This window comes from uncultured Brachyspira sp., assembly GCF_910588665.1.
GTDB lineage: Bacteria > Spirochaetota > Brachyspiria > Brachyspirales > Brachyspiraceae > Brachyspira.
Map to the genome: position 1 here is coordinate 197,213 of NZ_CAJUPR010000003.1, position 45,599 is coordinate 242,811.

A 45,599-nucleotide genomic window follows, 5' to 3' on the forward strand; every position below is an offset into this window, starting at 1 on the left:
TCCCGCTATTCCTGCATGCTTGCTGAAAGCAGAATCTAAAGATTTAATAACTACCTGCTGCTGATCTAAAAGTTCATCAACAAATATAGCGCATTTTCTATAACCCGCTTCTACAACAACTACTATGCCGTCTTCTATATTTTCAACTTGAGTATCTATTTCAAAAACTTTATGAAGTCTAATCAAAGGAAGATATTCATCTCTGATTTTTATCATCTCTCCTTTTCCTTCAAAAGGCTTTACTTGATCATTTTTTACTTTTATCTGCTCTATAATAGAAATTAAAGGCATAATATATATTTGCTTACCCAAAGCAAAAGTAATACCTTCGATAATTGCTAATGTAAGAGGAAGTTTAATAATGAAAGTGCTTCCCTGTCCCTCAGTGGATTTAATTTCTATTTTGCCTTTCATTTTTTCTACATTAGCTCTCACAACATCCATACCAACACCTCTTCCTGATATATCCGTTATCTTTTCGGCTGTAGAAAGACCAGGACTAAATATTGTTCTGTATATTTCTATATCCGAATATTTACCGTCTTTAGAAAGAAGACCCTTTTCAACAGCCTTATTAAATATTCTTTCCTTATTTAATCCATTGCCGTCATCGGATACTTCTATAATAACATGACCTTCCTGATGAGCGGCAGACATTATGATAGTTCCGAATTCAGGCTTGCCTCTTGCGATTCTTTCTTCTTTAGTTTTTTCTATGCCATGATCCATAGAGTTTCTTATAATATGCTTAAGAGGATCCGATAACTGCTCAAGCATATTTTTATCTATTTCTGTTGTTTCTCCTTTTAATACTAATTTTACTTCTTTATTTAATTCTAAATTTAAATCTCTTACATATCTATGGAACTGGGTAAATATAGGTCCTATAGGCATCATTCTAATATTCATAACTTCTTCTTGTATTTGCCTAGAAGTTCTATCCATTGAGCTTACCGCCTCTTTCAATCCGTTATCTATATCTAAACTTTGAGTAAGCTGCATTATTCTGGATTGAGCTATAACAAGCTCTCCGATTAAATTCATTAAGCTATCCAGTTTTCTAGTATCAACTCTAACAGTGGAAGGTGCCTGTACTTTTGCTGCGGTCTTAGGAGCGGCGGCGGGTGGTTTATTAGCAGTAGCAGAAGTTTTTTCTTCAGGTTTTAATTCTTCTTTAACTTTTTTTTCTGCAGACTGATTATTAACTTGTTCATCATCATCTTTTATATCCGACTTCATATTTATGATATTAATATCATTATCATCTATTACAAATAAGAAAATGTTCTGTACCTGTTCTTCCTGAGCATTTGTTTCAAAATTCAGAGAAAACTGAGTGTAGCATACATAAGGATCTTCAAGATTTAAAATCGTAGGCAGGCTATGACATTCTATTTTTAAATTACTTATAGTACCTATAGCTTTAAGATCATTTAAAAACATAAGAGGGTCTATACCATTATCAAAAATTGTAGCTTTAAAACCCATCTCAATATGAAAAGAATTCTCACCTACTGAAGCGGCGGCTTCTTCTTGTTTTTCTTCTTCATCCTTTTTAGGTTCTTCTTTTTTAATTTCTGGTGCAGTTTTTTGAACTTGTGCAGCAGGTATTTCATTGCCGTCGGCTATAGCCTTTATTTTAGCTTTAAGCGAATCTATATTATCAACTCCTTCTGTTTCGCTTTTTCCATCAACTATATTTTGCAGCATTAACTTAACGGTATCTAAAAACTCAAGCAGCACAGTTATCATTTGCGGAGTTACATCCAGTTTTCCGCCTCTTACCTTTTCTAATAAGTTTTCGGCAACATGGTTTAATTCACTCATTATTGTAAAGCCTACAGTACCTGCCGAAGATTTAAGAGTATGAGCACTCCTAAATATTTTATTCAAAAGATCTTCATCGCTCTTATTATCTTCTAAAAGAACAAGATCGTTTTCAAGACCTTCTACAATTTCATTAGCCTCACTTAAAAATATCGAAATAAATTCATCACTATCAAACATATTGCACCTCTGCCTTTAATAAAATACTTATTATATAAATAATAAGATGGTTAGAAATCAGTTTAAAAAACGCTTTACCACGTCTAAAAGCTGAGTTGGGTTAAACGGCTTTACCAACCATCCGCTGGCTCCTGCAGCTTTACCCTCCATTTTTTTCTCATCCTGAGATTCTGTTGTAAGCATAAGAATAGGGGTATATTTATGCTGATCTACCTTTCTTACATGCTTAATGAATTCTATACCGTCCATTTTAGGCATGTTAAGATCGGTTATTATCATATCAACATTAGGAGTTTTTCCTAGAACCTCTAAACCTGTAGTGCCGTCATCTGCGGACACTACGGTATAGCTTCCTTTTTTTAAGGTATATTCAACAGACGCTCTAGCTGTATTTGAATCATCTACAATTAGTATTGTTTTAGCCATACATGTAACCTCTTATTCATTAATTATTTTTATCATTAATTATTTGTAAATAGTCTAGAAATAACTTATCCATACCCTCTACTATAAGTTTTTTTTGATTTTTAGCAAGTTCTTTTTTCATAGAATATAATATTTGAAGACCTGCCAAATCCACATGGGCATCTCCGTCGCAATTAAACTTCACAGTTATATCGTCATTATAATCAGCACCTTTTATGACATTCTTAAAATATTTACTCATAGTCCTTATATTAAGATTATCATTTATTTCTATAACCGACATAAATACATACCTCCATTTTTTATTAAAACATAGTAAAATCGCCGCTGTCAGCTCCTACATCTATATCTATATCGACATTCGGCGCATCTTCTCCAGATAAAATACTATTGGCAATAGCTCTTTCTTTTTTTATTGTATAAGAGTTAACTATATCTAAATATTTATCACTTTCTATTTTCCAATTATCTATGCCAAGCAAATGATAATATTCATTTTTCTTATCTCTTATAACATTTCTCATACTATTAAAAATCTCTATTATCTCATTAATCTTGGTAAGCAAAGTAGTTAATGAACTTAAATCCATTAAAGTTTTATCTATAAGATTGAATAATTCATCAGCATAACTGTCCAATCTTTTAATATTATTATTAATAATATATTTAGACTCATCTAAACGCCTGCTTACGCTATCCGTCATAGATTCTATAAAACTATGCTCACTTGACTGCTGATTTATATTAGATTTAAATTTATTAATGGAACTGAATATAGCAGATTTAATATTATGAAACTGTTCTAAGCAGGTATCCACAGTATCCGTTATATTTGTGGCTATAGATTCAACGCTTTCTATAGAAAAAGTCTGTGAATTATTAAATATATTGCTGTTTTTTTCCAATTCTATTTTAGCCAGAAAATTAATTGAATTAAATGTCTTTGCAATATTTTTAGTTTCTAAGAACATACTTTCAAGCTCTTCTATTGAATCTATTATAGCTATATTGCTGTCAGATATTCTGTATTTATTTGTTAAAAACAATTTAAAGTTTTCCAAATAAAGCTTTATAAATCCCATATACTCATTGAATAATGACTCGCATACTGTAAAAGGAAATTCAGATTTTCCAGTTTCTCCTCCTATCATATATTCAACTATTACAGTTCTGTCTGAAGTGATATCATTCAAAGAATCTTTTAATCCCTTTAGGCTTTTATATATGTCGGAATTAAGGGAACTTATTTCTTCATATATAGATTTGAAGTTTTCTATAATCAGCGTAAGAACAATATCATCAAAGGTAAGCAAATCCAAAAGCTTATGCTCTAAAGTACGGTTTTCTTCTTTTTCTAAATCATCTGCATCCATAATCTCAGCTTGTTTTCCGTAATAATCAATGAAATTCCTATTTTCATAAACTATAGAATTTATAGACTCTATAATATGCTCTGTCTGCTGTCTTACAATATCTTCGCGGGGAAGAATCATCATTACTTCAAATATAAAATCATAAGTATTATCAACCCTTGATATTATATCTGATATTATATTAGAAAATACTGAAAAAGAATTAACCATATTATTATGCTCTTTATCAAGCTGTTCTTTCATAATAGTAAAATTCTGTCTTTGAAGTTCATTAGTTTTAAGTATTTCGGTTTTAAATGATTCAAATCTTATAAAGAGTTCCTTTCCGATTCTATTCATTTGATCTGCCTGTTCATTTGATGTTTCAGACATTTTTATTATATTTTTTGATATCTCGCCGAAAGCTTTTCCGCCTGCTCCGTATTTTGAAGATATTATAATAGCATTAAGAGAATAAACTTTAATTTGGTCAGCCAGCATTCTTATTTGTTCTATAGAGTCCATTATATTGCTTGTTCTGCCTACATCTTCAACTAAAGAATCCGACAATTCATTATCCTGAGATATAAAACTCTGCATTCTGTCAAATGATCTGAAAAAATCTTCCTGATTCTCCTCAAGATCATTTGAGAAATTTTTTTCTCCATTTTCCTTATTGGTAAAGTATGATAAAAGACTATTGGCTTTTTCGTTTTCGTTTTTCATTTCCTGTTCTATAATAGGAAATTTTTCGCCTATAAAACTATATACTCTTCCAACTTCTTCTAAAAAAGAGGATATATCTTTTATGGTTGTTTCCAGTATTGCAGAATAATCAAGAATATCCTGCCTAATGCCGTTGTCTATAATATTAGCTGCCGCCACTTTGTATGACTTCCTAGAACTCATAAATTTTATAAATTACATTTTAAATATAACATTTATTAACGATTTTTGCAAGTAAAATATTTAATTATACAATGAAAAACCAATTTATATTTATAATATATATTTTAATCTGTATTTAAAATTTTATTTTTTAAATATAGATATTCGGCAGTATAATATACTCTGTTCTGAGATTCCCTGTTTCCAAATCCGAAACTTCTTCCGCTTACAGCGAGTATCGGAGGAGCCTGTATTCTTTTTGCTATGCCGATGCCCATATATTGTTTCCACCATTTTTCCAAATCATCTATAAACTCAGAGCCGTTTTTAAAATATTTGCTTAATACACCTTTTTTGCATCCTATCCTTTCCTCCAATTTTCCTTCTATATAGAGATTTAGAATATCCTCTAATATCATTCTATTAAAAGATTCTGTTAAAAACTTAAATAAATAATCATGATAATCATATTTTATAGGATCTCCTTTTCCTTCATCTACCGCCTGTTCCGAAGAAAGTTCAGCACTCGGTATAATATTTATAGTTCCTTCAGGTATTATCTTTTTGCCGAAAACTTTTTCATTAACATATTTTGATAATTCATATATTTGATGTTTCCATAAATCTGCCAAACATGCAAAAAAACCAGCCCCATCTCCGTACATAGTTGAATATCCTGCCATAGTTTCCGTTTTATTTGCATTGCAGGTAAATACTCCTCCGAAACAAGCCGCTACCGCAGATAATATTCTGGAAGATCTGTCTCTCGCCTGTATATTTTCTATAATAAAAGAAGATGTTTTAAAATGATTTTCTACGCCTTCTTTTATAATAGGGGAGTTTTCTAACTGCATTACAGTATAATCCACAGATTCCTGTATGGGTATTATCATATAAGCGCATTTCAAATTGTCAGACAATGTTTTTGCAAGATTTTTGGTAGTGTCTGAATTAAACTTACTAGGCATATTAACAAGCAATACATTATCCTTTCCAATAGCATTTACATACATTGCAGATGATAAAGCGGAATCAATACCTCCTGATACTCCTATTACAACTTTATTAATGCCTATAGATTTTAAAAATTTCCTTATACCGTAAATAACTGTATCATATATAAGTTTATATTCGTCTTCTTCTTTTAATTCTGGTATTTTCGGAAAAATCTTATTTTTAATATCAATATCAATAAAATATAAACTCTCTTCATACCTGTTTCCTATCAATAATAAATTACCTTTATTATCATAAACAGAGCTCACGCCGTCAAATGTATAAACAGTTTTCCCGTTATTCTGTATTCCTATATTATTAATATATACAAGCGGAGTATTATGTTTTTTAGCGGTTTCTTCATATATTTTTAAGTATTTAGTTTTTTTATCCAAAGTATAAGGAGAACTTGATATATTTATAAATAAATCCGTATCTTTATTTGAATTTATAATATCTATAGGAGAAAATGAATAGTTATGGCTGCAAATATCTTCGCATATAGTTAATCCCAATTTTATATTTACCCCGCCGCACTCTATTTCCAAAGGCTTTAAATAATCTTTTATATCTGCATTATTTTCAAATGCTAAATCTTTCAAACTAAAAAAGTGTCTTGCCTCTTCAAATTCTTCATAGTTTGGTAATAATGATTTTATTATAAAAGGATATTCGGTTGTATTATTATGTATTAATTTACCGTCTTTAGCAATAAACATGGCATTGTATTTTCTTATTCTTCCATCAAAATTCTTTTTATTTTTATCGGAAGCAATATTTCCGAATATTACATATATTCCGTCGGAAGATTTTATTATTTCTTCTCCAAGCTCTTCGCATTCTTTTATAAAGCCCGTACTTTCCCACATATCCCCAATCATATATCCTGATATGCATAATTCAGGAAATATTACAATATCCGCATTTTCTTTTTTTGCCCTGCTTATGAAACTAATAATCCTTACAGCATTATCGCAAGGCATAGAGGGTACTATTTCCAATTGAGAAAGTGCTATCTTCATAAATAAACCTCCAATATTTGCTATTATAAAATATAATAATATTAATAAAGAAAAAATACAATAAACCGTATATTAATTATAATAAAATAATTTATTATTTTTTATTGTTGCTAATAAAAATTGCTTTATTATTGCTATAAATACTCATTATTATTTTATTTCTTTAATCATGTTATTTTTTATCTGTATAAAAAATAACAATTAAATCAAATAATTAAATATAATACAAAAAATAAGTAATAATAAAAAATAAAAGCATAGCATAAATAATAATATTAATAATATAAAAGAGAGTCATATAAAATGAGAAGAAAAGATTTCATATTTGAAGACAGAGAAGAGATTGACAGAATATTAAACTCTATAGAATTTGCGGTTATAGCATTACCAGATATTATACCTTATGCCGTTCCTATAAGTTTCTGTTCAAAGAATAATGAAATATATATGCATGGAGCTATGTCCGGAAGAAAATATGAAATTTTAAAAAATAATCCAGAAGTTTCATTTACAGCATCAAAATTATATTCATATATACCATCAACATTTATGAATAATAATATGATTCCCACTCAATTTTTCTTTTCAATATTTGCTTACGGAAAATTTGAAAAGATAATAGATGTTGAAAAAAGAAGAGAAATATTATATGAATTGGTAAAAAAATATGAACCTGATAATAAAAACTTATCAATAGATAGTAAAATGTTTAACTATTCTCAGAATAACATGTTAACAGGAGTTATAAAAATATATAATATTACGGCAAAGGCTAAATTCGGGCAAAATATGACGGATAATGAAATTAAAATGATAATTGATGATTTAAAAATAAGAGGTGAAAAAACAGATATGGATACAATAGATATGATAAATAAAGTCAGAAAATGATAAAAATAACTTGAAAAAAGTATTATAAGTGATAGAATAAAAACAAAATGATCTTTTAATTTATTCTATGAAACTTTAGAATAATAAAATTAATTGAGGAAAAATTAATGCAGACAAGAGTATATAAAGCAGGTTCTATAGTATATTTCACAGGCGATACTTCAGACAGAGTTTATATTTTAAAGCAGGGTCAGGCTCAAAGTATATTTTTATCAGAGGAAACAGGTTATGAAACCAGAGAACTTATAAATATGGGTGAATTTTTTGGAGTAAAAAGCATACTAGGTACTTATCCTCAAGAAGATACTGTTCAATGCTTAACTGATTGTGTTGTTATTATTATTACATATGAAGAGTTTGAAAGCTTAATAGAAAAAAATAAACCAATTATAATAAAGATGTTAAAAGTATTTTCAAATCAGCTTAGAAGAATCAATAAAAGAGTAAGAGAGCTTGTTGACAATGATATCGGCGAAGACGGTCAGGATCCTCTGGAAGGTTTGTACGGCATAGGAGAGTTTTATTTTAAAAATAAAAAATACAGAAACGCACTTTATGCTTATAAAAGGTATATGCAGTATGCCGATGAAGATTCTGCATTTTACAACACGGCAAATGGAAAAATAGAAGAATGTAAAGAGGAATTAGATATTACAGATGACAGTGATATAGCCCCTCCCATATCAAATACTCCTGCTTCAAGCCTGAAGACTCAGAATCAGACAAAAATAGCTGATCCTGAATATAATAAAGCATTGGATCTATATAATAATAATGATTATGTTAATTCTCTGAAAACATTTAATAGTTTAATTAAAAATACAGATTCTGCAGTTGCTGAAAACTCCATATTTTATATGGGAAAATGTTATTATAATTTAAATAGATACGATAATGCTTCAACAGTATTGTTATCTGCAATAAAAAAATATCCTAAATCTTCAAATGTTAAAGAAGCCATTCTTTATTTGGCAAAAAACTGTGAAGCTAGCGGGGATAAAACTAAGGCAAAGGCTTATTATCAAAAGGTTATTTCAATGCCTCCTATGGATAATTTTTCAAAAGAGGCTAATGCAAATATTTCAAAATTATGATTTTAATTAAAAGGAATAGAGTATATGGATAATAATTTAGCTTCTCATACTAAAAAATATAATACCGATGATATCATATTTTTGGAATATGAAAAAGGAGATAAATTTTATATGGTTCAAAGCGGTTCAGTAAAAATTACTAAGGTTATTAAAGATGTTGAAAAATTATTAGACATAATTTATCCCGGAGAGTTTTTCGGAGAAATGGCTATATTGGAAGATACAGCAAGAAGCGCTTCTGCAATAGCAAATGAGGATACGGTATTGCTTGAACTGAGAAAAGAAAACTTTCAATCCATATTAGCTAATAATACGGTTATGGCATTAAAGCTATCTAAAACTTTTGCTAAAAGAATATTCGATTCCAAAAGAAGACTTTTAATACTGCAATTAAATGAAACCGATTTGAGAGTATATGACTGTCTTTTATTATTAGCAGAACTCCAGAATATACCAAGAGATCATTACTATGAACCTCAGGAATTAAATGCCACTATTAATGATATTGCAAACTGGTGCGGTATTAAATCGGCTGATGTTCAGAAAGTTTTAAATACTTTAGTAAAAACGGGTAAAATCGATATAAGAACAAATACAATATATGTGAAAAACTTAAAAGAAATTCAAAGACAAATTGATTTAAAGAGAAAGAAATCATGATTTTTTATTAATAATAAAATTACTTAAAAACTGATAACAATAAATTGCCATCAAAATTAAAAAAGAGGTTTATATGAAAAAAATTGTATTAATGGCTGATTGTATACTTTATTTAGTTTTAATGTTTTATACCCAGAAAAATCTGAAAATAAAATGCAATTCATATTATATATAATATCTGGTAATAGTGAAGAAGTTTTAAATTATATAAATGATAAAAAAGTTAATATAAGTGCCAAAGTAGAAGATGGTATGACACCATTAATGTTTTCTATTATTTATAAGCAAAAGGTATTAAATAATAATTTATTATTGTTGCTATGCTTTTATTTTTTATTATTACCTATTTTTTGTATTATATTTAATTATTTGATTTAATTGTTATTTTTTATACAGATAAAAAATAACATGATTAAAGAAATAAAATAATAATGATTATTTATAGAAATAATAAATATCAAAAAAGCGAGCAGCGAACCTATAACAACTTTAGTTGTTATAGTCTGTCAGTGAGCTGCGGATAGCAATAATAAAGAATAATAATTTTATACTTTTTCATTAATTTTTAATATCATTCTATGTATTAATATAATTAAAATATTATATATAAGTAATGCTGTAAAAAATATTTTCATTATAAGCATAAAATTTTCAAAAGTTCTCTCTCCGTTTCTTAATGAAAAGTAAACATAAGCAAATATAATTAAGTACCCATAGAATGGACGCCATAATTTATATGCAAGTCCGTAATTAAATATAAGCGATGTAAAAGCCAGAGAAAAACCAAAAATAACAGCCTCTGGAATTAATGGTATAATTGACTCATATCTTATTGTAAACTGTATTAATACTATTTGTTTTGCAAATACTATTAAAAATACTGATAAGCAAAGAGAAGCAAATATTAATAATAAAATAGAATAATAAACTGTCTTTTTTTCTTTGTTTTTATTATTATCTTTTTTAGCTATCAATATATATGAAAACATTACAGAAGCTATGGGAGTGCCTATATAGAAAAACATTTTTATTATTAAAGATATTGTAGAGTAATATCCTGCACTTATTTTATCAAGATATCTGTTAGCCATAAGTACATCGCTTAATGTTATCCAATTAAATATAAAATTAATAATAACAATATTAATCATATATGCAAAAAATACGGATAATTTTTTATATGAAAAATATATTTTTATATTTTTTAAAGATGCATAATAGGGGATATTAAGTTTTTTTAATTCTATTAAATTTATTATAAGATATAATACGCAGAATAATGTCACTGTAATAATTGATTTTTCTAAAGTAAGACCTGTTATTATGAAATAGGCTAATAAAACTATTTTTGATATAAATATTGCTGCTAAACTTGCGGTATAATCATAAGCTATATAATTATTAATTTTTAATACAGACTGAGAAACTATTCCTAAAATAGTTGCAAATATTCCTATTCCTATTATAAAAAGAGAAATATAGCTCTTTATATTAAAAATAATATCAATAATCGGTATAGATAATATATAAATAAAAAATACTGCAAACGCAATAATATATCCGTAAACCCAATAAGTCTTTGCATCCTCATTATCTTTATAATGATGCATTATATAATAACTGAAGCTTGATACTGTTAAAACTATGATGGAATATATATTTATGATGCAGTTATAATATGCAAAATCCGATATTGATAAACTTCTGTTTACATATATTGAAGATACATAATTTAATATGCTTGCGGCGGCATTTATAAAAACCAATACAGCATAATTAACATAGTATGAATATTTTTTATATAATGTTTTTACAGCTTTCATACTATACTGACTTTATAATATTTATCTTCTTCTTAAGAATAATATTAATATACCAAATATGCCGAATAAGCAAGGCAGACCTATCTGAGCCACATATCTTATAAAATTAGTCTGCGTAGTGGTGAGAGTAAGATTTTTTATATTTGCTTCTTTAGGCCTTATAGTAATTTTCTGTCTTGCTTCCAAAAGATAAGCTACCGTATTCATAAATAAATCTTTATTTCCAGCAAAAGCTATATCTACAGACTGACCCTGCTCAGGATTTATATACGCATTCAGAGCAAAGGTAGCATCGCCGAATACTATAATTCTCGCAGGATCTTTTCTGCCTTCTACTTTATAAGTACCGCTTATAGCTAAAGGCACAGGACCTGCAATATCAGTTCTGGGATTAAATCTCGCCCTTGACAAGTCAAATGTAGCCTCTTCTTTTCCATATCCCTGAGGCGTAGTTGTTATAATATTTTCAAAAACGCCGTTATATTTATTTTCTCCGCTTAATAGGCTTCTTGCAACAACTAAGCATGCAAATACATTTCCTTCTTTAAGAGTCTGAGTTATAGGATGAGATGTATATTTAGGAACTATATTAACAGGTATTACAACGCTTGAAGAAGGATCTATTATATAGTCATTTTTAGTTTTAAATCCCCAATCGGATAGAAAAACTCCTAAATTACTGTTAAACTTACCTCTGTCCATAAAACTGTCATAAAGTACAAAAAGCTTTCCTCCCGTTTTCACATAATTATTTAATTTTTCCATTTCAAAATCGCTGAATGATTCAATAGGAGATGCTATAATTATTAATGAAGCGTCTGTCGGTATATTTTCAAGTATGATATTTAATTCCTTTACTTTATAATTCTCATTCTCCAAATAAGTTTTAACATAAGAAAGACCTTCTCCGCCTCTGTCCTGTATCTGTCTTTCTCCATGACCTACAGTAAAATATATTACAAAAGATTCATTATCCAGCAATGTATATATTGCCTGAGTAAATTTTTCCTCTCCTACAAACAGAGGATCTGAAGTTACTTTAGACTGAGCCGTTAAATCTTTTCTGTATACTCTTACCTGTTTTCCATGACCATAAGTAAATACTATTTCTCCAACCTGTGTCATCTGATATTTGCTTTTGGCAGAAGGTTTTTCTATAGGATTAATATATTCAACATTTATATACTTATTTATCCGTTTATACTGCTCTAATAATAAATCGGCTCTCCAATCTGCAGAAGTAGGATCCGTGCTTAAAGATCTTAATACCACTATAGATAAAGGATTGTCTATTCTTGATAAAACATCCATAGTCTGCTGAGAAACTGTATATGATTTATTTTGAGTTAAATCAAATCTTATAGGAAAGTTTATGCTTATGATATAAAGCCCCACAAGTATTGCAAATATTATAACTAAAGAGAGTATTCCAAAGAAAGCCTTATGCACAAATCTCATTTTAAAAAGAGATATAATATTTTTTCTATCCACTATTACAGTTATAATAGTTATAACAGAGGAAACAGCAAGAACTATCCAAAAAATTAATGTAGGCGTCTGAGTAACCGCATAAAAGAATATCCAAGCAAAAAATAATAATACCCATGAAGCTATAGCAGCTATTTTTAAATTAAATTTCTTATTTGACATTTAGCAATAATCCATTTATTATAAATTTTTAAAATTAATTTAAATAAGCATTATATATAATTAATAATAAATTTCAATAGTTATGTTTAATTATACTTATTCTCAAAGATTATCGGTTACTTTTATAAAGTACATAAGAAATAATTTTTTTGTAATTATGATGTCATAATCTTTATTATTGCTATGCTTTTATTTCTATTTTATTATTCCATATTTCCATTAATGTTTTTATTGTTTGATTTCTTTCTCCTGTTCTTTTTTATCTGTATAAAAAAACGAATAAATCAGATAATAATTTATAACACTAGCAATACAGAATAATAAAAAATATTTTAAAGATAGAAAAAATAAGAGCATTAAATAATTTTGGTAAAGAAATAAAATAATAATAAAATAATTTTTATAATTTAATCTTAATAATATTTAAAAATAATAATTTTAGTATATAATAAGCAGTATTGAATATAATTTTAGGAAACGGCTGTATATGAAAAAAAGAATTCTTTTGTTGGGAGCTACAGGCTCTATCGGTACAAATACATGTTCGGTTGTAAGAGAGTTTAATGATGATTTTGAAATAGCAGGAATGTCTGCAAACAGCAAAATAGATGTATTAAGAACTTTATGCTTGGAGTTTAAACCGAAAACTGTTAATATATCAGATAAAAATGCAGAAAATATTTTTAAAGATTACGACTGTGCAAAAAATATAGATATTTATGAAGGAAGTATTGCCGATTTTGTAAAGCATACCGATTTTGATATATTAGTAAATGCACTTACAGGATATGCAGGATTTTTACCCACAATAGAGGCTGTAAAAAAAGGAAAAACCATTGCATTAGCCAATAAAGAAACTTTAGTTGTAGGAGGCGATATAATAAATCAATTATTAAAAGAGTATAATGCAGGCTTAATTCCAATAGACAGCGAACATTCGGCAATATTTCAAATGTTAAGGCATTTTCCTAAAAATTCATTATCAAAGGTTATAATAACAGCTTCAGGAGGACCATTCTTTAGAACCCCAAAAGAAGAGTTAAAAAATGTTGCAGTTGAAACGGCATTAAAGCACCCAACTTGGGCTATGGGAAGCAAAATCACTATAGACAGCGCCACTATGATGAATAAAGGTTTTGAAGTTATAGAAGCGCATCATTTATTTAATTTGGATTATGATAATATAGAAACTATAATTCACCCTCAAAGCTTAATACATTCTATGATTGAAATGAATGACGGAGAGATTTATGCGCAGATTGGTAAAAATGATATGCGGCTCCCTATACAGCATGCCCTCACATATCCTGAAATTAAAAATACTCCTTTTGAAAAATTAAAATTATATGAGCATTCAGAAATAAACTTTTATAAAATGGACTTTGATAAATTTATTATGCTCAGGCTGGCTTATGAATGCGGAAAAAAAGGCGGACTTTATCCCTGTGTTTTAAATGCGGCTAATGAAATATGCGTATACTCATTTTTAGAAAAGAAAATAGGATTTACCGATATATTTGATATTGTATCTGAAGTATGCAATAGAAAAATTAAAGATCCATTAACTATAGATAATATTATTAATACGGATAGACAGATAAGAGAAGAGACATTAAATAAAATAAACAATAGATTTTAAATATATAAGGATTATTGCGGTGAATATAGATGAAATTATCAGCTATTGCTTGAAAACTTTAAAAGATACTGTTTTAATAAAAAGCTTCGGAGAAAAATCATTATTTTATAATCCAAATAATAAACTTAAAAGAGGAATATATATTTTAACTATTAAGGATAATGACGGAGATAATGATAAATCTTCTCAATTAAACAGAGACGGAATATTCAGAGTTAATATAGGAATTAAAAAAAATACTTTTATAAGCTTATTCGGAGGAGTTCCTAAAAGACCTTTAAAAGGATATACTGTAAACATGCCGTATGATTTCACAGCCTTAAATAAAATTATGCCTCATCCGATATACGCTTGGATGTGCTGGATATGTGTATTAAATCCCTCAGATGAAATATTTGAAAAATTAAAACACTTAATTAATGAATCTTATGAATATGCTAAAGAAAAATTCAATAAAAAGAAGTTCTAAAAACTTAAATTATTATAGTTGATAATTTTAATTTTATAATATACCATTAATGCAGATTTAAAATAATTTTAAGGGAAATATTATGCGTTTATCAAAACTCTTTATGCCTACATTAAAAGAAGCTCCAAGCGATGCTTTAATAGCTTCCAATAAGTTAATGTTAAGAGCAGCACTTGCAAGAAAAATATCAAACGGACTTTATTCATATCTGCCTTTAGGCGTCAGAGTATTGAATAAAATATCAGATATTATACGAGAGGAAATGAACGCTATAGGCTCTAATGAATGCATAATGCCCATACTCATTTCAAAAGAACTGCTTACTCCTTCAGGAAGATGGGAAAGATTTAAAAAAGAACTGTTCAGATTAAAAGACAGAAATTATTCCGATATGGCTATAGGACCTACTCATGAAGAAGCATTTACCATAACAGCTCAAAATGAAATACAATCTTATAAAGATCTGCCTTTAACTTTATATCAGATACATACAAAATTCAGAGATGAAATACGCCCTAGGTTCGGTGTTATACGCTCAAGAGAATTTATAATGAAAGATGCATATTCATTTCATATTAACGAAGAAAGTCTTAATAAAACCTATAATGATATGAGTGCGGCTTATACTAAAATATTTAAAAGAATGGGGCTTGATACGGTTAGCGTAAAAGCCGACAGCGGCGCTATGGGAGGAGAAGGAAGCGAAGAGTTTATGGTATTAAGCGAAGTAGGGGAGGAGACTATAATTTTCTGTTCAAAATGCGGATACAGGGCTAATGTTGAAAAAGCCAATGTAAAAGAAGATGAAGAATGCAAATCCTATACGGATAAGCCTTTGGAAGAGATAAGCACTCCTAATATAAAAACTATAAATGACTTGGAAAGATTCTTTAATACTTCTTCAGAAAATTTCATTAAAAGCATAATTTATAAAACGGAAGATAATGAGATTATACTAACCGCTATAAGAGGAGATTTGGAAATTAATGAAATTAAACTTTCTAATGCATTAGGAGGGCTTGGTATAGAGCTTGCAGATGAGGATACTATAAAAGAAGCAACAGGGGCGAAAATAGGTTTTGCATCTCCTATAGGATTAAAAAAGAAAATAAGAATATTTGCCGACTACTCAATTAAATCGGTAGGAGATGCAATAGTTGGAGGCAATAAAGATGATACTCATATAAAAAATGTTAATATAAAAAGAGATTTTAATATTGATGTATGGGGAGATTTCAGAACAGCTAAAGAGGGAGATAAATGTCCTCAGTGTGCAGAAACATTGTGTCAGAAAAGAGGATTGGAATTGGGACATATATTTAAGCTTGGAAATAAATATACAGATGCTTTTAATTTCAAAGTATTAGATGAAAATAATAAAGAGAAAACTCCTATAATGGGCTGCTATGGCATAGGCGTTAATAGGGCTTTGGCTTCAGTTATTGAACAAAATTATGATGATAAAGGAATAATATTCCCTATAAGCATAGCTCCATATGAAGCTATAGTTATTGCAGTTGATAAAGAGGGAGAAGAATCTTTCCAAACGGCAGAAAATATATATAATGCCCTTAATAATATTAAAGTTGAAACTATGTTTGATGACAGAAAAGAAAGACTGGGGGTAAAGTTAAACGACTGCGATTTGATAGGTATTCCTATGAGAATAATTGTAGGCAGAAAATCTCTTCAAAAAGGAGTTGTTGAGTTTAAGCTCAGAAGCTCAGCAGAAAGCATTGAAATAAAATATGATGAAATAGTTGAATATGTAAAAAATAAAAAGCAGGAATTATTCAATGAAATAAACTCTGAATTATTATAGATACTTTTTTATATTTATGGAGAGTATAGAAATTATAAATAATGCCTGCGATTATATAATTAATTCTATTTTTTTTATAGCATCAAAAAGCGAATATGTAAATATACCGAAAGATAATATAAAGTATTATATAGAAGATAAATATCATAATACGATTATTATAAAAGATAATAATGAAATAAAAGGATTTTTAATATATTTTTTAATTTATGATGAGATAGATATAATATTTATAGCATCTTATCCAAATAATAACGGATACGGACAGAAATTATTATCATATTTGTTTAATGAAGCTGAAAATAAAAATGCAGGCTGTATAAAATTAGATTTGCATGAAAACAATATAAAAGCTGAAAACTTTTATTTGAAAAACGGATTTAAAAAAATAGCTTTAAGAAAAAAATATTATAATAATATATTTGATGCAGTTATTATGGAAAAAAAATTTATAATTAATAGTTATTATATTTCTAATGTAATTTCTTAAACGATAATATGCAGAGTATTGCAAATATAATATTGGGCATCCAAGCGGCTATAATCGGATTCATATTTCCTGCTTCTCCCATAGATCTGAATATCATAAGTACGGAATAGTACATTAAAGCGACTATTATAACCATTACTAAACTTACAACTAATACGCTTTGAGTTGAAAACTTTGAGAATAAAGAAGCCAATAAAACTATGATAAAACCTGAAAAGCAGTATGATATTCTGTAATGCAGATCCGTTTCTAATCTTGATGTGTTCATATTAACTTCTTTTTGCAGCTTTATTATATTCGCTTCTTCAGTAAGAGTCATAGAATCTAAAAGAGGTCTTCCGTAAAAATGTTCGGGACGCTCCAAAACATCTAACGGATAATGTTTTATTTCCTTTACATTTATTTCCTTATTATCGCTGAATGTACTTAATAATCCGCTCTCGGCATACCATTTTCTGTCATTATTATTCCATTGTATATAAGGGCTTGATATTCTGAATTTAATGCCGCCTTCTTTATCAAGTTTAAGCACTATTGTATTTGTCATATACTGTTCTTTATAAAAATATGTTTCTATGAAATATATATAATTATCTCCTCCGAAAAGCTGCCAAGGTCCGCTTTTAGAAGCTTTTTCATTTCCATGCATAGCATCGCTTGCTGCAAAAGACACTTTATTTAAAGGAGCAGCAATAAACTGCCAAAAAAATACAAGAAATAAGCATAATCCTATCACCATAATGAACATAGGCATAGAAAATCTGAATAAACTTATGCCTGAGTTTTCTATAGCCAGAATTTCCTTATTTTTTACAAAGGTACCAAGCACATAAGTGGAGGAAAACATTAAAGCCACAGGAAATATATAATAAGTATTATGCGGAGCTCTTGCCAAATGATATGTAATAAAATAACTCATAAGCTCGGGATGCTGAGTATAAAAAGACAGTCTGCTGCTTAAGTCTGCTATTGTAACTAATATTACAAAAAGCAGCAGAGAGCCGAAGAAAAAAGACATAAATTCTTTTAGTAAATATATATGCAGTTTTTTCATTAATTTATATCTAAACCGTATTCTTCATTAAGCTGATTTAATTCTTCTGTTATAGCTGTATAAAGCTCTTTAATTTTTTCAAGCAAAGCGGACGGTTTGGATTTGCTGCTCTTTCCAGAACCAAATACCTTGCTTATTTTTCTTTTAGCCTGCACTAATGTTTCAGCCTTTACTTTAGGATCTGGTATAAATTTAGATGCGTCCATTCCAAGAAGCGCCCCAATATAAAGCATTCCTTCATATCCGAAATTATTATCTATATCAGGACCGAATGATTTTAATTTTTCAAAATTTTCTTTGCCGTTTTGCATACATTCTATAGAAGCCGAATACAACTCGCTTGCTTTATACTGGAAGAAAGGTATAAGCCTGTCATAATTTTCATTAGGATAAGCATTTGCTAAATCCTCAAGTGTCCAGCTTAATCTCAGAGAAGATAAGGCTTTTTTCAATGTGGGGGCTGTATCTTTTCCATGATATCTGTATCCGTCCAAAGCTAAAAAATAACTCGCTGCCCCTTCAAATAAAGTTCTATTTTTAGTAAAATCTAAATTGCCGCCGAAAAACTCTTTTGCATATTCGCTCCTACGCTTTGAGGATTCAGCCGCCTCTTCTATTTTTCTATGATCTATTAAACTGAAATCTTCCTGAAAAGCAGCATATAAACAGTTGGGGCAAACTACCACAACATATATTAAAGGATAAACCGTACCGTATTTTTTACTTTTTTCATAAGTTCTTCTTAAATCGTCTCTTAACTTTCCTGCTATTAATCTTCCGCCTCCCGTAAGAAGCATTTCATGATAAAACTCTTCATTGCAAACGGGACAGGTTCTAGGGTTTTTTTCTATAAAAGATACTTTTGGCTGTTCATCACTCATAAAAAATCCTAATTTACAGTTATTATTATAAACATTTTAAATATTAAAATGTTAAATTATTATCGGATTATTTTAATTTTTCAATATCACTTATATTTAACTTTGTAATACGAAGTTCTTTAAATATGTCATTGTAATATAATATATAAAAATAAGGATATTGCGCAGGTTTTAATTTTGAGTTTCCAATGCTTTTACCTAAAACTGAAAAATCTATTATTCTATTATCAATAAGCATATATTTTTTTCCGTCTTTCTTAGTATATAAAACAATAATCTGAGAAGCATAATCCAAAGCGCTGTCTATAGAAATTATATCATCATCTTCCGATACTATGACTGCATTTGTAAAAACTCCGTCATAAAATCTTGTATAATTAATATTTCTTTTATTATCTTTGTTAATATATATTATATTAAATCTATTATGCTCTTCATGAACAACTGAATAAATATATGAATTAGTTACAATGGCCCTATTGTCAAAAAATCTGAAAGCCGTATTGGTTTTTCTAGATCCGTAAAGTATATTTCCAGTTTCATATTCATGCATATATAAAGCATATCCGTCATTTTCTGCAACAGCATAAACACTGTCTATTATTTTATTGGTATAGATAAAATCAGAAAAGAAATTATCTCTGTAAAATCTTGATACTGATAATATGCCTCTGCTGTCAACAAAAAATAATGTGGGATAATTAAATGCAGACATAACTAATTTCAAGTCCAAAATCTTTCCGTTTATATTTAAATCCATAGCATAATTATTAAAAGTTCCAGAATTATTATTAGCATATAATATATTATTTGCTTTATTATATGCGGCATGTATATGACTGTTATTTAAAGCTATTGTTATTAAATCCCCAAGATCTCTATTATCATCTAATATTGTCCTTGAAAATTTTCCGTCTTTTCCAGAAACATATACTGCAGTATTTAATAAATTATCATAATAAGCAAAATGCACATTATTATTTATATCAACAAACAGTTCGCTTATATAAGGCTCTTCTCTTAAAGAAGCTATAGACCAAGTATATATAGATTCAAAACTGCTCATTCTCACATAATGCTTTGTAATAGGGGGAGCATCTTTTTTTATTTCTTTTTGATACTGCGCATTTAAACTTGCAAATATTATTATAAAAACAATTAATACGCTATTTTTTCTTAGATTTTTTAACATCTTCTATTTTAGAAACTGATTCAGCTCCCTCTTCTTTAGGTCTTATAAATCTGCATTTTACTATATTGCCTTTACTGTCAGTCAAAGCTTTTATATGCGAGTAATAAAATATGCAGTGTTCTATATAGGCATTATCATCAACAATAGAACCGTATAAATAACTTACTCCTTTAATAAGCACATTAGAACCTATATTAATAGGGTGCTTATCGCTTCCTGTAACATTAACCCCTCTTTCCAATACTGTATTTTTTCCTATATAAACATTGCCCTTTATCTGATTTCCAGAATATATTTTTACATTATCATCTAATATTAATTTCTGTTTTTCTAAGCATGACAGAAGAACATTATCATCTATATAAGTATTTTCTCCAAGATGCACATTGCCCTCTATTTTTGCGCCATGCGATATTGTAACTCCGTAATTCAGAGTAACACCTTTTCCTATATACACTCCTTTTCCTATATAGATATCAAGAGGTTTTTCGTCTTTATCTCTTTCAAGTATCTGTTCAACTACGGTATCATCAATAAAAAAGTCCTCTCCGTCATATATTGTGATTATATTTTTAAGCTTATTATAAACATTAGATCTTGCTATATCTTCCATTTCTTTAAGAACCGTTTTATCATTGAAGCCCAAAACTACTATACTGTCTTTAGGCATATAAGTAGATATTGACAGATCATGATTAAAGAAAATCTCTATTAAATCTGTAAGATAAAACTCATTCTGTGCATTATTGGACTCCAATTTATTTATAAGCTCCTCTAAAGGCTTCATTTTAAATCCGTATATACCCGCAACATACTCATTAAAATTATCCAATAGCTCGTCTTTTTCATAAGAAAATTTTTCATCTTTATATATCTTATATAGTTTTTCATCATCTTTCATTTTGAGTATATCTTTATATTCAATAACTCCGAGAACATTTCCCTGAGATCCTTGTCTGTATCTGCTTATTTTTCCATCGCAGGTTAAGCCTCTGCTTCTAAGTATTCTTCCGTAATAATTACTTCCTTTAGGTCCGTTATACATAGATGTCATAACTATCATATCAGTTTTTGATTTTAAAAATTCTTCATGAAACTCTTTCATAGTATCGGAATCTATAAGTCCCATATCGGCATATATTACATAGCAGTATTTTATGTTTTTCAAATCGCTTTTTTCAAGACCTATTTTTACGGCATGACCTGTTCCTCTTTGATCTTCCTGATAGGCAAAATTTGTGCTGGCTTGCTTTCCAACTGCATTAGCAACATCTAAAGCTTTTATTCCTACTACTATGGTAATATTGCTTTTAGGCATACCGTTTCTGACTGCAAGTCTTACTCTCTCTATGCTAGGAACTCCCCATATAGTGTGAAGCATCTTGGATGTGGAACTTCTTATTCTTTTACCATGACCAGCGGCCAATATTATCACTAAAGTATCATTCTTTGAAAACTTTGATGATAATGAAGCAAGAGCATTCTCTATTTCAGCGACATTTTTTTCCATAAGATAACTCCTAATTATAATAATATATATGTTTTTATTTTTTATTTTGCTTATATGTGCTTATTTTTTCAAATACGGGTTTTTTGATATTTAAAGCTTTAGAATAAAAATTTTTGTCAATATTATTTTCTTTATCTGAAGCCTCATTATTTAATGAATTATTATATAACTTATATTTAGCCTTCATAATATCTTCTAAAGAATTCTTTTTATGTTCTTTCGGAAGAAAAGTATTTTTACTGTCAAGTTCTAATTTAGAATCTTTTTTACTGCTATGATTAAAATCTTCATCTTCTTTAAGCCATTTTCTTAAAACTTTTACCGCCGATTCTGAAAGCTTATCAAGCTTCTGCTTAGCTCTTATATTTCCGCCTAAATTGGAATCTTCTTTAATAATAAATCTATACAGCTGCATAGCTTTTATTATATTTTTTTTTTCAAAATTATAGTAATCTGCTATTTTTTCAATACCGCCGTAATAAGATGCTGTTATATAGCATCTGTATGCGCCTTCTATATCTTTAGCATTGAAAAGTTCATTTCCTTTTCTTATTAAAGCGCTTCTTGTAGAGTCTTTTATTTCCATGCTGTTCATTATATACCTATAATATAAAACTGCAAGCATAATATTATGTTAAATTAACTTTTCAATCTTTTAATTTCTGTAATTCAAGCTTCATTTATTTTATTATGCTGTATGAAAATTGCGGATATAAAAAATATGCCATGTTTAGCCGCCGACAAAATAGAAACTCTTACTGTCTTTCTTGCAGTATCATACAAATAGTATATAACTTTTTATTATAACTTCAATAAAGTTTTTTATTTGACTTTTTTATTTTCTAGTAGTATATTAAAGTAAACATAATATTTAGGATAAATTAAGTGAATAATAAAGTTGAAAATTTTATAAATAATTTTGCAAATAAAGATAAGTATACATTCACATTAGAAATATCCCCTCAGGCAAAATACGATTTAGGATATATAGAAGAAAAAATAAATAATTCTAAAATATACAATTACATAGATGCTTTTGTTGTTACAGATTCTCCTTTTGCAAATTTAAAAATATCATCAATACTTGCGGCATTGCAGCTTGAGCAAAGATTAAATATGATTAAGCCTTTCATAATTACTCATACTATGAGAGATAAAAACTCAATAGCAATTCAGAATGATTTAATAGGAGCAAATTATTTTGATATAAGAATGGTTCTTGCCGTTACAGGAGATAATGTGGAAAAGGGCAATCAAAAACAGGCTAAAGCCGTATTTGAAGGAAACTCTTCTCTATTAATAAATATAATAAGAGATTTAAATAAAGGTAAAAGCTTAGGGGAGTTTTCTTTTAAAGAACCTTTAAAGCCAATATATCCTTTCTGCGTTATAAATAGTTATGCAAAAAATAATGATATCTTAAAATTAAGACTGGCTAAAAAAGCAAATTCGGGAGTTAAAGCAATATTCACGCAGCCTATATACGAAACTGAAAGGCTTGAGCTTTTATTAAAATGGATAGATGAACTTCCATTAAAAGAAAAACCTATATTAGTGCCGGGTTTTTTTCCTGTACTTACATATAAAACAGCATACTTTATATATTATAATTTGGGAGGGGCTTATATACCTGAAACTTGGCTTAATAAATTAAAAGATGCAAGCAATAAGTCTCCAGAGGAAGAGAAAAAAACAGCCTTAGAATTATCTTCCAATCTATTTTACAGCATGATTAAGAAGCATAAAAAAATGCATATAATGAGTATGAATAATTATGATTTTGTTTTAGAATTATTAAAAAATATTTAGCATTATTTACAGTTTAATACTGGAGCATATATATTTTATATTTATAAAACATAATAAAGTTAATTTGCAAAATAATAAGAGTCTTCGCAAAATGAAATTACAGCGCAAGTGCTGAGCTCGGGGCAGAGCATATAGCTTTCCGTAATATCGATATTAAACTCCTCAGGCTTTAATTTATCAAATATTATTCTGTTGCCGTACATATTGGGAAGCGCTTTATATCCGAAAGAATATCTGCATCCAGCATGTTTTTTTCTGACGTTATTATTAATATTAAAAATACTTTCCATATAAGTTTGAAGTATATCTGCATAGTTTTCTATAATATGCGTTCCTATTGCATTATAAAAATAGTAATCTCTATAACAGTCATTTTCATATAATCCCTTTAAAAAGCTGTTAAACTTTATGCCTAGACTTACAAGACTAAATCCTATAGTATCTTCCTCTTTATTAAAAAAATCTGTTATGGAATTATAAGGCTCTCTTTCCATACGCTTAGTAGGAATTTCAATTTTTTCGTTTTTATTAAATTCATAAATATAAAGCTTATCATTTTCAGTTATTGTCTTATAAAAACCGTAAATCATTACAGCTTCAATTAAATTATTTTCTATTATGTTGTTTTTCATCTCTTCATATTTAGGCTCAACTTTTGTTTTAATCATTTCATTATATTTTTCAGTATCCTGATTTTTGGAGGAATATCCGAATCCTGTTCTAAAAAGCCTTACTTTATTAATCATATCAAAAGCTTCTTTTTCTGTCTGTTTATTAAACTTGAATATTTTTCTGCCGTAAAACGGAGGCTTATTTATACAATGCTTATGATTTTTATGATTTATCTCAGGCATAAGTATTCCTTATTATGAACTCACCAGCAATTAATTAAATATTATCATTTTTCATTATCTCGGTCAGCTATTATTTCTTTTAAGGCTGAAATATCATCAAAACCGTCTTTACAGTAAAATATTTTAGCCGTATCTCCATAAACTTTTTTACATGTATTTTCAACAAACTCTTTAGTAAGTGCTGCTCCTCCAAGAAGAATAGGTATTTTTAATCCTTTATTTTTTATATAAGCCAAATTATCTTTCATAACTTCAGTAGATTTTACTAAAAGACCAGACATGCCTATACAATCCGCTTTATGCTCATGATAGGCTTCTAAAAATTTTTCAATAGATACTTTTGTTCCTATATTAACGGTTTCAAATCCGTTATTTTTTATAATGATCTCTACTAAATTCTTTCCTACATCATGCACATCTCCTGCAACAGTACCAAGTATTATTTTAGCGGTTTTCTCCTGCTTATTTTTTTCTAAAAACTCGGATAAAAAATCAACGCTCTTTTTCATAACTTCCGCCGACCCCAATACAAAAGGAAGCTGTATAGTACCTTCTCCGAATTTTACTCCGATATCCGCCATAGCTGGAAGAAGTATTTCATCTATTACAGACTGTGCAAACTTTCTCAATCCTCCGAACTCTTCGCTGTTTTCTTTTGCTTCATTAAGCAGGTTCAGCATATCCTTCCATTCACCGTCAAGCATAGCATCTTTTATAGCTTCTCTTATATTTTTTTTGATATTCTTTTCTTTGCATATATATTTATTTTCCTTCTTATCCGAGAAATAATTTATATAGTTTATAAGAGGTTCTTTAGTATTATTTTTATTGCATATTAATTCTTTAGCCAATTCTATTTCATTTTTTCTTATTTTAGAGAGAGGCAGTATCTGAGCTGTATTAATAATTGCAGCGGTAAGCCCGTAATTAACAGCCTCGTACAAAAATACTGAGTTCATTATTTTTCTGGCATCTTCTTTAAGTCCGAAAGATATATTTGATATTCCCAAACTTATAGAACATTCAGGGTATTTTTTTGATAATTCTTTAATAGCATTTAAAGTTTCAACTCCTGCTGAAAAACTTTTTTCATCGCCGCTTGCAAGCGTAAATGTAAGAGGGTCAAATATTATATCATGAGGAAGTATTTTATGAACATTAACAGCTCTGTCATACATTCTCTCGGCAATTCTAAGTTTATCTCCGCATGTAAATGCCATAGATTTTTCATCTATTGTAAGAAGCATAATAGAAGCTCCGTATCTTTTAGCAAGATAGCATATAGCATCAAATTTTTCTTCTCCTTGTTCAAGATTGGCTGAATTTATTATAGGTTTGCCTCCGTATACTTTTAAAGCTGCTTCTATAACATCAGGTTTTATGGCATCAATGACCAAAGGCAATGAAATACGCTTAGAATAAACGGAAATAATTTTTGTAATATCTTCTATCTCATTTCGTCCAGCCCAAGCTGCATTTACATCTATGGCATGACTTCCCGCTTTTACCTGCTTTATTCCAATATCAAGCATGCCGTCCATATCGCCTGCAATCATAAGTTCTCTGAATATTCTGCTTCCGCTTGCATTGCTTCTCTCTCCTATCATTAAAGGGGAGGGGTTTTGTTTTATACTTACTGTATTAAAAAGACTAGCTATATAAGGCGGAGGATTTTCTAATCCTTGTTTTTTAGGCTTTATTCCTTTTGTTTTTTCTGCCAATGCCTCTATATGCAAAGGAGTTGTACCGCAGCATCCTCCTATAAATGCAAGTCCGTTTAAGTCAAAAAATCTGCTGTTGATATCTGCAAACTCTTCAGGCTCCATACTATAATATGCTTTTCCATCTCTGTTTTCAGGAAGTCCTGCATTGCTGTGTATAGATATAGGAAGGCATGATATTTCAGAAAGTTTTTTAATATGATAGGCTGCCATATCAGGACCTGTACCGCAATTCATACCTATGGAAAATATATCAAGATTTGAAAGTATAGTATATGCGGTTTCAATATCGGTTCCTAAAAGCATAGCACCTTCTTTTTCTATAGTAACGGAAATCATTATAGGAATTTCTTTATTTAATTTTTTAGCTGTATCGTTAACAGCTAGTATTGCAGCCTTTAATTGCAAAACATCTTGTGCTGTTTCAAGAAGTATTATATCCGCTCCCCCCTCTATTAAGCCTCTTGAAGATTCAGCATAGCCTTTATACATTTCATCAAAACTAATCTGTCCCAAACTGGGAAGCTTTACTCCAGGTCCTAAGCTGCCTGCAATAAAAATATTTCTATTTAAATCGCCTTCAGAGTTCTGATTTTTTAAATATTTCTCTTTGGCTTCATTTGCTATCAATGCTGATTTTTCTGCAAGCTCATAAGCTTTGTCTTTAATATTATATTCGCTTAAAACCCAAGATACTGCTCCGAAGCTGTTTGTTTTTATTATATCCGCATTGGCATTCAAATAATCCGTATGTATTTCTTTTATTATATTAGGTGCCGTTATATTCAATATTTCATTGCAGCCTTCAATATTATTTCCGTTTATAATCCAATACTCTTTTTTTATATCTTTTTTCTGAAGTTCAGTTCCTGTAGCACCGTCAATTATTAAGTATTTTTCTTTTATTAATTCCCTTAATATTTCTTTTGTATTTTTCATTACATAACTCCGATTTTATATCAAGACATTCATTTTAATATAAAATGCAAATATAACAAGTATAAAATATTATGAATGACAGATAAGGCAGCATATTATATATATTTTTTGTAATAAAGAATCTATGCCGCAATTTTATGCTGCATCATAGGTTGTAATGTATTAATTTTTATTGTAATATTACTATATATGTACCAATTACATATTAGGTCTGGTCTGCATTTAATATTTTATTTCTAAAATTATCTCTCCATTTTCTTATAGGTATCCACCAAGCTAGTTTATCTATATTTTTTTTAACTATTTCAAATTTTTTGTATTCATCAAGCACTTGGGTAGGATAATATATATCAATTGGTATCCTAATACCATTCCTAAAATATTTGCCAGTTGGAGGGTTTTCATTACCTAAAAAACATGCTTTTATAATACTATCAGCTCCGTCAGATGCTGTTAATGGGGCTTCTCCCCCCCCCATAGAAGTTTGACACCAGCCAGGACAAGCACAATTAACATAAATATTTCTATTCTTAACAGCAGCACTTAATTTTTTAGTTACCATCATAAGAGCAGATTTTGTAGCAGCATATCCGATTTGAAAGTCTTTTTCTGCATTTGGATCCCAAAATTCTCCGCTACCAGATACCACATTAACTATTCTGGAATTTTTTTCATAGGATTCCAAAAAATATCTAGTGGTCAATATAGGAGCAAAAACATTTATTCTATATATTCTATCTAACAGTTCTATGGGTATTTCTAAAGTTTTAATATGTTTTTTATTAGGTATCCAATCTAATTGGGCTGCGGCATTGTTAATGAATATATATAATTTTTCATCTCTGTCTTTCAATCTCAAATATTCTTCATAAGCATTTGATATGGATTTTTCAAACTCAACATCTATTTCTATTGGTATAATATTATTTGCAGTGCCTAGTATTTTAATGGCTTCTTTAGCCTTATCTAAATTTCTAGCGCCCATATAAACTTTAAAATTATATTCAAAAGCAAATTTTTTACACAGCTCTAAACCTATACCTCTATTTCCGCCTGTTATAAAAACTGATTTATTCATATCTATACTCCAAATTAATTAAAAATATATTTTAATATAACTCTATGCAGTAATTTTATACTGCAATATAGGTTGTAATTTATTAATTTTTATTGTAATATTACTATATATGTACCAATTGCATATTAGGTCTGGTCTGGTCTGGTCTGGTCTGGTCTGGTCTGCATTTAATATTTTATTTCTAAAATTATCTCTCCATTTTCTTATAGGTATCCACCAAGCTAATTTATTTATATTATTTTGTATATTATTCAATTTATTATAAAAATTAATATTTGACAAATCCTCATTGAACTTTACTATATTGTATAAGTCTTCTTCATAATTCATATTATCTTTTAATTCATTATATTTAGCTCTTATATCACCTGAATATTTAGCAAATTTCGGATCTCCTTTCATATCATCAGACTGTATGTACACAGTAGTGAAACCTTTACCATATTTTTCTAAAATAAGCCACATTCTAGCCCCAAATTCAACACTTTCATCTGGTATCTGCTTATCTCCATACGGAAAATCAGGACATATATAAACATGTGTAGGTCTTATTAACAGTATAGCAAATACAAAACCATATAAATCATCATTACTTCTATTTTCTTCGCATATAATATATTTAAGTACAAACATACTTTTAGTTCCGCTCATCTTATATCTAATCATATTTTCAATAACTTTTATATAACCATCCACTCTTTTCATTTTTTTGTATGTAGATGGAGTTCCTGCATCTATAGAAGTTGTTATAAAAATTTTATTTTCTTTTAGAGCATTATATACAGATTCACTATATTTTAATGAATTGCTGAACAGCATAACAGTTCCGCAATTATTTTTTGTAAGATAATCTAAAATTTCATCAAAGTCTTCAAGTATAGTTGGTTCGCCTCCATTAAATTCTATCCAATTACCGCCTATTAATTTTCCTCTGCTCCTAAATAATTCTATAAACTCTATTAAATTAGTATAAACAGGAGGTTTAAAATTATTTTCTGTAGTAAAACTGCAATACGAGCATCTTAAATTACAAGAAGTAAAATGCTGAATATTGAATCCTGAAGTATACCCATGCCCTCCCAAATAATCAAAATTGACGTCCTTATATTCTCTTTCCATCAAAAGATTACATTTTAAACAATCTCCTGTAGGACCTTCTGCTAATCCATTAAGCCTCTCAAATAATTCTATTCTTCTTTGTATAATTAATTCATAAGTAACTTTTCCGCTTTTCATTTCTTCTGCAGTTATTATGATAGGAGATTGAAATGTATTTGCACAGCAGCAAGTTATACCTCCGTAATAGAATCTAACTCCAGATTCTATATATTTGCATATTTTTACTTTATCATTAGGTTTGAAATTATTCATTTTATATATCCTTAAAACGTTTTATAATTATATTTATAAAAAATAAAAAATTAATTTTTATATATGATTTATTAATTTTTAATGAGAATATAGAATTTGCTTTAGCATCAATATCATTGTATTTGTTATACAATTTTGTAAATCCTAAAATACTAAAAATATATTCATTATGCGTATTACATAAGTATATAAAATGAAAATCTTTGATATTAATACTTGTTTTTATTTGCACAATATTTTTCATATATATTAATAATTCAATGAAAGATTTTTTCTGCATATCATTACAGGTATCATAAATAGGTAGAATATTATCATACATACCTGCTCTTATCCAATAATAAGGCAGATCATTCATTATATATCCTTGAAAATTTACGCCATTATAGCCTCTTACAATATCTAAGCATTTATGCTGTAATTCTTTATCATTAAAAAGTTTTAGACTTAATATAAAACCAATAGATAAATCCATATCTTTTAGAAAATGATGTACATTTTTTTTGTTGTTAGCACCTCTAAAATAATCAGCTTTATCAACTAATGCCTGTATAAGTATATTATTATTAGATTCAATATAATAAATATTTTTATTTTCATTTATTATTTTTGAAATTAATGCCATATGAGGAATCAATGCATATATATTAATATATGAATTTAACAGCACATAAGAATCTATGTTTATGCTTTTATATATAGCGCCCGGAAGAAATACAATTTCTAATATTAATTTTGCCAGTCTTGTTTTATCATCATATCCGTAAGCAACTTTAGCATCCGCAAAAGTCTGTATTAAATCATATTTGTCAGTTTTTAAAGCATCTTCTATATTTTTCCAATATGTAAAATCTAATCTGTCATCATCGCATAATATCCAAAAATATTTTTTATTAACATATTCAAAAGCTCTGACAATATTAGCATTTCCGCCTATATTAATTTTATGCCTGATATGTGTTATATTATTATATTTTATTGATAGTTCTTTTAAATATTCACTAGTACCATCGCTTGAACAATTGTCAAGAAAAGTTATTGAACAATTTCTTATAGGACTATCTTCATACAAAATATCAGATACTATTTTCTTTAATTTATCAGCTCTATTATAAGTTATTAAAATAATATCTAAATCTTTATTAATATCAAAACTCATATTATCACCTTTTAATATTTATTTTAAATCCTAAAATAAATAAAGTAATTATTTTTTCATCTATTTCTATGCCGAATAAAACAAATTTAAATGGAATAGTAATGCTTAATGAACCAAATACTATTGATTTAATTCTAGGATATTTTTTTATAATCTCTTTTTTTCTTATAATTGAAAAAGCTTTTCTTTTACTAACTATTTTACAAAGCTGGGCTGTATGCCAAATAACTATATTTGAAAATATTTTTTCAATTTTTATATCTATTTCATCTTTATAATTAGGATAAAACTGTTTAGCTTTAGATTTTAATTCAACTATTAATTCAGTCATATAATCTACATTTGATATGGTTTCTATGTTATATTTATCTTGTCCTAAATTATGTTCTGTATAACAGCCCATAATTTCATCAGATAAAAAATATACATCTCCGTATAAAAACAAATAAAGCCATAACCAAGTATCTCCTGAAGGCAATGCCCTTTGAAATACCTGAGTTTTATCTGCGGCAGATTTTCTAAACATAGCAAAAAAAGAGGTTATATTATCATATCCTTGATGATTAGCATAGTTTAGAAGATAATCAATCCCTTTTATATATTCTTTTGAATTATATGTATCTATAAAAATACTATTATTATTTTCATTAAAACATTTCGCAATTCCTCTGACAATAACAATATTTTCATTTTCTTCCATAGCTTTAACTGCATTCTCAAAAAATGTATTGCTTAAAAAATAGTCATCATCGCATAAAACAACAGCATATTTCCCTTTTAAATGATTATATGCCTCAGAACCATTGTAAATAGGTCCCATATTTTTTTCTCTTCTGCTGTAAATGATTCTTTTATCATTTTTCGAGTATTCCTGCATAAGTTCCAAAGTTCCGTCAGCTGATGCATTATCTGAAACATATATTTCTATATTTTTATATGTTTGTTTTAATACACTATCTAAAGCTCTTTTTAAAAGTTCTTTTCTATTATAAGTAGGTATTAATACAGAAATCAAAGGGGTATTATTCATGTTAAAACTCCATTGATTAAATTCCATTCAATAGTTCTTTTTATTGCATCATCTAAGGTATAATTTTCTTTAACATTAAGTTCTTTAATTATTTTAGTATTATCAGGTATATATTTGGGGGTAGGGTAGTTATAATTAGGTTCTGTCAATACTTCAATATTTCCTGTATAATTATTAATAGAATGAGAAACTTTTTTTGCCAAATCGTATATAGAAATTTCATTGGAAGAACCGACATTATATATACTTTTATCATTGGAATTTAACAGCATCGTAAAAAGCCATATTACCAAATCAGCAGTATATAAATAACTCCTTAAAGGTCTGCCATCTCCTTTTATTATTATGTTTTTATTTTGAATGACATCTCTGATAAAATTGCCTGCAGCAAAATGTATATTCAGATTCAAATACGGACCGACAAAAGCAAAGCATCTGGCTATACTTACATTTATACTAGAATCCAAAAATAATTCTTCCGATATTTTTTTAGCTTTACCATAATATGTAGCAGGGCAGCCGTCATAACTTTCTTTAAATGACTTTACCGATTCATATTGCTCTCCGTAAACAGCTCCCGAACTAGTAAACAATAATTTTTTCACATTCATTTTACTAGTAATATTAATAATATTTTTAGTACCGTCTAATATTATTGAATACATTTCCATTGGATTTGATTTTTCTAAATCGAGAGATGCAGGAGCTGCGGCATGTATTATATAATCATATTCCTTATCGCAAGTAAAATTTCTTATATCTCCATCTATAAAACTTATAAAATCAAGATTATAATTCGGATAATTAAATAAAAAATCATACCTATTTCTAGTTAATATTGTAATATTAAAATTATAATATTGCCTTATATATATTAAAAAATTAAGTATAGATTTTCCAAATAAACCTGTACCTCCTGTAATTAAAATATTTGTATTATTTAATTTATTTAAATTTGTTAAAATTTTCAATTGATTGAAAATAAACTTTCTATCTTCTAATAAAACATTATTAATCATAATTATTTCTTTAGTTTTTACTAAACTTTACGATAATTTAAACAAATACTATGCTGCTTCTTTACAGTAATTATTAAATCTCTGCTCTGCTCTGCTCTGCTCTGCTCTGCTCTGCTCTGCTCTGCTCTGCAATTCGTATATTTTGCCGTTAAAATTTATATCATTTAATAAATCTTGCTTAATAATTTCAGAATATAAAACAGAAGTTATTAAAACATTATCACTATTTTTAAGTATATCGGGAGTAAATACTTCTACTTTATTACCTTTATGATCAATAATTTTTTTGCCTGAAAATGATTCATTCTTATCTATTATTCCATCAATATTACAATTTGAAAAATATTTTTTATCCAATAATATTCTTCTTAAAAAAGCTCCAAATCCCCAGCAATAAGTTGATTTCGTATTATCTATATTATTAATACTGTATTCATCTATTTCATAACTATAATTTATATATTCTTTCATTTTATTTATAGCTTCATAATCTTTTGATTTATTTATAACTTGTTTAGTTCCTTTTTTAAATATACCATATATTATATATGATTTTATATTTGAAACATTATCAAAATAAAATGAATCTTTTTCTATTAATTTCAAATTATCAAATAAATATTCTAATGTAATCAATGAAAAGTGATTTATATGTTCTAAATCAAAATAATAATATGATGCTAACTTATTTTTCATATATGATGTGGCATCAGGAACATCAATATATAATATGCCGTTATCATTTAATATATTATCTAATATATACTTTACATTTTCTAAGTCATATATATGTTCTAATACCTGACTTAATATAACAACATCAAATTTTTTGTTAAAATTGATTATATCAGAAATACTTGATTTTTTACCTTCTATATTATATTGCTTCAAATTTTCTACAGCATCATATGAAGCTTCGATGCCGTATAAATTAGTGTATCCGTGCTCCTGAAAAGTTCTTAAAAGTCCGCCTTTAGCACAGCCGATATCAGCTATACTGCTGTCTTTATTAATAAATTTTTCTATTCTATCTATTATACCATTATATCTTATCTTATCTAACTCTGATAAGTTGCCAGCACCTGAAGTAAAAGAAGATGAATATTTTGCAGTATCTGAATAGTATTTGTCATAATCTGCTTGATTCCAATTTGTATTATTAAAAATAAATCCGCAATAATTACAGCATACTATATCATAATGTTCTGGTATAAATTCTTCCTCAGATTTAGCGAAATTTATTTTATATAATATTTCACCTTCTTTGCATCCGCATATCGGACATATTCTTTGCAATACCATAAATTATCCTTTGTAGATATTTTCATCTAATTCTTCTTTAGAAAGCAGGGGAGACATATCTTCTAATGAACGGCTAATCATTTTTCCATTTGGAAGTTTTTCAGATGAAATTTTAGGCAAAAATAAATAATTTTTTTCTAAAATAACATTACAAAATATAGGACCTTCAATATTTAAAATTTCATCTAATATACTATCTATATTTTCTTTTTTATCTAAGCAATAATATTTTAAATTAAATGCCTTTGCAATAAACTCCCAATTTGGAAATGATACTCCTGAGTTTAAATCGCATCCTGTTCTTCTTTTAAAGAAATTATCCTGCGTCTGTCTTATAGAAGCATATTCATTATTATTATATAAAAATAATTTAACATTCAAATTATAATGAGAAATAGTCTGAAGTTCCTGAATATTCATCATTAAACTTCCATCGCCCTCTAAACAAATAATATTCTTACCTTTAGAAGCCACTGCTGCCCCTATAGAAGCAGGCAAGCCAAACCCCATAGCTGCACATCCTGAATTACAAAACATTCTGCTATTCTCTTTTACCACTCCTACCTGAAATAAGGCTAGGCTAGGGGTGGCATTTGTGCAAGTTACTATAGCATCATTAGATAATTTATCAGTAAGTCTGTATGTAAAATAATATGGATTTACATTATTAGAAATAGTGTATTCATTTAAAAGTTTTGAATATTTATTCTTTATATTTAAAGCCCATTCTCTCCATTTTGTATGCTGTTTTATATTAATATTGTCTAATGAATCATTTAAAGTTTTAATAAATAAATTCACATCATTATTAATTTTTATAGTATAATTTATAGTAGGTTTATTAAGCTCAGCATTATCTATATCTACAGCTATAAAATGTTTGGCATTTTTAGCAAAATTTTCATAATTATAGCTAGTCTGTCTTATGTTATTTCTTGAAGCTAAAGATAATACAGCATCAGCATTTTGCAAAATTATATTTCCATATCTATTGCCTATAGTTCCTATTCTGCCTGCATAATTTTTATTATCTGTAGAAATTATATCAAATCCGTTAAAAGTAGATAATACAGGAATATCCAATTTATCTATTAATTTATAAAACTCATCTATAGAATTAGAAAGTCTTATTCCATGACCTGCTATAATTACAGGAGATTTAGCATTCTGCAATATATCTATTACCTCATCAATTTGTTCTCTTATAACTGGGTAATTTATAGTTTCTATTTTATATTCTTCTAAATTATTTTCATCAATATCTGAAGCCTGAACATTTAATGGTATATCCAGCCATACAGGACCTTTTCTTCCCGATTTTGCTATATGCAGAGCTTTTTGTATTTCATATTTAATTTTTAACGGATCTTTAACCATAACAGCATATTTTGTAACAGGTTTTACAATATCTATAATATTTATTTCCTGATCTCCAAGCTGTCTTAAATTAAGTTCTCTGCAAGACTCTATTGCAGTTTCAAATTTCACCTGTCCTGAAATATATAATACAGGAATAGAATCTAAATATTCACCGATAACACCAGTTAATGTATTGGTTCCTCCGGGTCCTGTTGTAATATTAACCACTGAAAAATTTTGATTAATTCTGCTGTAGCCATCAGCAGCTATTGCGCATGCTTGTTCATGATGACAGCATATAACATTAATATTTTTATTGTTTCCAATAGAATCATTCAGATGCATAGCACCTCCGCCTGAAACCATAAAGACATCTTTTATGTTGTATTCTTCATTTAAAAATTTAAATATAAAATCAGAAAGCTTCATAAGATATCCTATAGAACAGCAGCTGTACTTTTATTATATTTAATTAAATTTTGTATAAGCATAGTTTTTAATCTAGTTTGTTCATAGCCGGGATTATAATTATATTTTCTCAAGAAATGTTCTGTAGATAAATTACCGTCATGCCATTTTCCGCCAAGTCCCATCATTGTAATATCAGTATACCTGCATCCATAATGCAAAGCTACTTCTAAAAGCATTTCTGCGGTTCCATTTTTATCATGTAAATGTATGCCTGCCTCAATACCTTCAGATCTGCATGCTTCTATAGTATTTCTAATATATTCCGGTGTGAATATGCTTTCTGTATCAGCAAAATAAATAACAGGAATTTCATTCTGTTTTGCAAACTTAGCAAATTCTTTATTTTTTTCTATAGTATTATGCCCTGAACTTGTGAAATTAATAAATACTTCATATCCTAAATCTTTAATTTCTTTAACATGTTTTTCTAAAACTTCAAAGTCTGTTTCGCTGGATCTTGTAAGGATTCTAATTGTATCTATTATAGTTTCTTTTTTTAGAAGCAGCTTACTTAAAGGTCTTTGAATATCTCTCATAGCAGAAAGTTTTACTGTATTTTTTGTAGCAGAAAAAATTTTTTTAATTTCATCATTATCCAAACTGCAATAACGGAAATGTCCTCTATCAGGATCCGCCTCTTTATTATGAAAAAAACCTAATTCTAAATAATCAATTCCAGCAGATTGAGCAAACTTATAATAATCTCTGCAGAAATCTTCATCAAAAAACCAGCCAGTTTGATAACCAGCTTCTCTGAATGTACAATCAAATACTGTTATATTTCCTATCATCATTTTACTCCTACTATAAATTTGACATAAATTTACCTATTATAGATTCAACATAATCAATCATAGAATCATCAATACCTGGATAAACACCAATCCAAAAACTATTATTCATAATAAAATCAGAATTAATTAAATTTCCAACTATTTTGTAATTTCTTCCAATCATATAAGGCTGTTTAGTAATATTACCTGCAAATAATAATCTGGTGGCTATTTTATTTTCATTCAAGTATTTTACTAAATCATTTCTGCTGAAAGGAGCATCAGCTTTAACGCTTATAAGAAATCCAAACCAAGAAGGCTCACTGTTTTCCTGTGCTTTAGGTAAAATTAAATACTTACTGAATTTTTCTAATTTATTTTTTATTTTTTTGAAATTATCTTTTCTTTTTTCTATAAAGGTATTTATCTTTCTAAACTGAGAAACACCGCATGCTGCCTGCATATCTGTAATTTTTAGATTATAACCTAAATGCGAATAGGTATATTTATGATCATAACCTTCTGGCAGATTTCCTAATTTCTGAGAGAACCTCCGACTGCAAGTATCATCGCATCCCGGAGCACACCAGCAATCTCTTCCCCAATCTCTAATACTTTCCATTGATTTTTTTAATATTGGATTATTGGTAAGTACTGCTCCTCCTTCTCCCATAGTAATATGATGTGCAGGATAAAAACTCAATGTAGCAATATCTCCTAATGTACCGACTTTTTTATTATTATAAGTTGAGCCAAAAGCATCACAGCAATCTTCTATCAGCCATAAATTATACTTTTCACAAAATTCTTTTACTTTCTGTATATTAAATGGATTTCCTAAAGTATGTGCTAAAATAACAGCCTTAGTTTTTTCACTTACAGCTTTTTCTAATTCATCAATATTTATATTATATGTTTCTAATTCAGCATCAACAAATACAGGAACTAAATTATTCTGTAATATCGGATTAACCGTTGTAGGAAAGCCTGATGCCGCTGTAATAACTTCATCTCCTGCTTTTAATGCTCTATCTTTTAATAAATAACTTGTTAAAGAAGATACAGCTATCAAATTAGCAGAAGAACCTGAATTGCAGGTTAAACAATATTTTAATCCAAAGAACTTTTCTAATTCTCTTTCAAACTCATCATTATATCTATAAGTTGTAAGATGAAAATCTAAAGCACTATCTACTAATGCCGCTATATCATCTTCATCAAATATTCTTCCAGAAACAGGTACAGAACTTATACCTTTAATAAATTCTTTTTTATGATATTCATTTCTAGCATACTCTCTGACAAGTTCTAATAGTTTATCTCTATCCATATTTTAATTAACCTTCAATATATTCTTTTATTTGCTTATTAGTTATAATATTCAAATCATTATTATTCAGATATTCTCTATACCAAACAGAAGTTTGCTTTAAAGCTTCTTCTGTATTAAATTTTTCATTCCAATTTAATTCTTTTCTTGCAAGAGAGGAATCCAATCTTAGCATATTCATTTCTTTTTTATCTGTATTTTGAATATTGATTTTATAACTGCCTCTGCTAATATCATTTATAAAATATTTAGTTATATATTCAACTGTGAATTTATTTCCTTCATCTATAGGAGCAAAATTATAACTATCTGATATATTATTTTTATTAATCAAATTATAAGCAAGCAATAAATATCCGTAAAGAACATCTAATACATACTGCCAAGGTCTTACACTATTCGGATTTCTTAATTCTACAGGAATGTTTTTTTCTATAGATCTTATTATATCAGGGATTATTCTATTAGAAGAAAAATCCCCTCCGCCTATAACATTACCTGCTCTTGCACTTGCAACAGGTATATTATTCAGAAATGATTTTTTATAACTTTTTATAGATATTTCAGCACAAGCCTTAGAAGCAGAATAAGGATCATGTCCGCCTAATATATCTGTTTCTCTATATCCATAGCACCATTCCTTATTATCATACACTTTATCTGTTGTAATCATTACAGCACATTCCAAATTATCTAACTTTCTCATAGATTCCATCAAATTTATAGTACCTATAACATTAGTTTCAAATGTATATACAGGGCTATCATAGCTATATATAACCAATGGCTGTGCAGCCAAATGAAAAATTATATTGGGATTAATATTTTCAACAGTTTTTTTTATATTATTTAAATCTCTGATATCCAGTATATAAGAACTTAACTGATTATCCAAATTGAGTAAATTATACAAAGACAAATCATCAGCTTTTAATGATATTCCGCTTACATTAGCTCCTATTTCTAATAATAATTTTGACAACCAGCTTCCTTTAAACCCTGTATGTCCTGTTATTAAAATATTTTTTCCCTTAAATGAACCGGATATATTTTTTATTGCCAAATCTTCCAAGGAGCATCTCCCTTATACCAAATTTCCTCTAATATAGATTTATCTCTTTGCGTATCCATACATTGCCAAAAACCATTATGCTTAAATGCCACAAGTTCATTTTTTTCAGCTAATTTCTTCAAAGGCTCTTGCTCAAAAACTGTATAATCATCTCCTAAATAGGAAAATATTCCTTTATTTAAAATAAAAAAGCCTCCGCTTATATAAGCATTATCACCTTTAGGTTTTTCTATAAAACTAGATACGGTATTATCTTCTTCTATTTTTAATACTCCAAATCTGGCAGGCGGATATACAGCCCCTATAGTAGCTATCTTTTTATGTTTTTTATGAAAATTAATCTCATCATTTATATTAATATTTGATAATCCGTCACCATAAGTAAGACAAAAACTATCTTCATCTTTTAAATATTCATAAGCTCTTTTTAATCTTCCTGCTGTCATACTATTTTCACCTGTATCAACAAGTTCTATTACCCAATTTTCTTCATCTGAATGACATTTAGTTTTTTTTAATACCATAGAATTATCATTTTTAAAGTCTATTTTAATATCATATAAATGTCTTCTATAGTTATCAAAAAATTCTTTTATCATATATCCTTTGTATCCTAAAAGTATTACAAAATCATTAATTCCATAATAAGAATAATATTTCATTATATGCCATATAATAGGTCTTCCGCCTATTTCAACTAATGGTTTTGGTATTTTAATGGTTTCTTCTCCAAGTCTGGTACCATAACCGCCTGCTAATATAACCAATTTCATATAGAACCACCCATTAACATAATTATAATTATCGGAACTTAATATCCAATTTCTACTAGTTTGAGGTATTATATATTTTAAAATTAAAAATATCAACTCCAAATAATAGTTTTTTTTATTAAAAAATAAACATATGATGATATTTTTTTATTATTATATTAATTTTTTTGTATTTAATTACAAAAAATGCATTGTTAGATTCCAATAATTATAATTATATTAATTTAATGGCTTATGAATCAAAAAGGAAGTTATTTTTCTATTATTGTACCTGTGTATAATACGGAAAAATCTTTAAAAAGATGTATAAATAGTGTTATCAATCAAACATTTTCTGATTTTGAAATTATAATAGTTGATGATTGTTCTAATGGAAATTGTAAAGAAATTACATATTCATATCAAGATAACAGAATAATATATATAAAACATGAAGAAAATAAGGGTACATTATCAGCAAGAAAAACAGGGAGTATAAATGCAAAAGGAAAATATATAACATATTTAGATTCAGATGATGAATTAGATTTACAGGCATTAGAAAAAGTATATAGTGAAGCAAAATATAAAAATTATGATGTAATTCAATTCGCAGTAAAGGCTGTTTCATCAAATCCAAATAAAAAAGAGAGATTAAAAGAAGAAAAAAATATTTCTTGGTATCTTTCTACTAAAAGAAGTAATATCATAGATAATGATTATTTATTAAATGAAGTTATGGATGAAAAAATATCACATAATGTATGTGCAAAATTTTTTAAATCTTTTATAGTAAACAAAGCTGTCAGCTATATACCTGATACACATATAATATTTGCTGAAGATATGCTGCAATGTTTAATATTTTTTTATTTTGTTAAATCATATAAAGCCATATATGATGAACTATATATATATTACTGCGATATAAGTTATAGTAATAAAAATACAGATTCTCTTACAAAAGATAGATTTAATAAAATGTGTATTGATTGTGAAAAATCATTGTATGAGTTCTATAATTTTTTAGTAAAAATGAATGATGAAATTTTATACAAATATGATTATATGAAATTGGCATATAATCAATATAAGTTTCTATCATATAAAATTAACAGCGATAATGAAGAATATATATATATATTAAATAAATATTTTAATGAAGATTTCTTAAAAGAATACAGCAGATATCAGCATCATTACAATTATTATTTGAAAACAGAAAAAAAATTAGAAAATATAAATAACAAACTGCTGCCGTATTTCTTTTCTATAATAATAGATGGGTTTTATACAAGTATTAGGATATTAGGAATTAACATAAATATTAAAAATCATAAAAATTATACTCATCCTATAGTTATAACATTAAGTAATATATTAAGAGCTTTATTTTCTATACAATGTTCTAAACAAAATACTAGGATAAATATTTTAGGGTTTAATTTTATAATTAGGAAAACAAGGGCAATATTATGATAAAAACTAATCCTTTAATATCAGTAATAATACCTGTTTATAATACAGAACAGTATTTAGAAAGATGCTTGGACAGTATTATTAATCAAACATTTAAATATATAGAAATCATAATAGTTAATGACTGTTCTTCAGGCAATTGCGATGAAATATTTTATGAATATAAAAATAAATTTTCAGGCTTAAAATTAATAAAACATGATCATAATATGGGTTTATATAGAACCAGATTAACAGGCATTAAAAACGCCATAGGAAAATATATAATGCATGTTGATAGCGATGATTTTTTATGCAATAATATACTGTATCATATATATAAATTAGTTCAAAAAAAAGATTATGATATCATATTCTATGATGTTATTTTAACAGACGGAAAAACAGAACTTCCATTTGATGATTGGTTTAAAACACCATTATATGCATTTCGCAGCAATGATTATATTATTGAGCATTTTATTAATGGTTTAAATCATACTATGTGGGGCAAGCTGTATAGAAGGGATATGATAATTAAATGCTTATCAGAATTTCCTGATACAGAAAATATAACTTCCTATGAAGATTTAGTTCAGAATATAATAATATCAAAATTTGCTGTTAATTCATATTCCATACATAAGATAGGATATTGCTACAGAAAAAATATAAACGGAAACAGCTTAAAGAAGAGAATAGATGATAACTCTAAAAATAAACTGTTAGAAGAATTATTAACAGTAATAAATATTTTACATAATTTCTTTATAAAATATAATTTCTATGAAAAATATAGTATTGAAATATCATTATTATTTAAATCTTTAATTATCAATTATTATAATTTATCTAATGAACATAATTATTATGACATCAAAGAAGAATATAAATTGGATTGTATTGATATTTTAAGCGATGAAATAAAAAAATATATAATACACTATATTAATGATAATTTAATAAAAAAAAGAAAAAATCAATTTAAATTATTTTTTATAGGAATTCATACAAGAATAATAATAATATACTTATTAGGAATAAAAATTTCATTTAAAAGAAATAAAAAATATTCTTATTTATTAAATCAAATATCAGATGGATATAATTAGTATGGATATATTTAATATATACAAAGATGATATATATATAAAAATAAACTTTTTATTTTTTAAAATAACTATTAAAAATAATAAAAATATGATAAAAAAATTAGAAAAAGATATAAAATGCTTAAATAATAAAATAGAAAGCCTGAGGGATAAAAGTTCATTAATATTGAATGATTTGAGAAAATTGATTAAAGAAAAAAAATTACAAAATAGTCTAAAAATTAATAATATTATTTTTTTAGATACAGACATAGAAATATCTAAATATATGACAAAATATTTTCCAAATTCTAAAATAATCAAAATAGATTTTCATTTTAATATATATAATAATACTGTAAATGACTTTATAGATATTTTATCATCTAATATAATAGTTGCATCATCTGAAAGTACTGTATTCAAATACTTATTTGATGATCAAACAATAATAAATATATGGCATGCCTGCGGTGCTTTTAAAAAATTCGGAAAATATTCTAATTCTAAAATATATGAACTGTATTCCAGCAAAAACAATATTTAATAACATCATCTGAATATATAAAAAAATTTTATTCTGATTGTTTTGATATGCCAATACAAAATATATTAAGTCTTGGGCAAGTTAGAACAGATATTATATTTGATAATAATTACATTAAAAAAGTTAAAAATATTTTCTTTAATAAATATCCTTTTTTAAAAGATAAAAAGATATATTTTTACTGCCCTACATTTAGAGAAAATAATAAGATGACATCATTCAGCAGTTTTAATATATATAGATTATCAAAAAAACTAAATAGTAATGAAATTTTTATATATAAATTACATCCTGCAATTATCAATATTATAAATGACGCAGCAGGTAAAAACAATGCAAAAGAAATAACAAATCTAAAAGAAACTAACCATAATATAATAAATATGTCGCATAAAGATATTATAGAATTATTAATAATATCTGATGTTATTATAACAGACTACTCATCAGCATTTATGGAAAGGTTATTATTAAATAAACCTGTAGTTTTTGCCGCTGATGATATAGATAAATATGAAAGAGGATTTTTTATAGATTACAGAAAAGATCTGCCTGGCGAAATAGTAGAAAGCGGAAAAGCAGAAGATATATTAAAGGCTTTAAGAAATGCATCAATAGATCATCCTAATTACAAAGTATTCAAAGAAAATCATTTGTCTGCCTGCGACGGACATAGTGCAGAAAGAATTGCTTATTTTATAAAAAATATATATAATACAATATGAATATTTAAAAATATAATTATAAAAAGGATTTATATATGAAATTATTTAGTATAGAAAATAAAGATCTTTTTACTGTTGTAACCATATTTTGGATAAAAATATCTGTAAAATCTAAAAAGTTAATGCAGCAAAAAATAAATAATTTGGAATTGAAAGAAAAAATGTATTTAAATAATATTGAAAATCTAATATTAAAAGAATTGAAAATAAGAAATATTTTTATAGATGAAAAAATTAATAAACATTTAATACCATTTTATGAAAATAATATAGAAATATTAAAATATGATAATGAAAATGATATACTTTATCTAAATAAAGAGAATATAAATTTTATTACAGATACACATTATCCCTGGATGATAAGAGAAGTTTTATGCGACAATATTTATGAAATAGATAAAAGTTTATTTAAATATAATGAATATGTAGTTTTTGATATAGGCTGTAATAGAGGATATGCTACTTTATTTTTTGCCAGTAAAGATTATTGTAAAAGTATATATTCCTTTGAACTTATGGAACCTACTTATCAATATGCTGTTAAAAATGCAGAATTTAACCCAAATTTAAAAGACAAAATACATTTATATAATTACGGATTAGGAAACAAAAATGAAACTATAGAATGTTTATATTTTCCGCATAGAGACGGAATAAGTTCTATGAAACAAGATTTTATAACATACTATGACCCGAATGAATTAAATAATGCCAAAAAGATAAAATCTTCAATAAAAAAAGCTTCTGAAACAATAAAAGATATTATAACTAAAAATAATATAAAAGAAAAAATTATTATTAAGATAGATGTAGAAGGTGCAGAGTATGATATATTCAATTCTTTAATAGATGAATATCCTGAATTATTTGAACAAGTAGAAATTATTATAGGTGATTTTCATCTTGGCAGACAGGGTATCGATAAAAAATTACATAATTTCGGATTTATTGATATAGCACCGCCTAAAAAAATAAATAAAAAAACCAGCGAATTTTTATTTATAAAAGACCAGACCAGACCAGACCAGACCAGACCAGACCTAATATGCATAGATTACATATATATAAATAATATAATATTAATTAATAAATTACAAGTTATGCCGCAATATACAATTGCTGCATAGCTTGTCAAAAGGGTACTTAATAAAATGAAACTCTTTGAAATTACTACTGATAGATGTTTTTATATAATTACAATATTCGGAATAAAAATATCTATAAAATCAAAAAAACTTTTAGAAGAAAAATTAAATGAAAAAGAATCAAAATTATATGAAAAAGAATTAAAACTACATGAAATACAAAATAATGCAATTTCTAATATAAAAGAGAGCATATCTGAACTTCAAAAAGAAAATATGCTGAAAAAATATGATATATGTTTTTTACAGTTAGTACATAATTCTGATATGGATAATTTATACAAATATTTTCATGGATATAACTATAAAATAATTAGGTTTAAAAAAATTCCTGAATTATTTTCCGATCTTGGTTTAAAAAATTTTATTGCTATACTATCTTCTAAAATTGTAGTAATTAATATAGATACATATATCACAAATGATCATTTATTTGAAGATCAAATTTTAATAAATTTATGGCATGCCTGCGGAGTATTTAAAAAAATTGGATTTGATAGAAATAATTTTCCTAATGATGTGAAAAAATATAGATCAGATTATTTTATAACCTCTGGAAATATTTGTAATAAAGCCTATTCTAAGAGTTTTAAAATAGATATTGATAAATTTATATCATTAGGAGTTTCAAGAACAGATAATTTATTTGATAAAAATTATATAAATAATATAAAAACAGAATTTTATAATAAAAATCCTGATTTAAAAAATAAAAAGATATATTT

Annotated in this window: 39 protein-coding genes and 1 pseudogene (1 of these 40 cut by a window edge); 15 read left to right on the forward strand and 25 right to left on the reverse strand. The window is 27.3% G+C overall.

Annotated elements, in window-relative coordinates; all coding sequences use genetic code 11:
• The 5 genes from QZ306_RS03455 to nadE form a co-directional block, all read right to left on the reverse strand.
• Window positions 1-2,007 carry the 5' portion of a chemotaxis protein CheA gene (locus tag QZ306_RS03455; protein WP_295161091.1) on the reverse strand. 99 nt of this gene lie to the left of the window's left edge, so the window shows 2,007 of its 2,106 coding nt (coding positions 1-2,007); the start codon lies at window positions 2,005-2,007; its stop codon lies beyond the left edge, outside the window.
• Between the two features lie 57 nt (window positions 2,008-2,064).
• Window positions 2,065-2,433: a response regulator gene (locus QZ306_RS03460; RefSeq protein ID WP_008725288.1), complete on the reverse strand. Its 369-nt coding sequence runs from the start codon at window positions 2,431-2,433 to the stop codon at window positions 2,065-2,067.
• A 19-nt stretch (window positions 2,434-2,452) separates the two neighbouring features.
• The gene (locus QZ306_RS03465; RefSeq protein WP_295161102.1) at window positions 2,453-2,716 is read right to left on the reverse strand and encodes an anti-anti-sigma factor; all 264 of its coding nucleotides are present in this window, start codon (window positions 2,714-2,716) and stop codon (window positions 2,453-2,455) included.
• Window positions 2,717-2,738: 22 nt separating this feature from the next.
• Complete coding sequence (locus tag QZ306_RS03470) at window positions 2,739-4,670, reverse strand: chemotaxis protein (RefSeq protein WP_295161104.1); 1,932 nt, start codon at window positions 4,668-4,670, stop codon at window positions 2,739-2,741.
• A 128-nt stretch (window positions 4,671-4,798) separates the two neighbouring features.
• Window positions 4,799-6,691, reverse strand: coding sequence for an NAD(+) synthase (gene nadE / locus QZ306_RS03475; protein WP_295161107.1), 1,893 nt, complete (start codon window positions 6,689-6,691; stop codon window positions 4,799-4,801).
• Window positions 6,692-6,994: 303 nt separating this feature from the next.
• On the opposite strand from nadE, the gene QZ306_RS03480 reads away from it, so the two are divergent.
• From QZ306_RS03480 to QZ306_RS03495, 4 genes and pseudogenes are all read left to right on the forward strand, one after another.
• Window positions 6,995-7,582 (forward strand): pyridoxamine 5'-phosphate oxidase family protein, encoded by a 588-nt coding sequence (locus QZ306_RS03480; RefSeq protein ID WP_295161110.1) that lies wholly within the window; start codon window positions 6,995-6,997, stop codon window positions 7,580-7,582.
• Between the two features lie 107 nt (window positions 7,583-7,689).
• Window positions 7,690-8,676: a tetratricopeptide repeat protein gene (locus tag QZ306_RS03485; RefSeq protein ID WP_295161113.1), complete on the forward strand. Its 987-nt coding sequence runs from the start codon at window positions 7,690-7,692 to the stop codon at window positions 8,674-8,676.
• 24 nt (window positions 8,677-8,700) lie between these two features.
• Window positions 8,701-9,336, forward strand: coding sequence for a Crp/Fnr family transcriptional regulator (locus tag QZ306_RS03490; protein WP_295161115.1), 636 nt, complete (start codon window positions 8,701-8,703; stop codon window positions 9,334-9,336).
• A gap of 73 nt (window positions 9,337-9,409) precedes the next feature.
• A pseudogene (locus QZ306_RS03495) lies at window positions 9,410-9,636 on the forward strand (ankyrin repeat domain-containing protein); the annotation flags it as partial.
• A 245-nt stretch (window positions 9,637-9,881) separates the two neighbouring features.
• On the opposite strand, the gene QZ306_RS03500 reads toward QZ306_RS03495, so the two are convergent.
• Together QZ306_RS03500 and QZ306_RS03505 are read right to left on the reverse strand one after the other, a co-directional pair.
• Complete coding sequence (locus tag QZ306_RS03500) at window positions 9,882-11,159, reverse strand: oligosaccharide flippase family protein (protein WP_295161116.1); 1,278 nt, start codon at window positions 11,157-11,159, stop codon at window positions 9,882-9,884.
• A gap of 21 nt (window positions 11,160-11,180) precedes the next feature.
• Window positions 11,181-12,809 (reverse strand): GldG family protein, encoded by a 1,629-nt coding sequence (locus tag QZ306_RS03505; protein ID WP_295161118.1) that lies wholly within the window; start codon window positions 12,807-12,809, stop codon window positions 11,181-11,183.
• 487 nt (window positions 12,810-13,296) lie between these two features.
• Here QZ306_RS03505 and dxr point away from each other — a divergent pair, with 487 nt between their 5' ends.
• The 4 genes from dxr (at window position 13,297) to QZ306_RS03525 (ending at window position 17,229) form a co-directional block, all read left to right on the forward strand.
• A complete protein-coding gene (dxr, locus tag QZ306_RS03510; protein ID WP_295161120.1) occupies window positions 13,297-14,448 on the forward strand; it encodes a 1-deoxy-D-xylulose-5-phosphate reductoisomerase in 1,152 nt (383 codons plus the stop codon).
• A gap of 19 nt (window positions 14,449-14,467) precedes the next feature.
• Window positions 14,468-14,917, forward strand: coding sequence for a DUF6194 family protein (locus tag QZ306_RS03515; protein ID WP_295161122.1), 450 nt, complete (start codon window positions 14,468-14,470; stop codon window positions 14,915-14,917).
• 82 nt (window positions 14,918-14,999) lie between these two features.
• Window positions 15,000-16,739 (forward strand): proline--tRNA ligase, encoded by a 1,740-nt coding sequence (locus tag QZ306_RS03520; protein ID WP_295161125.1) that lies wholly within the window; start codon window positions 15,000-15,002, stop codon window positions 16,737-16,739.
• Between the two features lie 16 nt (window positions 16,740-16,755).
• Complete coding sequence (locus QZ306_RS03525) at window positions 16,756-17,229, forward strand: GNAT family N-acetyltransferase (protein ID WP_295161128.1); 474 nt, start codon at window positions 16,756-16,758, stop codon at window positions 17,227-17,229.
• Here QZ306_RS03525 and QZ306_RS03530 read toward each other — a convergent pair.
• The 5 genes from QZ306_RS03530 to QZ306_RS03550 form a co-directional block, all read right to left on the reverse strand.
• Window positions 17,213-18,283 (reverse strand): LptF/LptG family permease, encoded by a 1,071-nt coding sequence (locus QZ306_RS03530; protein ID WP_295161131.1) that lies wholly within the window; start codon window positions 18,281-18,283, stop codon window positions 17,213-17,215. The genes QZ306_RS03525 and QZ306_RS03530 overlap by 17 nt on opposite strands.
• Entirely contained in the window at window positions 18,283-19,164 is an 882-nt protein-coding gene (locus QZ306_RS03535; protein WP_295161134.1) for a DUF2225 domain-containing protein, read from the reverse strand. Before QZ306_RS03535 ends, QZ306_RS03530 begins: the two co-directional genes overlap by 1 nt.
• A gap of 67 nt (window positions 19,165-19,231) precedes the next feature.
• A complete protein-coding gene (locus QZ306_RS03540) occupies window positions 19,232-20,356 on the reverse strand; it encodes a hypothetical protein (protein WP_295161136.1) in 1,125 nt (374 codons plus the stop codon).
• Window positions 20,331-21,866, reverse strand: a complete 1,536-nt coding sequence (locus QZ306_RS03545; protein WP_295161138.1) for an NTP transferase domain-containing protein — start codon at window positions 21,864-21,866, stop codon at window positions 20,331-20,333. Before QZ306_RS03545 ends, QZ306_RS03540 begins: the two co-directional genes overlap by 26 nt.
• A 34-nt stretch (window positions 21,867-21,900) precedes the next feature.
• On the reverse strand, window positions 21,901-22,452 hold the full coding sequence (locus tag QZ306_RS03550; protein ID WP_295161193.1) for a hypothetical protein: 552 nt from the start codon (window positions 22,450-22,452) through the stop codon (window positions 21,901-21,903).
• A gap of 299 nt (window positions 22,453-22,751) precedes the next feature.
• On the opposite strand from QZ306_RS03550, the gene QZ306_RS03555 reads away from it, so the two are divergent.
• Window positions 22,752-23,675, forward strand: coding sequence for a methylenetetrahydrofolate reductase (locus QZ306_RS03555; protein ID WP_295161141.1), 924 nt, complete (start codon window positions 22,752-22,754; stop codon window positions 23,673-23,675).
• Between the two features lie 59 nt (window positions 23,676-23,734).
• On the opposite strand, the gene QZ306_RS03560 is transcribed toward QZ306_RS03555, so the two are convergent.
• The 13 genes from QZ306_RS03560 to rfbF all read right to left on the reverse strand — a co-directional run bounded on the left by QZ306_RS03560 (window position 23,735) and on the right by rfbF (window position 39,926).
• Window positions 23,735-24,529 (reverse strand): vitamin B12 dependent-methionine synthase activation domain-containing protein, encoded by a 795-nt coding sequence (locus QZ306_RS03560; protein WP_295161142.1) that lies wholly within the window; start codon window positions 24,527-24,529, stop codon window positions 23,735-23,737.
• A 44-nt stretch (window positions 24,530-24,573) separates the two neighbouring features.
• Entirely contained in the window at window positions 24,574-27,189 is a 2,616-nt protein-coding gene (locus tag QZ306_RS03565; protein WP_295161145.1) for a homocysteine S-methyltransferase family protein, read from the reverse strand.
• A 205-nt stretch (window positions 27,190-27,394) separates the two neighbouring features.
• A complete protein-coding gene (locus tag QZ306_RS03570) occupies window positions 27,395-28,267 on the reverse strand; it encodes an SDR family NAD(P)-dependent oxidoreductase (RefSeq protein WP_295161148.1) in 873 nt (290 codons plus the stop codon).
• A 42-nt stretch (window positions 28,268-28,309) separates the two neighbouring features.
• Window positions 28,310-29,638 (reverse strand): radical SAM protein, encoded by a 1,329-nt coding sequence (locus QZ306_RS03575; protein ID WP_295161151.1) that lies wholly within the window; start codon window positions 29,636-29,638, stop codon window positions 28,310-28,312.
• Window position 29,639: 1 nt separating this feature from the next.
• Window positions 29,640-30,797 carry a glycosyltransferase gene (locus tag QZ306_RS03580; protein WP_295161153.1) on the reverse strand — a complete coding sequence of 386 codons (1,158 nt, stop codon included), beginning with the start codon at window positions 30,795-30,797 and terminating at the stop codon, window positions 29,640-29,642.
• Between the two features lie 4 nt (window positions 30,798-30,801).
• A complete protein-coding gene (locus QZ306_RS03585) occupies window positions 30,802-31,827 on the reverse strand; it encodes a glycosyltransferase family 2 protein (RefSeq protein ID WP_295161156.1) in 1,026 nt (341 codons plus the stop codon).
• On the reverse strand, window positions 31,824-32,846 hold the full coding sequence (locus QZ306_RS03590) for an NAD(P)-dependent oxidoreductase (RefSeq protein ID WP_295161159.1): 1,023 nt from the start codon (window positions 32,844-32,846) through the stop codon (window positions 31,824-31,826). Before QZ306_RS03590 ends, QZ306_RS03585 begins: the two co-directional genes overlap by 4 nt.
• 48 nt (window positions 32,847-32,894) lie before the next feature.
• Window positions 32,895-34,148 (reverse strand): class I SAM-dependent methyltransferase, encoded by a 1,254-nt coding sequence (locus QZ306_RS03595; protein WP_295161162.1) that lies wholly within the window; start codon window positions 34,146-34,148, stop codon window positions 32,895-32,897.
• Window positions 34,149-34,151: 3 nt separating this feature from the next.
• Window positions 34,152-35,936, reverse strand: coding sequence for a thiamine pyrophosphate-binding protein (locus QZ306_RS03600; protein WP_295161164.1), 1,785 nt, complete (start codon window positions 35,934-35,936; stop codon window positions 34,152-34,154).
• Window positions 35,937-35,944: 8 nt separating this feature from the next.
• Window positions 35,945-36,769 carry a pyruvate carboxyltransferase gene (locus QZ306_RS03605; protein ID WP_295161166.1) on the reverse strand — a complete coding sequence of 275 codons (825 nt, stop codon included), beginning with the start codon at window positions 36,767-36,769 and terminating at the stop codon, window positions 35,945-35,947.
• 13 nt (window positions 36,770-36,782) lie between these two features.
• Entirely contained in the window at window positions 36,783-38,081 is a 1,299-nt protein-coding gene (rfbH, locus tag QZ306_RS03610) for a lipopolysaccharide biosynthesis protein RfbH (protein WP_295161169.1), read from the reverse strand.
• 7 nt (window positions 38,082-38,088) lie between these two features.
• Window positions 38,089-39,153 (reverse strand): CDP-glucose 4,6-dehydratase, encoded by a 1,065-nt coding sequence (gene rfbG, locus QZ306_RS03615; protein ID WP_295161170.1) that lies wholly within the window; start codon window positions 39,151-39,153, stop codon window positions 38,089-38,091.
• Complete coding sequence (rfbF, locus tag QZ306_RS03620) at window positions 39,135-39,926, reverse strand: glucose-1-phosphate cytidylyltransferase (protein WP_295161172.1); 792 nt, start codon at window positions 39,924-39,926, stop codon at window positions 39,135-39,137. Before rfbF ends, rfbG begins: the two co-directional genes overlap by 19 nt.
• 234 nt (window positions 39,927-40,160) lie before the next feature.
• Here rfbF and QZ306_RS03625 point away from each other — a divergent pair, with 234 nt between their 5' ends.
• The 6 genes from QZ306_RS03625 to QZ306_RS03650 form a co-directional block, all read left to right on the forward strand.
• Window positions 40,161-41,384: a glycosyltransferase family 2 protein gene (locus QZ306_RS03625; protein WP_295161174.1), complete on the forward strand. Its 1,224-nt coding sequence runs from the start codon at window positions 40,161-40,163 to the stop codon at window positions 41,382-41,384.
• Window positions 41,381-42,475, forward strand: coding sequence for a glycosyltransferase family 2 protein (locus QZ306_RS03630; RefSeq protein WP_295161177.1), 1,095 nt, complete (start codon window positions 41,381-41,383; stop codon window positions 42,473-42,475). The genes QZ306_RS03625 and QZ306_RS03630 overlap by 4 nt, the downstream gene beginning before the upstream one ends.
• A gap of 1 nt (window position 42,476) precedes the next feature.
• Complete coding sequence (locus tag QZ306_RS03635; RefSeq protein WP_295161180.1) at window positions 42,477-43,001, forward strand: hypothetical protein; 525 nt, start codon at window positions 42,477-42,479, stop codon at window positions 42,999-43,001.
• A 17-nt stretch (window positions 43,002-43,018) separates the two neighbouring features.
• On the forward strand, window positions 43,019-43,726 hold the full coding sequence (locus QZ306_RS03640; RefSeq protein ID WP_295161196.1) for a CDP-glycerol glycerophosphotransferase family protein: 708 nt from the start codon (window positions 43,019-43,021) through the stop codon (window positions 43,724-43,726).
• 35 nt (window positions 43,727-43,761) lie between these two features.
• Window positions 43,762-44,856, forward strand: coding sequence for an FkbM family methyltransferase (locus QZ306_RS03645; protein ID WP_295161183.1), 1,095 nt, complete (start codon window positions 43,762-43,764; stop codon window positions 44,854-44,856).
• Window positions 44,857-44,880: 24 nt separating this feature from the next.
• The coding region (locus QZ306_RS03650; protein WP_295161185.1) for a CDP-glycerol glycerophosphotransferase family protein at window positions 44,881-45,599 on the forward strand (719 nt) is incomplete at its 3' end.

Excerpts from the sequence above, each read along its gene's own strand:
- QZ306_RS03530 (WP_295161131.1), bottom strand. The coding sequence starts at position 18,283 with ATGAAAAAACTGCATATATATTTACTAAAAGAATTTATGTCTTTTTTC.
- dxr (WP_295161120.1), top strand. The coding sequence starts at position 13,297 with ATGAAAAAAAGAATTCTTTTGTTGGGAGCTACAGGCTCTATCGGTACA.
- QZ306_RS03500 (WP_295161116.1), bottom strand. The coding sequence starts at position 11,159 with ATGAAAGCTGTAAAAACATTATATAAAAAATATTCATACTATGTTAAT.
- QZ306_RS03605 (WP_295161166.1), bottom strand. The coding sequence starts at position 36,769 with ATGATAGGAAATATAACAGTATTTGATTGTACATTCAGAGAAGCTGGT.
- QZ306_RS03480 (WP_295161110.1), top strand. The coding sequence starts at position 6,995 with ATGAGAAGAAAAGATTTCATATTTGAAGACAGAGAAGAGATTGACAGA.
- rfbF (WP_295161172.1), bottom strand. The coding sequence starts at position 39,926 with ATGAAATTGGTTATATTAGCAGGCGGTTATGGTACCAGACTTGGAGAA.
- QZ306_RS03460 (WP_008725288.1), bottom strand. The coding sequence starts at position 2,433 with ATGGCTAAAACAATACTAATTGTAGATGATTCAAATACAGCTAGAGCG.
- QZ306_RS03505 (WP_295161118.1), bottom strand. The coding sequence starts at position 12,809 with ATGTCAAATAAGAAATTTAATTTAAAAATAGCTGCTATAGCTTCATGG.
- rfbH (WP_295161169.1), bottom strand. The coding sequence starts at position 38,081 with ATGGATAGAGATAAACTATTAGAACTTGTCAGAGAGTATGCTAGAAAT.
- QZ306_RS03565 (WP_295161145.1), bottom strand. The coding sequence starts at position 27,189 with ATGAAAAATACAAAAGAAATATTAAGGGAATTAATAAAAGAAAAATAC.
- QZ306_RS03590 (WP_295161159.1), bottom strand. The coding sequence starts at position 32,846 with ATGATTAATAATGTTTTATTAGAAGATAGAAAGTTTATTTTCAATCAA.
- QZ306_RS03535 (WP_295161134.1), bottom strand. The coding sequence starts at position 19,164 with ATGAGTGATGAACAGCCAAAAGTATCTTTTATAGAAAAAAACCCTAGA.
- QZ306_RS03580 (WP_295161153.1), bottom strand. The coding sequence starts at position 30,797 with ATGAGTTTTGATATTAATAAAGATTTAGATATTATTTTAATAACTTAT.
- QZ306_RS03490 (WP_295161115.1), top strand. The coding sequence starts at position 8,701 with ATGGATAATAATTTAGCTTCTCATACTAAAAAATATAATACCGATGAT.
- QZ306_RS03560 (WP_295161142.1), bottom strand. The coding sequence starts at position 24,529 with ATGCCTGAGATAAATCATAAAAATCATAAGCATTGTATAAATAAGCCT.
- QZ306_RS03525 (WP_295161128.1), top strand. The coding sequence starts at position 16,756 with ATGGAGAGTATAGAAATTATAAATAATGCCTGCGATTATATAATTAAT.
- nadE (WP_295161107.1), bottom strand. The coding sequence starts at position 6,691 with ATGAAGATAGCACTTTCTCAATTGGAAATAGTACCCTCTATGCCTTGC.
- QZ306_RS03575 (WP_295161151.1), bottom strand. The coding sequence starts at position 29,638 with ATGAATAATTTCAAACCTAATGATAAAGTAAAAATATGCAAATATATA.
- QZ306_RS03570 (WP_295161148.1), bottom strand. The coding sequence starts at position 28,267 with ATGAATAAATCAGTTTTTATAACAGGCGGAAATAGAGGTATAGGTTTA.
- QZ306_RS03485 (WP_295161113.1), top strand. The coding sequence starts at position 7,690 with ATGCAGACAAGAGTATATAAAGCAGGTTCTATAGTATATTTCACAGGC.
- QZ306_RS03545 (WP_295161138.1), bottom strand. The coding sequence starts at position 21,866 with ATGGAAAAAAATGTCGCTGAAATAGAGAATGCTCTTGCTTCATTATCA.
- QZ306_RS03520 (WP_295161125.1), top strand. The coding sequence starts at position 15,000 with ATGCGTTTATCAAAACTCTTTATGCCTACATTAAAAGAAGCTCCAAGC.
- QZ306_RS03645 (WP_295161183.1), top strand. The coding sequence starts at position 43,762 with ATGAAATTATTTAGTATAGAAAATAAAGATCTTTTTACTGTTGTAACC.
- QZ306_RS03465 (WP_295161102.1), bottom strand. The coding sequence starts at position 2,716 with ATGTCGGTTATAGAAATAAATGATAATCTTAATATAAGGACTATGAGT.
- QZ306_RS03550 (WP_295161193.1), bottom strand. The coding sequence starts at position 22,452 with ATGGAAATAAAAGACTCTACAAGAAGCGCTTTAATAAGAAAAGGAAAT.
- QZ306_RS03635 (WP_295161180.1), top strand. The coding sequence starts at position 42,477 with ATGGATATATTTAATATATACAAAGATGATATATATATAAAAATAAAC.
- QZ306_RS03585 (WP_295161156.1), bottom strand. The coding sequence starts at position 31,827 with ATGAATAATACCCCTTTGATTTCTGTATTAATACCTACTTATAATAGA.
- QZ306_RS03540 (WP_295161136.1), bottom strand. The coding sequence starts at position 20,356 with ATGTTAAAAAATCTAAGAAAAAATAGCGTATTAATTGTTTTTATAATA.
- QZ306_RS03625 (WP_295161174.1), top strand. The coding sequence starts at position 40,161 with ATGAATCAAAAAGGAAGTTATTTTTCTATTATTGTACCTGTGTATAAT.
- QZ306_RS03630 (WP_295161177.1), top strand. The coding sequence starts at position 41,381 with ATGATAAAAACTAATCCTTTAATATCAGTAATAATACCTGTTTATAAT.
- QZ306_RS03595 (WP_295161162.1), bottom strand. The coding sequence starts at position 34,148 with ATGGTATTGCAAAGAATATGTCCGATATGCGGATGCAAAGAAGGTGAA.
- QZ306_RS03600 (WP_295161164.1), bottom strand. The coding sequence starts at position 35,936 with ATGAAGCTTTCTGATTTTATATTTAAATTTTTAAATGAAGAATACAAC.